This window comes from Longimicrobiales bacterium (genome assembly GCA_029245345.1).
Classification (GTDB): domain Bacteria; phylum Gemmatimonadota; class Gemmatimonadetes; order Longimicrobiales; family Gaopeijiaceae; genus CALFPJ01.
Genome location: JAQWPM010000002.1, coordinates 1 through 57,671, shown reverse-complemented (window position 1 = coordinate 57,671; position 57,671 = coordinate 1). Strand labels below are relative to the sequence as shown.

General features: G+C 62.1%; 47 protein-coding genes (1 of these 47 running past the window's edge). 5 read left to right on the top strand and 42 right to left on the bottom strand.

The genetic code is table 11. From position 1 onward, the window contains the following. Positions 1-172, bottom strand: partial view of a glutamine-hydrolyzing carbamoyl-phosphate synthase small subunit gene (gene carA, locus P8L30_00285; GenBank protein MDG2238643.1) — the beginning only. It extends 941 nt beyond the left edge of the window; only the first 172 of its 1,113 coding nucleotides appear in the window; the start codon lies at positions 170-172; the stop codon falls past the left edge of the window. Between the two features lie 168 nt (positions 173-340). Here carA and P8L30_00280 point away from each other — a divergent pair, with 168 nt between their 5' ends. Then, positions 341-925, top strand: coding sequence for a ribonuclease HI (locus tag P8L30_00280; protein MDG2238642.1), 585 nt, complete (start codon positions 341-343; stop codon positions 923-925). A 50-nt stretch (positions 926-975) separates the two neighbouring features. On the opposite strand, the gene lipB is transcribed toward P8L30_00280, so the two are convergent. The 28 genes from lipB to P8L30_00140 all read right to left on the bottom strand — a co-directional run bounded on the left by lipB (position 976) and on the right by P8L30_00140 (position 30,355). Further along, positions 976-1,629, bottom strand: a complete 654-nt coding sequence (gene lipB, locus P8L30_00275) for a lipoyl(octanoyl) transferase LipB (GenBank protein ID MDG2238641.1) — start codon at positions 1,627-1,629, stop codon at positions 976-978. A 10-nt stretch (positions 1,630-1,639) separates the two neighbouring features. Then, positions 1,640-2,998, bottom strand: coding sequence for a dihydrolipoamide acetyltransferase family protein (locus tag P8L30_00270; protein ID MDG2238640.1), 1,359 nt, complete (start codon positions 2,996-2,998; stop codon positions 1,640-1,642). 75 nt (positions 2,999-3,073) lie between these two features. After that, complete coding sequence (locus P8L30_00265; GenBank protein ID MDG2238639.1) at positions 3,074-4,096, bottom strand: alpha-ketoacid dehydrogenase subunit beta; 1,023 nt, start codon at positions 4,094-4,096, stop codon at positions 3,074-3,076. An 8-nt stretch (positions 4,097-4,104) separates the two neighbouring features. Next, entirely contained in the window at positions 4,105-5,154 is a 1,050-nt protein-coding gene (locus P8L30_00260; protein ID MDG2238638.1) for a thiamine pyrophosphate-dependent dehydrogenase E1 component subunit alpha, read from the bottom strand. Between the two features lie 40 nt (positions 5,155-5,194). Then, the gene (gene secG, locus P8L30_00255) at positions 5,195-5,584 is read right to left on the bottom strand and encodes a preprotein translocase subunit SecG (GenBank protein ID MDG2238637.1); all 390 of its coding nucleotides are present in this window, start codon (positions 5,582-5,584) and stop codon (positions 5,195-5,197) included. Between the two features lie 47 nt (positions 5,585-5,631). Continuing rightward, positions 5,632-6,381, bottom strand: a complete 750-nt coding sequence (tpiA, locus tag P8L30_00250; GenBank protein ID MDG2238636.1) for a triose-phosphate isomerase — start codon at positions 6,379-6,381, stop codon at positions 5,632-5,634. Next, on the bottom strand, positions 6,372-7,592 hold the full coding sequence (locus P8L30_00245) for a phosphoglycerate kinase (protein ID MDG2238635.1): 1,221 nt from the start codon (positions 7,590-7,592) through the stop codon (positions 6,372-6,374). Before P8L30_00245 ends, tpiA begins: the two co-directional genes overlap by 10 nt. 248 nt (positions 7,593-7,840) lie before the next feature. Continuing rightward, a complete protein-coding gene (locus tag P8L30_00240) occupies positions 7,841-8,317 on the bottom strand; it encodes a sigma-70 family RNA polymerase sigma factor (protein ID MDG2238634.1) in 477 nt (158 codons plus the stop codon). Between the two features lie 130 nt (positions 8,318-8,447). After that, positions 8,448-9,476, bottom strand: a complete 1,029-nt coding sequence (gap, locus tag P8L30_00235) for a type I glyceraldehyde-3-phosphate dehydrogenase (protein ID MDG2238633.1) — start codon at positions 9,474-9,476, stop codon at positions 8,448-8,450. 60 nt (positions 9,477-9,536) lie between these two features. Continuing rightward, complete coding sequence (locus P8L30_00230) at positions 9,537-10,007, bottom strand: phosphoribosyltransferase family protein (GenBank protein MDG2238632.1); 471 nt, start codon at positions 10,005-10,007, stop codon at positions 9,537-9,539. 278 nt (positions 10,008-10,285) lie between these two features. After that, complete coding sequence (aroE, locus tag P8L30_00225; GenBank protein ID MDG2238631.1) at positions 10,286-11,125, bottom strand: shikimate dehydrogenase; 840 nt, start codon at positions 11,123-11,125, stop codon at positions 10,286-10,288. Then, positions 11,122-11,622 carry a low molecular weight protein arginine phosphatase gene (locus tag P8L30_00220; GenBank protein MDG2238630.1) on the bottom strand — a complete coding sequence of 167 codons (501 nt, stop codon included), beginning with the start codon at positions 11,620-11,622 and terminating at the stop codon, positions 11,122-11,124. Before P8L30_00220 ends, aroE begins: the two co-directional genes overlap by 4 nt. Next, a complete protein-coding gene (locus P8L30_00215) occupies positions 11,615-12,265 on the bottom strand; it encodes an L-threonylcarbamoyladenylate synthase (GenBank protein MDG2238629.1) in 651 nt (216 codons plus the stop codon). The genes P8L30_00220 and P8L30_00215 overlap by 8 nt, the downstream gene beginning before the upstream one ends. Continuing rightward, positions 12,258-12,950, bottom strand: coding sequence for a 2-C-methyl-D-erythritol 4-phosphate cytidylyltransferase (ispD, locus tag P8L30_00210; protein ID MDG2238628.1), 693 nt, complete (start codon positions 12,948-12,950; stop codon positions 12,258-12,260). The genes P8L30_00215 and ispD overlap by 8 nt, the downstream gene beginning before the upstream one ends. Next, positions 12,947-14,371: a replicative DNA helicase gene (gene dnaB / locus P8L30_00205; GenBank protein MDG2238627.1), complete on the bottom strand. Its 1,425-nt coding sequence runs from the start codon at positions 14,369-14,371 to the stop codon at positions 12,947-12,949. The genes ispD and dnaB overlap by 4 nt, the downstream gene beginning before the upstream one ends. 103 nt (positions 14,372-14,474) lie before the next feature. Continuing rightward, positions 14,475-15,263, bottom strand: a complete 789-nt coding sequence (locus P8L30_00200; protein MDG2238626.1) for a uracil-DNA glycosylase — start codon at positions 15,261-15,263, stop codon at positions 14,475-14,477. Continuing rightward, positions 15,260-16,501, bottom strand: a complete 1,242-nt coding sequence (coaBC, locus tag P8L30_00195) for a bifunctional phosphopantothenoylcysteine decarboxylase/phosphopantothenate--cysteine ligase CoaBC (GenBank protein MDG2238625.1) — start codon at positions 16,499-16,501, stop codon at positions 15,260-15,262. Before coaBC ends, P8L30_00200 begins: the two co-directional genes overlap by 4 nt. Before the next feature lie 22 nt (positions 16,502-16,523). Then, complete coding sequence (locus P8L30_00190; protein MDG2238624.1) at positions 16,524-16,748, bottom strand: DNA-directed RNA polymerase subunit omega; 225 nt, start codon at positions 16,746-16,748, stop codon at positions 16,524-16,526. Between the two features lie 10 nt (positions 16,749-16,758). Further along, entirely contained in the window at positions 16,759-17,412 is a 654-nt protein-coding gene (gmk, locus tag P8L30_00185) for a guanylate kinase (GenBank protein ID MDG2238623.1), read from the bottom strand. After that, on the bottom strand, positions 17,409-18,296 hold the full coding sequence (locus P8L30_00180; GenBank protein MDG2238622.1) for a YicC family protein: 888 nt from the start codon (positions 18,294-18,296) through the stop codon (positions 17,409-17,411). Before P8L30_00180 ends, gmk begins: the two co-directional genes overlap by 4 nt. Positions 18,297-18,363: 67 nt before the next feature. After that, positions 18,364-20,328, bottom strand: coding sequence for a Plug domain-containing protein (locus tag P8L30_00175; protein MDG2238621.1), 1,965 nt, complete (start codon positions 20,326-20,328; stop codon positions 18,364-18,366). Then, positions 20,325-21,794, bottom strand: coding sequence for a leucyl aminopeptidase (locus P8L30_00170; protein MDG2238620.1), 1,470 nt, complete (start codon positions 21,792-21,794; stop codon positions 20,325-20,327). The genes P8L30_00175 and P8L30_00170 overlap by 4 nt, the downstream gene beginning before the upstream one ends. Positions 21,795-21,870: 76 nt before the next feature. Continuing rightward, entirely contained in the window at positions 21,871-22,239 is a 369-nt protein-coding gene (locus P8L30_00165) for a glutamate-cysteine ligase family protein (GenBank protein ID MDG2238619.1), read from the bottom strand. Continuing rightward, positions 22,236-22,463 carry a hypothetical protein gene (locus tag P8L30_00160; protein MDG2238618.1) on the bottom strand — a complete coding sequence of 76 codons (228 nt, stop codon included), beginning with the start codon at positions 22,461-22,463 and terminating at the stop codon, positions 22,236-22,238. The genes P8L30_00165 and P8L30_00160 overlap by 4 nt, the downstream gene beginning before the upstream one ends. Positions 22,464-22,481: 18 nt before the next feature. Further along, positions 22,482-24,707, bottom strand: coding sequence for an NADP-dependent isocitrate dehydrogenase (locus P8L30_00155; protein MDG2238617.1), 2,226 nt, complete (start codon positions 24,705-24,707; stop codon positions 22,482-22,484). Between the two features lie 120 nt (positions 24,708-24,827). Then, on the bottom strand, positions 24,828-26,621 hold the full coding sequence (locus tag P8L30_00150) for an ATP-binding cassette domain-containing protein (GenBank protein ID MDG2238616.1): 1,794 nt from the start codon (positions 26,619-26,621) through the stop codon (positions 24,828-24,830). A gap of 160 nt (positions 26,622-26,781) precedes the next feature. Then, the gene (locus P8L30_00145) at positions 26,782-28,560 is read right to left on the bottom strand and encodes a M14 family metallopeptidase (GenBank protein MDG2238615.1); all 1,779 of its coding nucleotides are present in this window, start codon (positions 28,558-28,560) and stop codon (positions 26,782-26,784) included. Positions 28,561-28,564: 4 nt separating this feature from the next. Then, positions 28,565-30,355, bottom strand: coding sequence for a M14 family metallopeptidase (locus P8L30_00140; GenBank protein ID MDG2238614.1), 1,791 nt, complete (start codon positions 30,353-30,355; stop codon positions 28,565-28,567). Positions 30,356-30,885: 530 nt separating this feature from the next. Between P8L30_00140 and P8L30_00135 the strand changes: the two genes are divergently transcribed. From P8L30_00135 to P8L30_00125, 3 genes are read left to right on the top strand one after another with little or no spacing between them, the layout of a single operon-like run. After that, on the top strand, positions 30,886-32,325 hold the full coding sequence (locus tag P8L30_00135; protein MDG2238613.1) for a DNA polymerase Y family protein: 1,440 nt from the start codon (positions 30,886-30,888) through the stop codon (positions 32,323-32,325). Further along, complete coding sequence (locus P8L30_00130) at positions 32,322-32,588, top strand: hypothetical protein (GenBank protein ID MDG2238612.1); 267 nt, start codon at positions 32,322-32,324, stop codon at positions 32,586-32,588. The genes P8L30_00135 and P8L30_00130 overlap by 4 nt, the downstream gene beginning before the upstream one ends. After that, on the top strand, positions 32,572-33,276 hold the full coding sequence (locus P8L30_00125) for a regulatory protein RecX (GenBank protein ID MDG2238611.1): 705 nt from the start codon (positions 32,572-32,574) through the stop codon (positions 33,274-33,276). Before P8L30_00130 ends, P8L30_00125 begins: the two co-directional genes overlap by 17 nt. Here P8L30_00125 and P8L30_00120 read toward each other — a convergent pair. After that, positions 33,262-34,107, bottom strand: coding sequence for an aminoglycoside 6-adenylyltransferase (locus P8L30_00120; protein ID MDG2238610.1), 846 nt, complete (start codon positions 34,105-34,107; stop codon positions 33,262-33,264). The two genes, P8L30_00125 and P8L30_00120, sit on opposite strands and share 15 nt — an antisense overlap. 79 nt (positions 34,108-34,186) lie before the next feature. Here P8L30_00120 and P8L30_00115 point away from each other — a divergent pair, with 79 nt between their 5' ends. After that, positions 34,187-34,717, top strand: a complete 531-nt coding sequence (locus tag P8L30_00115; GenBank protein ID MDG2238609.1) for an outer membrane lipoprotein-sorting protein — start codon at positions 34,187-34,189, stop codon at positions 34,715-34,717. Positions 34,718-34,905: 188 nt separating this feature from the next. Here the strand turns inward: P8L30_00115 and P8L30_00110 are convergent, their stop codons facing one another. The 12 genes from P8L30_00110 to P8L30_00055 form a co-directional block, all read right to left on the bottom strand. Next, positions 34,906-36,207 carry a hypothetical protein gene (locus P8L30_00110; GenBank protein ID MDG2238608.1) on the bottom strand — a complete coding sequence of 434 codons (1,302 nt, stop codon included), beginning with the start codon at positions 36,205-36,207 and terminating at the stop codon, positions 34,906-34,908. A 4-nt stretch (positions 36,208-36,211) separates the two neighbouring features. Continuing rightward, complete coding sequence (locus P8L30_00105) at positions 36,212-37,363, bottom strand: NAD-dependent epimerase/dehydratase family protein (GenBank protein MDG2238607.1); 1,152 nt, start codon at positions 37,361-37,363, stop codon at positions 36,212-36,214. Continuing rightward, positions 37,360-38,547 (bottom strand): NAD-dependent epimerase/dehydratase family protein, encoded by a 1,188-nt coding sequence (locus tag P8L30_00100; protein MDG2238606.1) that lies wholly within the window; start codon positions 38,545-38,547, stop codon positions 37,360-37,362. The genes P8L30_00105 and P8L30_00100 overlap by 4 nt, the downstream gene beginning before the upstream one ends. 170 nt (positions 38,548-38,717) lie before the next feature. After that, positions 38,718-40,139, bottom strand: a complete 1,422-nt coding sequence (locus P8L30_00095; protein MDG2238605.1) for an amidohydrolase family protein — start codon at positions 40,137-40,139, stop codon at positions 38,718-38,720. A 1-nt stretch (position 40,140) separates the two neighbouring features. Beyond that, positions 40,141-42,390: a multicopper oxidase family protein gene (locus P8L30_00090; protein MDG2238604.1), complete on the bottom strand. Its 2,250-nt coding sequence runs from the start codon at positions 42,388-42,390 to the stop codon at positions 40,141-40,143. A gap of 127 nt (positions 42,391-42,517) precedes the next feature. Beyond that, positions 42,518-45,892 carry an amidohydrolase family protein gene (locus P8L30_00085; GenBank protein MDG2238603.1) on the bottom strand — a complete coding sequence of 1,125 codons (3,375 nt, stop codon included), beginning with the start codon at positions 45,890-45,892 and terminating at the stop codon, positions 42,518-42,520. Positions 45,893-46,239: 347 nt separating this feature from the next. After that, positions 46,240-46,611: a hypothetical protein gene (locus P8L30_00080; protein ID MDG2238602.1), complete on the bottom strand. Its 372-nt coding sequence runs from the start codon at positions 46,609-46,611 to the stop codon at positions 46,240-46,242. 59 nt (positions 46,612-46,670) lie between these two features. Further along, positions 46,671-48,911 carry a molybdopterin-dependent oxidoreductase gene (locus P8L30_00075; GenBank protein ID MDG2238601.1) on the bottom strand — a complete coding sequence of 747 codons (2,241 nt, stop codon included), beginning with the start codon at positions 48,909-48,911 and terminating at the stop codon, positions 46,671-46,673. Between the two features lie 2 nt (positions 48,912-48,913). Next, positions 48,914-49,372, bottom strand: a complete 459-nt coding sequence (locus tag P8L30_00070; protein MDG2238600.1) for a (2Fe-2S)-binding protein — start codon at positions 49,370-49,372, stop codon at positions 48,914-48,916. 686 nt (positions 49,373-50,058) lie between these two features. Next, the gene (locus P8L30_00065; protein ID MDG2238599.1) at positions 50,059-53,430 is read right to left on the bottom strand and encodes an amidohydrolase family protein; all 3,372 of its coding nucleotides are present in this window, start codon (positions 53,428-53,430) and stop codon (positions 50,059-50,061) included. 1,007 nt (positions 53,431-54,437) lie between these two features. Then, entirely contained in the window at positions 54,438-55,190 is a 753-nt protein-coding gene (locus tag P8L30_00060; protein ID MDG2238598.1) for a hypothetical protein, read from the bottom strand. A gap of 62 nt (positions 55,191-55,252) precedes the next feature. Then, positions 55,253-57,439: a TonB-dependent receptor gene (locus P8L30_00055; protein ID MDG2238597.1), complete on the bottom strand. Its 2,187-nt coding sequence runs from the start codon at positions 57,437-57,439 to the stop codon at positions 55,253-55,255. Between the last annotated feature and the right edge of the window lie 232 nt (positions 57,440-57,671).

The window sequence follows — 57,671 nt, the reverse complement described above, 5'->3', positions numbered from 1 at the left end:
CACCGTAGTTGCCGATGAGCGGGTACGTCATCGTCACCAGCTGGCCCGTGTAGGACGGATCGGTGAGCACCTCTTGGTACCCGGTCATGCACGTATTGAACACGACCTCACCGAGCGCGACTTCATGAGCGCCGAAGAAGTCACCGTCGAAGCGACGTCCGTCTTCAAGCAGTAGGTAGGCCGTTCTGTCCAGGGGTGCCTCTCCGGTGTGATCCGGCGGGATTAATTCGTCTGGAAGCTACCCATGCGGGTGCGGGGGTCAAGCGTTTGATTCGGCGGTCTCCCAACACGATGTTGGCTGGGTTAGCTTGAGCCGCTAACGAGTCCTTAGGAGCCCCGAATGAGCCCCGTCCCCGTCTACATCCATGCGGACGAATCCTGCCTCGGTAACCAGAACCTGAAGACCGCCAAACCGGGCGGTGCTGGCGGGATGGTCGAGGTCTTCAAGGACGGCGTGTGGGAACGACGTGACTACTGGCTTTCCGAGCCCGACACGACGAACAACCGGATGGCCCTTAGGAGCGCGATCGACTCGCTCCGGATGCTCAAAAAGAGGTGCATCGTTCACTTCGTGTCAGACAGCCAGTATCTGGTGAAAGGCATGATGGAGTGGATGCCCGGCTGGAAGGCCCGTGGATGGAAAAGAAAGGCCGGCCCCATCGAGAACCTCGATCTGTGGAAAATCCTAGACCAGGCGATTCAGCATCACGACGTCCGCGCCCGCTGGGTACGAGGCCACGACGGACACCCTGAGAACGAATACGTGGATTTCCTGGCTACCACCGCCGCGAAGGATCAGTCCGATTCCGGTGGATTGGTCGCATCCGGCTTTCAAGAATGGCTCGACGGCCGGCGCGAAAAGAAAGGCCTCTTCATGGAGTACATGGAGTTTCAGGCTCCGGCGGATCGGTACCCGGTGGGCTAGCCCGCGGTACCCGAGGTCCCGGTGCGTGACACGAGCGTCAATGTTGTTGGCTAGGCCACAATAGCCTCTCGTTCGAACACGCCACAGAACGCCTCTACGAGTGCTTCCGAGGCCTCATCCATCGGCACTGAACGCCCCAACTCACGCTCCAGCGAGGTTACCTCACGATCCGCGATCCCACAGGGCACGATGGTCTGGAAGTAGTCCAAGTCCGTCGAGACGTTGAGCGCCACACCGTGGGACGTGATCCATCCTGAAGACACACGCACACCGATCGCAGCGAGTTTGCCGACGTCGGTCCACACACCGGTCAGACCTTCACTTCGCAGGGCGTCGATAGTGAACGCACCCGCTACACGGATCAGCATCGACTCCAGGTCGCGCAGGTAGCGATGAAGGTCCTTCCGGTCTGGCTTGAGGTCCAAAACGGGATACGCCACGAGCTGGCCAGGCCCGTGATAGGTCACATCTCCACCCCTGCCCGTCTCGAACAGCTCGATTCCCCGCGCCGCGCGCTCGTCAGCATCCGCCAGGACGTGCTCATGTCGTGACCCAGAGCCGAGCGTGATGACGTGTGGATGCTCGAGAAGAAGAAGCGTATCTGGGATATCGCCCGCTCGACGGGCGACCACCAATTCAGCTTGGAGGTCGAGCCCGTCCGCATAGGACACGACACCGAGGCGCCTAACGTCGAGCGGCCTCACCTTCCCGAGATCACGCGTCCTCTGGGAAATCCTCGAGCATCACCTTCAACGCTGCCAGGAAGCGGGCAGCGTCGGCGCCGTCCACGATTCGGTGATCGTAACCCAGCGAGAAAAGCGACCGCTTACGAATCGCCATCACATCGGCGCCCGTCTCTGGATCGGTCACAACGACGACCTTCTTTTCGATCGCACCTGTGCCCAGAATCGCGGAGGTGCCCTTAGGAATCACCGGCAATCCAACCAGGGTGCCTAGGACACCTGGGTTGGTAATCGTGAAGGTGGCCCCCTGGATTTCATCAGGCATGAGCTTCTTGTCACGTGCACGCGTTGCCACGTCCACGATCTTGTTGCCGACTCCGATGAGTCCAAGGTGGTCCGCGTCGTGGACAACCGGAACGATCAGGCCGGGATTCAAGTCGACGGCCATGCCGAGGTTCACGTTGCCCCGGAAGATCACGTTGTTTCCGGACACAGCCGAGTTGACCATCGGGAATTCGCGCAGGACACGAGAAACAGCCCAAGCCACGAATGCAGTGTAGCTGACTCTTGCACCCTGAGCTGCCCAGCGTGCCTTGTTGGCAGCCCTGATGCGATCGATCGAAGAGAAGTCGATCTCGATGAACGAATGCACATGCGGGGTCACCCGCTTGGCGAGAACCATGTGCTCTGCCGTGAGGCGGCGCATGCGGTCCATGCCTTCGACCCGGTCCGCCGCGCGCACTGGGTACTCCGGGTGCTTTACCTCCCCGTAGAACTGCTTCCACAGGTCAGACGGCGCAGCCGAGGGAGCCACGGGTGCGGCTGGCGCCGCAGGCGCAGGAGCCGCGGGAACCGCAGGAGGCGCGGAAGCCCCTGACTCGATGAAGTCCAGAATATCTTGCTTGGTCACGCGGCCCGCGTGGCCTGACCCAGACACACTCACGATGTCGATCCCATGCTCTTCGGCGATCTTCCGCACGACGGGAGTGGATCGAGTCCTGAGGCGCTCTTCAGCGCTCTGATCGCCACCGCTTGCCGCAGGGGTCTCGACCACAGGAGCTGCTACTGGAGGCGCAGTCCGTGCTGCAGGTGCTTCGGCCGCGGGGGCCTCCGCAGCAGCAGCCGCAGGTGCGGCGACGGCCGCGCCAGCCTCGGTCTCGATGTAGGCGACGATCGTGCCGACTTCGACGGTCTCGCCTTCCGGGACAACAATCTCAACGAGGGTGCCGGACGAAGGCGCCGGGATCTCTGCATCAACCTTGTCGGTCGAGATCTCCAAGATCGGCTCGTCACGTTCGACGGCGTCGCCGACTTGTTTCATCCACTGAGAAACTGTGCCCTCGGCAATGGACTCGCCCATCTGGGGCATCGGAACTTCAATACGAGCCACGCTCGGTCACTCCACTTTGATCGTTATCTGCTATGTGCCAGTTCTCATGGCGCAACGGGAAACCTCGCGGCAGCCCTAGTAGCCAGCAAGATAACGGGCTGCCTTGAGAACATCGTCGGTCTGGGGCAAGAAGTAGTCTTCCAGCGAGCCCGAATACGGTACAGGAGCATCGATCGCGGTCACCCTTAGCATGGGCCCGTCCAACCATTCGAACGCCTGCTCGCTGACGCGCATCGCGATCTCACCCGCGATCCCACCGGTGCGCGTGTCCTCGTGTACAACGAGGAGCTTACCTGTGCGCTTCACGGAGTCGATAATCGCCTCTTCGTCCATCGGGAGGAGCGTCCGCAGGTCGATGACCTCTACGCTGACCCCTTCATCCGAAAGAGTCTCGGCGGCTTCGACTGATTTGTGGACCATCGCTCCGTAGGTCACGATCGTTAGATCCTTCCCCTCACGGACGGTACGCGCCTTCCCCAGCGGCACAACGTAGTCTTCATCAGGGAGCACTTCCCGCAGCGCGGGGGCCCGGTAGAGACCCTTATGCTCCTCGAAGAGGACCGGATTGTCGTCGCGTATCGCGGACTTGATGAGTCCCTTCGCGTCATACGCCGTACTGGGGTACACGATCTTGAGACCCGGCGTATGAAAGAACGCCATTTCCACATTCTGCGAATGGAACGGGCCGCCACGATTCCCGCCGCCGACCGGCCCCCGGATCACGAGTGGCATCGGCCCCGCTCCTCGGTAAAGCGATGTCGCGATGTAATTGGTGATCACGTCGTAGGCCGGCGAGATGAAATCCATGAACTGGATCTCCACCACGGGCCTCAGACCCATGTGCGCTGCGCCCGCAGCTGCTCCCGTAAAGCCACCCTCGGCAATCGGCGTATCAATCACACGTTGTTCACCAAAATGATCCAGGAAGCCACGGGTCACCTTGAAGGCCCCCCCATACGCCCCGATGTCCTCACCCATGAGAAACACTTGGTCGTCCCGCACCATCTCCTCGAAGATCCCCTCGCTCAGGGCCTCGAGCATCGTCACAGGCTCACGTCGTCGGGTCTTCAGCAAGTGCTCGGGTACAGACTGGTCCATGCGGCTCCTCAAGCGAGCCTGGAGTCGGAGCTCGCGCTCCGAGTCCAGGGGTGTGGGGTCACAACATCCGTATAGACATCATCGACGGCGTCGGGTCCTTCCGGAAGGGGCTCGCCGATCGCCTGCTCAGCTGCTGCCTGACAGGCCGCTTCAACCTCGACGCGAATCGCGTCGAGCTCGTCTGCGGCAGCCCAACCGTTCTCGAGTATGCGTGCCTGGAAGCAATCGATCGGGTCCTTCTTCGCCCACTCAGAAATCAAAGCCGGGTCCACATACTCTTGGCTATCGTGCTGCGCGTGCCCCAAGCGACGGAAGTACCGGAGTTCCACCATCTGCGTGCCCTCTCCGGCTCGCGCGCGCTCGGCGGACCGAGAGACAGCTTCATACACTGCGATGACATCGGTCCCGTCGACTGATTCGGCCCCGATTCCGTACCCAGGAGCCTTTTCGACGAAGCTCTCAACCCGGGTGTTCGTCGAGGTTGGAGAGGAGAACGCAAACTGGTTCGCCTCGACCATGAGAATCAGAGGACACCGCTGAACCGCTGCGAAGTTCAATCCCTCATGCCAGGCCCCGGTTGAGGAAGCACCGTCGCCGTAGAAGACCATTCCGACGCGTTGTTCCCCCCGTAGCTTGAACGAGAGCGTGATTCCGGCCATGACCTCGAGCATCGTGCCGAGGGGAGACACGGGGCCCACGAAGCCCTTCGCATAGTCGACCCAGTGTACGTTCGCCTCGCGCCCCTTGGTCGGGCTCGTGGCGCGTGCCATGTATTGCCGGAAAAAATCAACGAGTTCACCACCGAACAGGAAGAGCGCACCGGCGGCTCGAACTGTTTGCGCTAGAAAGTCGCCTGTCCCGTCGTCCCGTCGCGACAGGGCGTATGCCGCACCAACAGATCCGGCTTCCTGACCAAGCGAACGGTAAAGTCCGCCAGTCACGTGGCCCTGCTTCTGCAGGATTTCAAGGCGTTCTTCTGCGGCGCGCGTGAGTCTTAGGGCGCGATACAGAGCGAGCAGACCATTTCGGTCGAGCCCGACGGGGAAGGATTCAGACACGGCTCACGGGGTCGAAGAGTTCGTCCGGGCCGGGCGGCCGTTAGTTGCCGGCGTTTCCGGGATCTGTAGCGGCTGGATCACCCACAGGCTGGTCACCGAGTCCGGGAAGGACAGGAGCCGGAGCGGATGCAGGAGCTGTCACCTGAATGACAGACGTCGGCGCCTGGGCGCGAGACGACATGATCGACAGCACGAGTGCGAGCACCATAAAGATCGTCCCCGCGATCCAGGTGGAACGCGTAAGCACCGTGGCAGCCTGGCGACCACCGAGGACACCCTCGGTCATCCCGGCACCACCACCACCACCGCCTACAGCTGCGAGGCCTCCGCCTTTACCCGACTGGAGCAGGATCACGACCGTCATGAAGATGCCGTCCAGAACGAGGGCGGCGAGCAAGAATCCGTACATCTGACTGAATTTTCCCGTCAAAGTGAGACGCTAAACGTCGATGAGCCTTCCTAGAGTGTCAACGGGGCTTATCCAGCGCCCGCAGCAGCGATTCCCGTGAACGACATGGCATCCAAGCTGGCACCCCCGACGAGAACCCCATCGACCTCAGCGGCCGCCAACAGATCTGCAGCATTGGCGGCGTTAACAGAGCCTCCGTAGAGCAGCGGAGTGCGCAGAGCCGCAGCGATGCCAATGGTGCTTTCCAGTTCCGCCCGCAGTGTCGCATGAGCCGCTGCGGCGTCTTCCGGGGTCGCCGTTTCGCCAGTACCGATCGCCCACACGGGCTCATACGCGACCAGAAAGCGCCCTTCACCTCCCTTGAGCGCCTGCACTGCGGCAGCTAGCTGCCGCAGAATCACCTCATCTACCCGCCCGGCTCTGCGCTCTTCAAGCGTCTCTCCTACGCAGATGACCGGAATCAATCCATCGCGCCTCGCGGCAACCACCTTAAGCGCGACCTGAGCGTCGGTCTCACCGAACACGTGTCTCCGCTCGGAATGGCCGATGAGTGCGAAGCTCGCGCCGGCCTCAACCGCGATCTGTCCCGATGTCTCCCCCGTAAACGCGCCCTGTTCCTCCCAGTGCATGTTCTGGATGCCCAGTTGGATCCTCGGGTCGCGGGCCCCGCACGCTGCGGCAACAGCCAAGGAGGCCACCGGCGGGAAGATGATGAATTCGTTGTGGGCCACGACCTCGGTCAAGTCGAGGGCGGTAAAGAAAGCCTCGGTCTCCCGCGGCGTCATGTGCATTTTCCAATTTCCAGCGATTACGGCCATTCGACATCGTCCTTGTCATTCAGCGATTCTACGCCCGGCAGCGCGCGCCCAGCCAACAACTCCAAAGACGCACCACCGCCGGTCGAAACGTGGGTGAGACGATGGGCCACTCCTGCTTCTTCCGCAGCGGCGGCAGAGTCCCCTCCTCCAGTGATACCTATCGCACCCCGGTCGCACACGTCTGCCAAGGCCTTCGCTACCTGGATCGTGCCCCGCGCGAAGGCTGGGATCTCGAAGACCCCCATTGGGCCGTTCCAGACGACCGTCTGCGCACTCCCAATGAGTCCCGTGAACAACGCTACGGTCTCCGGACCAACATCAATGATGATGTCACCGTCCGCGACGGCGTCCAAGGTAACGACTCGAGTCGCGGCACCCTTTTCGATTCGATCTGTAACCACCGCATCTACCGGCAGCACCAACTTCTCTCCGGCTCGCTCAATGAGTTCCCGTGCCATGTCGATGCGGTCCGGCTCGACCAGCGACCCACCGGTATCGTGCCCAAGCGCTCGAAAGAACGTGTTGGCCATCGCGCCACCGATCAGAAGATGATCGACCTTCGGCAGAAGCGCCGACACAACGTCGATTTTACCTGAGATCTTTGCGCCTCCGAGAATGGCCACGAACGGCCGCTCCGGATTCCTGAGAGCCTCCCCGAGGAAGCGGAGTTCCTTGGCCATCAGTAACCCCGCGACGGCGATACCGCCCCTCGCCCGAACCTTGCTGGCGAGTCCGGCGGTCGAGGCGTGAGCACGATGCGCGGCACCGAACGCATCATTCACGAAGAGGTCGCCTAGTCCTGCCCATCTGGTGGCCAACTCTGCCTCATTCGCCGTGTCACCCGGGAAGAAGCGGGTGTTCTCAAGCAGAGCGACCTCTCCAGCTCTGAGCTCGTCCACAATCGATTCCCCGCCCTCGCCGATCGGATCAGACACGAAGTGAACCGGTGTTTTGAGCAGCTCCGACAACCGCTCCGAGACAACTGCAAGCGAGAACTCCGGGTTCGGGACTCCCTTGGGCCTTCCCAAGTGGGACAACACCACGATCCTGGCTCCCGCGTCACGAAGCAGCTGGAGCGTGGGGAGCGAGGCTTGGATACGCTGATCGTCCGCGATCGCCCCGGACTCCATGGGGACGTTGAGATCCGAGCGGACGAGCACGTTGCGCCCTGACAGTGCAGCAGGGTCGAGGTCGGTGATTGTCGTCTTCATCCGGCGAAGCTATCGAAGGAGAGCCCGCGGCGGTACGCCCCGAGCCCTCGTCGAAATCACTACGCGAACGTCGCTTCGTCTAAAGCTCTTCCCGTCGATCCAGATCACGTTCAGAGACCACGACGACACCGATTTAATGGACGTCAATGACAATCCTGAGCATGTGTCGGCCCGGCGAAACGTCGGTCAATGCTCCGGTCAAGAATTCGCGAATCGAACCCGCAGCGTCAGGACGGCGCTCCCACTTCTCACGGAACCCCTTCTCTTCTCCCGCGAGACGTATCGGACCCAGACTTCAGCCGAGTCGCTGCATCCATCCCCGAACGGAGTTCCTGACTTCCATTGAGTAGCCGTTGGATCCTCTCCTGCCTGATCACCCGTTCCTCCGCAGAGGGCACGTTCGGGACCAAATCCGGGATCCGGTCCAGTGAAACGTGCAACGAGCCGCGACGCTTGAGCGCCCGTAGGTGATCGGTGACCGCGCTTCGAGCGATCCTGAGGAGCCACGTCCTCGGTGAAGCTCGCTCTTCGTTATACCGGTCGAACGACGGCAACGCCTTCTTGAAAACCGAGGACGTTACGTCGTCAGGGGCCTCACGCGTGGCTACGCGGAATCGTACATACCGGAAGACCGCAGTTTGGTGCTCGCGAAACCACTCCGAAACATCCTGAGGGAACTTCCCGGGCGAGCCCGCCGGCGCGGTGCGGATCCCTGGGTCGGACACCTTTCGTTTGTGTTTGCATCACCATGGGATACGCGGACGTATCCATTCGCCTTACACCCCTAGTACGAACGAGGCGCGAATGTTTTGGCCTACCTACCTTCTCGGTGCCATCACGAAGGCCTCCGTCGACCTAGGCGTCAGCCGCTCCAGGAAGGCGGTCTCCGATGTACTTCACGAGGTCCACGACACGATTCGAATAACCCCATTCGTTGTCGTACCACGAGAGGATCTTCACCATGCGACCGTTCATCACAGACGTCGAAAGCGCGTCGACTGTGGAGCTGTGCGGATCGCCCGTGTAGTCGATGGAGACGAGGGGCTCGTGAGATACAGCGAGGATCCCCTTCAGCGGTCCGTCCGCAGCGGCCACCATGGCTGCATTGACCTCCTCAATTGTGGTGTCCTTCTCGACCTCTGCGACCAGGTCCACCAGCGAGACGTCCGGCGTCGGGACGCGGATGGACATCCCATCGATACGGCCGGCGACCTCAGGGAGAACGAGACCCGTCGCCTTTGCTGCTCCGGTCGTCGTCGGAATCATGGACATGCCGGCCGCGCGCGCGCGCCGAAGGTCAGAGTGCGGCAGATCCAGGATGCTCTGATCGTTCGTATACGCGTGGATGGTGGTCATCAAGCCATGCCGGAAGCCAAACACCTCACTTAGGACTTTGACCACGGGAGCGAGACAGTTCGTCGTGCAACTCGCGTTCGAGATCACATGGTGGTTCTCCGCGTCGTACACGTCTTGGTTCACGCCGAGCACGATGGTGACATCCTCGTTTTTCCCCGGAGCGGAGATGATGACCTTCTTCGCTCCCGCTTCCAGGTGTTTCGCAGCGCCATCGCGGTCACTGAAGAAGCCCGTCGCTTCAATGACAATGTCGACGCCGAGCTCGGCCCAGGGCAATGTGGCCGGATCCCGCTCGCTGAGGACCTTGATCTCGTCCCCGTCGACCACCATCCCACCGTCCGAGAGTTCGACCGTCCCTGGGTAGGACCCATGCACGGAATCGTACTTCAGGAGATGGGCCAGTGTCTTGGCATTCGTGAGATCGTTGACAGCGACGACATCGACGTCGGTACGACCAGACTGCTTGGCACTGCGAAGAACGTTCCGGCCGATCCTGCCGAACCCGTTGATAGCTACCCGGATTGCCATGGGGGGACTCCTGACATCTCGATTGGGGATAAGGTCGATATTAGGCGCAAAAGATAACATCTACCGCGAGGAGTGGAGCCCCGCCGGTAGTGCCCGGGCGAACGCGAGAGTCGTCACTGCGCGTGCGCCTGCAGCGGTGAGTTCGGACGCAGCGGCACTCGCCGTGGCACCGGTCGTGAGCACGTCATCGACAAGCAGCACATGGGCGCCCTGGACGGCTTCGCGTTCCGGGGGATGCACACTGAAGGCCCCCCGGACGTTCGCGTGGCGCTCCGACGGATGCAGCGAAGTCTGCGACCGTGCAGCGCTCGAGCGCTGCAACGCTTCAACGAGTGGCAATCGCTTGAGCTGCGCTACCTGCCCGGCTAACAGTCCAGCTTGGTTGTACCCTCTCGTTCGGGCCCGCGCTGAAGTGGTCGGCATTGGCGTCACAACAGTGGGCGCAGCGATTTCTGGAAGGGACACTCGCGCGAGAGCGTCTCCCATAGTCGGCGCGAGTTCCGCCCATCCCTCATACTTGAGAGAGTGCACAAGATCGGAGACGGGGCCGTGAAGCACATAGGCGTAGCGGGCGAAGGTCAGCGCTTCCGGCCACTGTTCGCATTCGCGGCAGTCGGATTGATCCGGCCGGCCGGTCGCGCGTGGAAAGTGGCACCGCGGGCATCGCGGCCACGATGCCCGTCTCAATCTGGATGCACATCGACCGCAAACCATGGGGGCTCGCCTCCCGCCAGGAATCCAGTCGCCACACGAGATACAACCAGCAGGGAGGAGCAGATCGATGAGATCACCTGCCCACTCCGCTGTCCTCACTCCAAGCGACTCCGCTCCATAGCTTCGCGCATGACGCTCAGGGGAGCATCACTGCCCCACCACCGTTCGAATGAGGCGGCCCCCTGCTGGACCAGCATCTCAGCCCCATCGACGGCGCGGATTCCATGCTCCTCTGCAGCACGGACGAAGGGTGTCTTTTTCTGCCCATACACGAGATCCATAGCACCGCCCACCCTCAAGAGCGGTCCGAAGTCCATAGGCGAGGCGTCTCCGGCAGCCAACCCAAGCCGGGTAGCGTTCACAACGAGGTCGAAACTCTCGCCACGCAACTTCTCGATAAGTGGTACCACGCGCGCCTTTTGGCCACCGATTCTCCGAGCGACCGCGCGCGCGCGGTCCGAAGTCCGATTGTAGATCAGGACCTCATCCGCCCCCTCCTCCAGCAATCCCATGAGGGCGGCACGAGCGGCGCCACCCGCTCCGAGCAACAACGCACGGATTCCCGTCGGAGATCCTTCGACAAAGACCTTCAGCGCTTCACGAAACCCGTCGACATCGGTGTTGTCACCATGGACCCGACCATCTTCCCCGCCCCAGAACGTGTTGCAGGCACCAGTCCGCCGTACCGCTGGGCTCGCGATATCTACAACAGCTGCAGCCTTTTCCTTGTGTGGCAAGGTGATATTGCCCCCACCCCCTGCGCGCGACAGACCCTTCATCAACCCAGTCAGGTCGTCGGCCGCACAGCGAACAGCGACGTAGACGCCGTCCATTCCGGCTTCCGCGAACGCTGCGTTCTGGATAATGGGAGACTTGGAATGCCCCACAGGATCACCCAGTAGGGTGAGGACTCGAGTCGACGCTGATACGCTCATTCAACCACCACTGGCTCGATGCGCTCGAATACGCGCTCAATGAGTTCTTCAAGAAACGAGAAGGTAAAGAGGTATTCGTCGTCGCTACCGCCGATCGGGTCCGGTACTGTCCCGCTCCCCGCAACACCGTCGGCTCCTGCCGCGAACGCGGTCAGTAGAGACGCATGCTCACCTGCTCCGAGCTGCGCGACGCGCATCAGGTGACCGGAAGACATCACGAGGACAAGGTCAGCCCAAGCTGCGACTTCATGCGTGAGTGGGGTCGCCTGATGTCCGCTGATATCGACGCCGTTCTTTTTGGCAGCCCGGACCGCACCACCGGATGCGATGTCTCCAGTATAGGCGGCCACACCAGCAGACCGGACCTCCACGTCCGTCCATCCTCGAGACGTAGCGGCCCGCTTTGCAATCGCCTCCGCCATGGGACTCCGACAGGTATTCCCGGTGCACACGAAGAGGAGGCGCAGGGCCTCCATTTTGTCAGCGGTGTTACTCATGGATCTCCGGAATCGCACAACGAAGACGACCCACCGGGACGGACCCCTCGCGTAACACAGTCGGGGGATGGGTGGTGCAATCAATGATGGTCGATGGAGCCGATTCGGGAAGAGTGCCTGCGTCCAGGACGATGACATCGGTCCGACCACAACGCCTCAGAAGCTCCATCACTTCGCTACCTGAGCGGGCTGGCGTGCTCCCGCCGATATTGGCGCTCGTCGAAGTAATCGGGCCACCCACCTCGGCAATCAGCCTAGCGACAGCGGCCTGAGGGCTCCTCCGCACTGCTACCGAAGAACCCGTCCCGTGCGCTCCCTCTGAGAAAAATCCTTGGGGATCACTCAAGACGAGCGTGACGGCGCCAGGCCAGAACACACTGGCGAGTTCCCGTGCCTCCTCCGTCCAATCGAGTTCTTGAACAGCCTCGGCGGACTCCACCAGCAAGATAAAGGGTTTTTCGTCCGTCCGGCCCTTGAGATCTCGCAGGTTCCGAATGCCCTGCTCCGACGGAAGTGAGCCAAGGCCGTACACCGTCTCCGTGGGATAAGCGACAACACCTCCCCGCTTCAGGTGCTCGCCTACAGCGGACAGATCAGCGTCAGGATCGACACGGAGGTCGATCCGTCGTAAGGCCTCAGCCACGAGCCGCACGAGCCGACAAAACCGCCTCGGCGATCCCGATATCGACTGGACGCGTGACTTTGAGATTGTCGGCACCTCCGTCGATCATCCGCACGGATCCGCCAATTCGCTCAACGAGCGACGAATCATCCGTTCCGCTGAATCGAGCCGCATAAGCCTTCCGTAACACCCCTGCGGGAAAAGCCTGCGGGGTCTGGGCATGCCACAGCACGGAGCGGTCCGGCGTGTCAGAGATGAACCCGTCCTGGCCAACACTCTTGATCGTGTCCACGGCTGGGTATCCGGCCACCGCCCCCACTCCGGTCCCAGCAACGTCGAGACATTGTGATACAACTTTGGACCGCACCAAGGGACGCGCCGCGTCATGCACCGCGATCACATCGAGATCGGCCGGGAGGGCCCCAATCGCCAACGAGACGGATTCGGTGCGACTCGCTCCACCAGCCACAACCCGGACACGTGGATCGATCTCGGTGAGCCATTTCGGCGGCGACTGGGCATCGTCGTGAGCCACTGCAACCACGATCGCCACGACCCTTGGGTCGGCCAGGAACGGCCGGAGGGCGTGCACGAGCACCGGCTCGCCGTTGATCTCGAGAAACGGCTTACGAACACCACCCATGCGTTCACCACGGCCGGCACCCGGAATCGCGACGCCGACCTTGAGGGATTCAACCGGCGTCACGGGCCGAAGCTCGGGCCGTCGTTTCCTCCTTCGGGCCCGCTCGACGAGTCTCGAGAGACCGAATCGAACCGAGTGTATGCCTTCTGGAAGAAGAGTTCGACCACTCCCGTCGGTCCGTTACGCTGCTTGCTGATGATCAACTCCGATTTCCCCTCAAGTTCTTCTCGTTGCTCCGCTGGAGCGTAGTACTCGGGGCGGAACAAGAACATGACGATATCGGCATCCTGCTCGATCGAACCGGACTCACGAAGGTCAGAGAGCATCGGCCGCTTGTCCGTGCGCTGCTCCGGACCACGACTCAACTGAGACAGCGCCACTACCGGAACATCGATTTCACGCGCAAGCGCTTTTAGTCCGCGGGAGATCTGAGACACCTCCTGGACACGACTCTCTGATTGGCCCGTTCCCGACATCAGCTGCATATAGTCGATCACGATCATGCCCAGCTCTTTGTTATCCGCACGGAGCTCGGACTGGAGCCTTCGCGCTTTCGCCCGGATTTCGAGCACGTTACAACCGGGCTGATCGTCGATCCAAATAGGGGCCGTGTTGAGGTGCCCCGCAGCCGCCGCGAGACGCTGGTGCTCCTCTTGAGACAGACGACCTCGCCGAAGTCTCTGGGCGTCGATCCGACCTTCAGCACACAGCAGTCGTTGAACGAGCTGCTCAGACGACATTTCGAGCGAGAAAATCGCGACAGGGATGGTGTGTGAGATGGCGGCGTTGGCCGCGACGTTCATAACCCAGGACGTCTTTCCCATAGAGGGACGCGCGGCAACGATGACCAGATCTCCCTTTTGGAGGCCAGTCGTCATGCGGTCTAGGTCGGCGAAACCGCTGGGTACGCCGGTGATGCCCGAGCCCGACTCTTGGAGCTTCTCGATGTGCTCGAAAGTCCGCCAGAGAATCTCCTTGATCCAGACGAAGCCGTCCCGCTTATGACTCTCGGCGACTTGGAAGATCTTCGCCTCCGCCATGTCGAGGATCTCGTCGACGCCCCGTTCGCCCTGGTCGTACACGTCCCGAATGATCTGGGTCGAGTGCTCAACAAGGCGACGAAGGAGTGCCTTGTCTCTGACGATCTTGGCGTGGTACTCGAGATTCGCGGCAGTCGGCACTGCGTCGACGAGGGCACCGAGATAGTCGAACCCTCCAGAGGCCTCCATCTCTCCGGTCTTCTTGAGTTCCTCGGAGACCGTAATGACGTCGATGACGTCACCACGCTCGAAGAGTCGGAGCATCGCCCTGTACAGACGACGATTCGCTTCACGGTAAAACATGCCCTCATTCAGAAACTCAAGAGCACGCGTTACGGCATCGCGATCGATGAGCATACCGCCGAGCACGGCCGTTTCTGCCTCCATTGAAAACGGAGGAGTACGGTCGAAGGGCGCGGGGCCGAGGTTGGGCGAGGCTTCCATCAGGGCGGGGTTGGGGCGCGAAGGGGAAGCAATCTAGCCGATACCCCGAGAGGCCGCACGGGGCGAATAAAGGTGCCTCAAGTGCTAGGAGCAAGCCCGCTTGTTAAGCGCTGCGGGAGCCGTCCATGACAGTGCGAAGCATCTGCAAATCGTCCCAAAAGGACCGCGTCCACTTGGGATTCCGGAGAAGCGCAGCGGGGTGATACGTGACCACCAACGGGACCCCTTCGTAGCTGTGAACCTCTCCACGGATCTTGCCGAGAGGGGTCTTCTCTTGCCCCGTCAGGAGCTGAGCTGAAAAAGTCCCGACCGCGAGCAACGCTTCCGGCTGCACCAGTTCGATCTGCTTTTTCAAGAACGGTGAACACGCCTCGATCTCGTCAGGCATCGGATTCCGATTCCCAGGAGGACGACACTTGAGAACGTTGGCGATATACACCGAGTCCTCTCGCGACAGATCGACGGTCGAGAGAAGCATGTCGAGGAATTTTCCGGCTGCGCCCACGAAGGGAACCCCGGTCTGGTCCTCGTTCGCTCCGGGGGCTTCCCCCACCACCATGAGACGGGCTGTCGGAGAGCCGTCCGAAAAGACCACCTGAGTACGGCTGTCGGAGAGCCTGCAGCGGGTGCAGGCCAGAGCCTGCCCCCTCACTTCCTCATAGTTGGGCGGGAGCATCGGAAGCCCTCCTACGCCTTCACTCGCAGTGGCGGCAGGAGCCGTTCGGGGCGGTGGCGACGCACCCGGGCGCCTCCTAGCGCGCCGCGCCGCGGCAGCGAGCTTCAAGGCTTCAGCTCGCGTCAGTCCATCCAAGTAGATCGAGTCGGAGCCCACCTCAACGCGCTGTCGAAGGAGGCGAGCCGCCTCTTCGAGCGGGGGCCGCTTCTCACTCAAGGTGCCTCGCTCAGACGAGCAGCGATGCGGTCCAACAACTCCTCAGCAACCGCTTCCTTTGACATCAGGGGCAGAGCCTCAGGAGCGGACTCGGTGGACAAGATCGTGACTCGATTTGTCGCTACCTCGAAGCCAGCCCCAGGATCGGTGGCGTCGTTAGCAACCAACAGATCCAAGTTCTTCGCCGAGAGTTTTTTCCGGGCGTTGGCAACCAGGTCATCGGTCTCAAGGGCGAAGCCGACTGAGAAGCTGCCCACTCTTCGCGACGCGCTTGAGTCGGCCGTGATATCCGGATTGGCCACGAGATCCACGCTCAGGTCACTACCGGTCTCGCTCCGCTTCATCTTCCGGTTCTTGGGATCAACGGGGCGGAAATCAGAGACTGCAGCTGCGAAAACATTGACGTCGCTACTTCCGATGAGTCCGTCGACGGCGTCGTGCATTTGGAGCGCCGATTCGACCGGCACGAAGTCCACCCCCACTGGGGGCTCCAACGAACTCGGCCCCGAAACGAGCGTGACCTGAGCACCTCGACGCCACGCCGCCTGTGCGATGGCATACCCCATACGTCCCGAGGAGCGATTCCCGAGGTAACGAACCGGGTCGATGGCCTCCCGGGTGGGGCCTGCGGTGATCAGCACTCTACGGCCGTCCAACGCCCCTGGACTCGTGAGCGCCCTGCCAATGTGCTCTTCGATCTGCCACGGCTCTAACATCCGCCCCGGACCCTCACCTTCGCCTACCGCCAGAGCTCCCTCAGCCGGCCCCACGATCTGGTACCCAATGTGATCCCGGAGATGGGCGATATTGGCCTGTACCTGGGGGTGGGCGAACATGCGGTCGTTCATGGCGGGAGCGATGACTACCGGTGCCCGGGTAGCGAGGAGCGTCGTACATATCAGGTCGTCCGCCCTGCCATGAGCCGCACGGGACAAAAAATCCGCGGTAGCCGGCGCAACACATACCACATCGGCATCCCGTCCCAACCTGAGATGCAAAGCGGCGCCTTCCGAAGAGAACATATCGGTCAGCGCCGTGCGCCCCGTGACACCCTCAAAGCTGAGCGGTGCCACAAATTTCTGGGCCGAAGACGTGAGGACGACGTCTACCGTCGCCCCAAGTCGCGTGAGGTCCCGCGCTACTTGAATAGACTTATACGCAGCGATCCCGCCGGTCACACCCAGAACGACGCGCCGATCCTGCCAGGGGCGTCGAGGCGACAGCGAGAGGTTCGCCACGGAGTCTCAGTCGGTCAGCGCCTTAAAGCGCTACGTCATCCTTGAGACGGCGCTTGACGAGCCGGAACTCGATCTGGCCGGAGGTCAGCGCGTCGAGTGCACGCGTAGTGAGCTTCTTTTCTTCGCCGAGCGGCATCGCGTCAGCCGGAAGCGTGTTGAGTTCACGTGCGTACTTGGCGGCCACAAGCACACCGAGATACTTGCTGTCGTTGCCGGCTGCCACCTCATCGGGGGTAAAAACCCTCATTGTCCACTCCTCATCCGTTTGCGTGTGTATACTCTTGCTCAAGGACCCGAGCGACACCAGCCCGGAAGACCTTGATATTCTCCAGCGGAACCGAAGCGGCCTTAGCGCCGTCCTGTCCCGCAACAATGGATTCGATCTCTTTTACACAGCAATCAAGATCGTCGTTGATGACAACGTAGTCGAACTCGGGCACAGCCTGTAGCTCATCGAGCGCCGAACGTAGTCGGCAAGCGACCTCTTGATCGTCCTCAGTCCCTCGGCCCTTGAGCCGTTCCATCATGATTTCGATGGACGGCGGCAGTACGAAGATCAACTTGGCGTTGGCAACGGTGTTTCGGATCTGACGCGCGCCTTGCACGTCGATATCGAGCACAACGTGCTCACTTCGCGCGGCCGCTTCATCCAATTGTGAGCGCGGAGTGCCGTACAGATGGCCGTGTACGGTGGCCCATTCGACCAAGGCCCCGTCTTCGATCATCGCTTCGAACGCTGGTCTGTCGACGAAGTGGTAATCCACCCCGCTCGTCTCTCCTTCACGAGCCGGCCGAGTCGTCGCCGAAATCGAGAATACGAAACGCTCTGACGTGTCGACAAGCCGCCTTGCGAGGGTGGTCTTGCCCGTTCCGCTCGGGGCAGCGAGAACAAGTGGTGCTGCCCGACTCACTCGACGTTCTCCACTTGTTCGCGGACGCGCTCCACTTCTTGCTTAAGCGCTACGGACGCCTGCGAGATCTCCGCGTCGTTCGCCTTCGATCCGATGGTGTTGGCCTCCCGATGCATCTCTTGGATGAGGAAACCCAGTCGTTTTCCGACGGGCTCTGAGGCGTCGCCTGTGAGCGCTTCTCGAAAGAGCTCAATATGAGAGCGAAAGCGGACCAGTTCTTCGTTGATATCCCACTTCTCTGCCAAGTAGGCGATTTCCCGCGCAAGACGGTCCTCGTCTACCTCGGTCTGTTCCGCCAACTCCTTCACAGCTTCTCGGAGACGGTCCCGCTCCGAAATCAGCCGCTGTGGCGCCCTCTCTTCGATCTTGTCGAGCGCGTCGCTCATGGCGGCCATCCGACCTTCGAGGTCCGCAGCGAGCCGCTCCCCTTCCGCTTCGCGAAACGACTGGACCGACAATGCCGCAGCTTCCGCAAGCTGTTGGACGACCTCGGGCTCGACGCCGGCAGTACGGTCCTGCTCAGGAGCACGGAAGACTTCACTGAAGCGGGCCATGAGGGACAGATCGACCTCACCTGGCACACCAAGCTCAGCTGACATGTGCTCAAGGGCCGCTTGAATCTGCTTGGCACGCTCGATGTCGACTTTGGGCGCTGACTCCTCCGCGGATGACGCTCGGTCAAGTGTCATCGAAGCACTGATGTGCCCTCGTGACAGGTACCGCTTCAGCGCTTCAGTGATGTCCCGCTCGAACTTGTCGAAGCCGTGGGGCGTCTTGATGCTGGTGTTGAAGTAGCGGTGATTCACCGTCTTCACTTCCAGCCTCAATCGACCTGCGGGCGATTCCCGCTCGGCTTCACCGTAACCGGTCATACTCCGGATCATATCAGGCCTCCACAGAGCCGGATAAGGTAATGCCTGGGTCGTGTCGCGTGGAGGACGGGCGAAGCGGTCAATTGAACATCGTCCAACGAATCCCGTACATCGTCCGTGTAATCGGCAGCACTCGCCCAGGATAATGTTGTAGCTCCGGCCGCCTCGAGAAATTGTCCCAGGCGATGAATATCTGGACGGTCACGATGCGAACCTGCATGCGGGCGTACCAATTCTGGTAGAACGGGACGGATTCGAGGGGCACGAAGCCTTCCGCGTCTTCCTCACCTAGAAGTGGGAGCATCATCGGATCGTGACCGCGCACGCCGAGTGTCCACCACCACTCCAAGTTTCCACCCTTGTACACCCGATGGAAATCGAACGAACCCCGGTAGATCTGCTCGGGCACGTAAGCCCCTGGCTCTTCCCACTGCTGCAACGATCCCTGCAGGCGAAGACCCGTCATGGGTGTTGGCAGGCTGGCCCACGCCTCCCATCCCTTCCGCGTGGCACCCTCCAGGAACAAGCCATTCGTGTTGGGGGCAAGCCCGATGGGTGCAAACGAGTCGGCCTGCACCTCTAGGCGTGCTCCAGAAACAGAAGCACCCAGGAGTGACACAGTGGCGCCGTAGCGGGTCCCCGTTCGGTCCGTAACGCCGAAAAGGCGACCAGGATCAAACGGTTCCGCGGTCTCACTCTCAGCAGATACAGCAGTCGAATCGACCGCGGGGTCGACGTCTAGGAGCGGAAGGGTTCGGAACCCAAAAGTCCCGGATTCTTTGGAAGCGAACAGAGACAGCACGCCACCGATCGGTTCCGTCCACGCCCGTATGCGATTGGCCGCTGTCGACTCACCAGCCCACGAGGCCTTCGAGAGATCGGCGGCGAAGCCACCAACACCCGCCCGGTGGAAGCCGCCCTGCGCGTCGAGTCGGCTCGTAAGAACGTCGTCTCCTCCGAACGACCGATACTCGCCTCGGGCCCAGGCACCGGACCGTTCGAGCCCCAGTCGGACGCCTCTCTGCGTGCGACTCCCGCCTTCTCGCTCATAGACGTCCCGCTCGTCTCTGACGAGGTGGCTCGACTTGCCGGTGTACGCCTCACCGACAACACCCTCGGCCAGCCGCGCACGACCTCGAATCGTCCAGTCAGTTCGAGTCTGGGACGAAGGGAAGATGTCGAGATCGCTATCTGTCCCGACGCGTCGCAGCTCCATCGCCAACCCGGCATCGTCCCCACGATGGAGCTGATATCGCACCCAGCTGGCCGTCCGACCTCCAGACTCGTCTCCACCCGGACCCCGCGTATCCAAACGTTCTAGCCCCAGAGCCACACTTCCACCGATGGCGGTGGGATCCGCGTACGTCCCCCGGAACATGTTGGTCGCCAAATCACCCGTACCAGCTTCCACGAGCGAATAGGGGAGACCCTCCAGATATTCATGGGACCACATCTCGATGCGCACCTCAGCGAGGCCACGCTCGACGCGAACACGTCGGATGCCGGCCAGGCCGATCCGAGCGAGATCGACCACTCCTCCCTTGAGAGCATAGACTTCGAAACCGTCGCGGAAGACCCGATAACCGCCACCTCCTGCCCCGAACGCTGTGACGGACGCCGGCGAACCGTAGTCGCCGCCTAGGAGGACGATGAGCCCTGGTACTTCACCGATCAGCTCCGGTAACGTGCTCGCGGTGGACGCGTGGATTTCGCTGAGGTCCCAGTCCCAGACCCCAGACTCCCAGCCTTCCGGGATCCCGTCCGAGAAGTCGGGGAGGTTGTAGAAGATCGTGTCCGCAGAGACCGAATCGGGCACAGCGACGACAGCGAGAGAATCCAAGCCGAGGGAGTCGGCACGAAGCGAATCGAGGAGCAGTTGGGCACTATCCGCTGGCAGGCCTGTGCTATCCGGGGGAGTCACCTGAGCAGACACCCGCGAGAGCCCCACCACACAGAGCAGAAATGCGAGCATTCCGGAACGTACGAACGCCCCGATCCGTTTCCAGAATCGGGGCGTCACTGCACGATTACCGAGTCGATTCACCCGGCGCGGCTCCTGACCCACTGGACTAAGAGGCGAGTCGGGAACCCGTACCCGCCCTTTCTCAGGTAAGGTGCCGACCCGTCACCGTAAGCCGTTCCAGCGATGTCGAGATGGGCCCATTTGGTATCGCCCACGAACTCGGACAAGAAACACGCTGCGGTAATGGACCCACCTGGACGTCCGCCTACGTTCATCATGTCCGCGGTCGTACTCTTGAGCTGTTTCTTGTATTCCGGCCAAAGCGGAAGCTGCCAGCAGCGTTCGCCGCTGACTTCGCCCGCCTCGATCATCTCCGCGATGAGTTCATCGTCGTTCCCGATCACGGCCGCGGCGTGATGGCCGAGTCCAATAACCACAGCTCCGGTGAGCGTGGCACAATCCACCATGGCCGCCGGGTTCATCTTCGCGCCGTACGCCAGGGCGTCCGCGAGAATGAGCCGGCCTTCCGCATCGGTGTTGATGACCTCGACGGTCTTGCCACCCAACGTGCTAATGACGTCGCCAGGCTTAACCGCGGTCCCTGAGGGCATATTCTCGGCCGATGGAACGATCCCGATGACGTTCGCTTGGACACCTAGAGCGGCGATCGCCTGCATGGCCCCGATCACGGCGGCTCCACCGGACATGTCGAACTTCATGTCCTCCATGCCTCCCGGCGGCTTGAGGGAGATCCCTCCGGCATCGAACGAGAGGCCCTTGCCGACGAGCACAAGCGGCGGGTCACCTTCGTTGCCGCCTCGGTGCTCCATGACCACAAGCCGGGCTTCTTCCGCAGAGCCCCTCGAGACCTCGAGGATGGCGTGCATGCCTTCCTGAAGCAGGCGTGCCTCATCGAAGACCGTGACGCTCAGGCCAGCCTCAGCCGACATCCGCGCCGCCTCGTCAGCGATGTGGGTCGGGGTGGCGACGTTCCCGGGTCGAGACTGCAAGGTGCGGGCGAAGTTCTCACCCGCTCCGATCGCCGCACCGACCGAGACAGCGACTGCATCACCGTCGAGGACGTCGACTTCCGTGACTTCCGTGCAGTCCGGGTCTTCTTCCTTGAGCTCGGTGAACCGCCAGGCGGCCAGAGACGCCCCCTCAGCGGCCGATTGACTCGCCACTTCCTTCGAAATTCCAGAAACACCATCGAGAGAGATGCTCAGCGAACTCAGGCCAAGCCGCTCAGCAACTCGAACGGCGCGTCCGGCCAACCGTCGAACGGATTCCCCATTCACGTCGTCCGCGTCCCCAAGTCCCAGCACGACGACCCGAGCCGCGACATCTTGCGAACCATAAAGGAGCAACTCGTCCTTCTCGCCCCCTTTCAGATCCCCCGCTTCGACAGCGGCGGTGATCGCGCCTCCGAGTGCCGCATCGAGTTGCGCAAGCATACCCGAAGAAGCGTCTGCTCGCTTCGTGATTCCGATGGCGAGAAGAGGCGTGACGTGGGCGGCCGTATCGGCGTCAACGTGACGGAGCTGCATTAAGATTCGCCTTTGCCTTATTGGAGTTTGGTGGGGGGGAGGCCCCTTATTTCACGAAAGAGGCGGCTTCGTTCCATCACGCTTCAATGCCCTCTGCTGTCGCAAGCACCAGCTGATCAACAACGGTCTTCAGGTCACTGGTACGCTCAAACGTAGCAAGCTGCCGATCTGCACTGGTGCCTTCTTCCAGAATTTTGAAGACGTATTCAGCCCCTTCCCGGGTGCCCAGGTCGTCCAGAACGTCATCGATCAGGAATTCCGGATCCTCGATACCAACGTGAACGTGCATCCAGAAGATCAGGTTCTTCCGGGCGAAATCTTGGAGGTCCTGCTCCACCCCGAGATAACGTTCGAGCGGGGTGATTTCCTGATCCATCCAAGACGAGAACAGATGCGTTCCCGCAGCAAGAACTGTCAGGCCATCCCTGGCAGCTCGGTCGATCACCACCTTTCGCAGACGCCGTAACGCTCACCTCTGATCTCGGCAGGCGTCTGACATACGGAGCGATCGACCTCAACGACGGACTGGTGAAGCTCCGGCTTAACCCCTTCGACAGAGATATGCCCGTCTTCGAGAATCTGTGTGATGTAGGACTTGAGCTCGCCAGTCGCCGGATGGACGATCGGGTATTCCTCTTCGACTCCGAGCGTAAGGGACGGATCTTTCATGAAGTCTCCTTTCGGCCTCTAAAGTCCTTCAATGATCGCGTTGAGCGTCCCACTAGGGCGGAGCGATGCCCCGGCTCGCTGAGCATCAGGCATATAGTACCCTCCAACGTCCTGTGCGGGCCCCTGAGCCTCGTTGAGCTCCGCGACAATCGTCGCCTCCTGTGCGGTAAGCGCCGACGCCACGGGGGCGAAGCGCTCCGCTAGCGCACCGTCCCTCGCCTGTTCAGCAAGCGCCTGGGCCCAGTACATGGTCAGGTAGAACGTGCTGCCCCGGTTATCGAGTTCTTTCACCTTCCGCGAAGGTGAGCGGGCGTTGTTGAGATACTCAGCAGTTGCCGCATCCAGGGCGTCACCGAGAACGAACGCGCTCGCGTTGTCGAAGTTCTCACCCAGGTGCTGGAGCGAGGCAGCTAAAGCCATATACTCGCCAAGCGAGTCCCAACGGAGGTGTCCTTCAGCCTCGAACTGCTGCACGTGTTTCGGAGCGGACCCACCTGCCCCGGTCTCGAACAAACCGCCACCGTTCAGGAGCGGAACGATGGACAGCATTCGGGCGCTTGTCCCGATCTCTAGGATCGGGAAGAGGTCCGTCAGATAGTCGCGAAGCACGTTCCCGGTGACTGAGTTCGTGTCCTCGCCGCGACGAATGCGCGCGAGCGAGAACGTCATCGCATCAACGGGGGCCATGATCTGGATGTCCAGGCCTTCGGTGTCGTGATCCGGCAGGCAGACATGGATCTTCGCGATGATCTCGGCATCGTGCGCTCGATTCTCGTCGAGCCAAAAGATCGCCGGGACCCCGGTGGCACGGGCACGATTTACGGCCAGCTTCACCCAGTCCCGCACGGGCTCGTCCTTAGTCTGGCAGGCACGCCATACATCACCTTCCTCAACCACATGCTCGATCAACAGAGTGCCCTCAGCGTCGAGGACCCGAACGCTTCCACTCGATGCGATCTCGAACGTCTTGTCGTGCGAGCCATACTCTTCGGCCTTCTGCGCCATGAGCCCGATGTTCGGGACACTGCCCATGGTAGACGGATCGAGCTGCCCGTTCGCCTGGCAGTCCCGGATAATCCCGTCGTAGATGCCGGCGTAGCTCGAATCCGGAATAACGGCCTTTACGTCCTGTAGCTGTCCGTCTGCGTTCCACATGCCGCCCGAGTCGCGGATCATGGGAGGCATCGACGCATCGATGATGACATCGCTGGGCACGTGCAGATTCGTGATGCCCTTGTCCGAGTCGACCATCGCGACGCCTGGGCGAAGATCGTAGGTCGCCGCGATGTCGGCCTCGATCGTGAATCGCTGCTCCGACGGTAGCTCCGCGATCTTCGCGAGCACGTCACCGAAGCCGTTGTTCACGTCCACTCCGAGCTCGTCAAAGGTGGCTCCGTGTTTCGCGAAAACGTCTTCGAAGAAGACCCGAACCGCATGCCCGAAGATGATGGGGTCGGAGACCTTCATCATGGTCGCTTTCATGTGCAGGGAAAAAAGCACGCCCTGCTCTTTCGCGTCCTCAATCTCTGTCCGGAGGAAGTCGACGAGGGCCGCCTTGCTCATGAACGTGGCGTCCAGGATCTCACCTGCCAGCAACGGAAGCGACTGCATCAAGACGGTGACGGTCCCATCGTCTGCCACGTGCTCGATGCGTGCGGTCGTCGCGGTCGATAGCGTGACGGACTTCTCATTCTTGCAGAAGTCGCCCTCACTCATCGTGGCCACATGGGTTTTCGACACCTTCGGCCAGGCCCGCATACGCGGCGGATTCGCCCGCGCAAACTCCTTCACGGCCTTGGGGGCACGGCGGTCCGAATTCCCCTGTCGCAGCACAGGGTTAACCGCACTGCCCTTCACGGAATCGTAACGTGCCTGGATGGCACGTTCTTCGTCCGAAGAGGGCTCGTCCGGATAGTCAGGGAGCCCATATCCCTTCGCCTGAAGCTCCGCGACACAGGCTTTCAACTGAGGGATCGAGGCACTGACGTTCGGCAGCTTTATGATGTTGGCCTCCCGGGTCTCCACCAGCTGGCCAAGTTCCGCCAAGTCGTCCTGGATCCTCTGCCCCTCTTCGAGGGAGTCGGGGAACACCGACAAAACCCTACCGGCGAGCGAGATGTCACGGGTCTCAACCGGAACCCCCGCGGCCGCAGCGAACGCACGTACGACCGGAAGAAAAGCATGGGTCGCTAGTGCGGGGGCTTCATCGGTCCACGTGTAGATGATCGAAGGTGACTGGCTCATGAAAGTCGCTGGGATTAGACGCGGGGTGGCGGTCCGGAGCGGTGAGGGCACCGGGAGAGCGGGCAGTGTGGGAGCCACCCGACTCAGAGACAAGTGGCGGACGGGAGGTCCCGGTATTCGTCAGCTTCGCTCGTCCAACTCCGCCCAGCGCGTGAAGGCTTCGTCAATCTCTTGAGCCAGTAGCGCGGAGCCCTCGAGAACGGGTCGAGTTTCGTCCTGGGAGCCCTGGAAGAAGACCGGGTCTGCCATGCGGTCATGCAGCCCCCGGAGCTCGGTCTCCATGGCTTCGATGCGAGCGGGGAGCATCTCCCACTCCCTCTTCTCCTTGTAGGAGAGCTTCTTGTGCCTATCTGGGGCGGTACGATTTCCGTCGCTCGCCGGGACTCCCTTCTTCGGCTTATTGAGCGGCGGTTCAGTTGCCTGCGCTGCGCTGCGCGCCACCGTTCGCTTCCAGTCCGAGTACCCGCCGACGTACTCCTTCACCTTGCCCAGGCCTTCGAAGACGAGGGAAGACGAACAGAGATTGTCTAGAAATGTCCGGTCGTGACTCACCACCAATACGGTCCCAGAAAAATCGAGAAGCCGCGCCTCGAGCAATTCCAGCGTCTCCGTGTCCAGGTCGTTCGTGGGCTCATCGAGCACGAGGACGTTCGCCGGCTGTGTGAAGAGTCGGGCCAACAGGAGGCGATTGCGCTCACCACCAGAGAGATTTCGCACGGGCTCTCTCGCCCGTTCGGACGAGAATAGGAAATCGGCCAAATAACTCATGACGTGCTTCCGGTCGCCATCTAAAACGACGAACTCGTTCCCAGCGCCAATCGTGTTTGCGACCGTCTCCGATTCATCGAGCTGCTCTCGGTGTTGGTCGAAGTAGGCCACATCCAATGAGACACCGTGCTTCACCGTGCCCTGGTCGGGCTCGAGTTTACCCAGGAGGAGGTTCAGAAGCGTCGTCTTCCCACACCCGTTCGGGCCCATGAGACCGATCTTGTCACCGCGCATGATCGTGGTGCTCAATCCTCCTACGAGCAGTTCATCGTCGTAACCGAAGGTGACGCCTTCAACTGTGATGACCTTCGAGCCGGATCGCTCCGCCCTCTGGATGCTCATGTTCACCTTACCGGCTCGCTCCCGACGCTCGGCCCGCTCTTTTCGCAGCTTCTTGAGCGCGCGAACCCGCCCCTCGTTACGCGTACGTCGAGCCTTGATGCCCTGGCGAATCCACTCCTCCTCCCGGGCCAGCACCTTGTCGAACAACGCCCGCTCTTTGTCCTCGTTGGCGAGGAGTTCTTCCTTGCGCTCGAGGTACGTCGGGTAGTTGCACGACCACGAGGTGAGCCGGCCGCGATCCAACTCGACGATGCGGGTCGCTAGTCGTTGCAGAAACGCCCGGTCGTGGGTGACGAAAAAGAGGCTGCCCTGGTATCGCATCAGAAACGACTCGAGCCATTCGATGCTCTCGACGTCCAGGTGGTTAGTGGGCTCGTCGAGCAGCAACACATCTGGCTCGGCGGCCAACGCTCGGCCTAGGAGCGCACGCCGCCTCTGTCCGCCGGAGATCTCTTGGAAGGGCTTGTCGCCGTCCAGTTCGAGAAGTGAACAAAGCCGTTGGACTGGATGATCGTGGTGTTCCCCGCCCCGGAGCCCCGCCCGGATGACCTCGTCCACCGTCCCGTTCTCATTGGCATCGATCTGTTGGCCGAGCAGAGCGACCCGCAGACCGGATTCGTAGACGACGACTCCGTCGTCCGGCGTAGTAGCACCCGCGAGGATGCTCAGCAGCGTCGACTTCCCTTCGCCGTTGCGACCCAACAGGCCTACCCGCTCACCACGCTCAATATGCAGCGTGGCGTCTTCCATGAGTGTACGCCCCCCGAAAGCTACACGGAGGTTTTGGGCGCTGATGAGAGCCATTTACGAAAAACTGAGGACGGGATGCGTTGGAGCGGGCCGGCGGCCCAGCAAGCGGGAAGATCACATGAAACGGGTCGTGCGTAAGGTCGAGCGCGTCGGCAAAAAAACGGGGTGGGCATCCGAAGACACCCACCCCGTGATTCAATTCGTCGATCGGTCGTCAGCGTACCTGCAGTGACGTCGACACGGTCCCACCTTTCTGCGACACGTACTCGACGGTCATCGACCCGGAGCCGCGCACGAGGTATTCGATCGTGCGCGTCACACGTCCGGGCGCCCCACTCCGGATCATGATCCGATTCAGATCGTTTTGGTCGATCATCTGCGTCGGACCCGGGCGGACCTTGCTCGCGACCCACCCCGCTGCCACGACCTCGACACCCCCGGACACGTTGATGATATCCGGCGCCACGACCCGGTTGTCCCGCGCCTCTGCCGTAACCGTCGGAATCAATCGCTCGTTCGTGATGTCCACCCGGACCTTGTACAGGTCGCCGCCGACACGCTCGACGGAGGTCTCACCCATCGACATCATGGGCATCATGTCGGCGTGATAGAGTGTGAACGCCATGTTGCGATGGAAGAGCTCCATGCTCATGAAGCGCGGGTTCACCCGACCGGAAAGTTTCTTCCAGCCACCCATCTCGACTTGCCCGTACTCCGGGTGATCGAACGGTGCCCACTCGACGTACTCGTCGCCGTGCTCAAGGAGATCGTCGAAGAAGAAGCGTGAACTTTGACCCGAGATCGGGCTGTTCTGATCGCGCTGCTGTTCCTGGAGAAGCGGGCTGTTGAAATACTGCCCGCTGTTCCACAACTCATTCGAAAACGAAACGATGCCGAGGCCGTCGTTCGTCCAGTCGATCGAGCCGCCGTGGACCGTGTAGAGCCCACGCCAGATCACATAGTAGTTGTAATACGGCAGCATGCGCTCGCCCGTCTCCCCGAGTTCGTCGTAGACACGGATGTCCGACGCCGGGTAGTCGCCATACCACGCAGATCCCGGTGGCCGCAGAATCATGCCGCCCGAATTATGAAACGACTGGAAGCCCGCGATGTTCGGCCGTTCCACCATGAAGTCGTTGATGGCACGCGCTTCGGGCAGCCGGAACGGGTAATCCATGCTCCCGCCCTGGATGTAATTAGGCTGCCAGTCCGCACCGTAGTTTCGGTTCGGGTCGTAACCACCGACCGGATCCTCATTCGTCCGCCCGTCGCCATCGTCGTCGATGCCCTCGGACCCGAGAAGCTCCCAGTCGCCCGTTTCACCTGGGCCCACCGGCTGCATGAACCGCGAGTCGGTCGGGTCGAGTCGGAAGCTCCCCTGGCCTGGCACGTACTTGCGGATCTGTTCGATCACGCCGTTGCCGTTGAGGTCGTTCGGGCCATCCTCGTCGGTCAGTCCATCGCCATCCGAGTCGACCGGGATGTGCCCAGTCCTGGCTCCTGAACCCGTACCGTCTAGGAAGTAGTCGCGCCCGTCCGGATTGACCGTCGGGAGAATGTGGAAGACGCGCTCGTCGACGAGTCGTTTCACCTCGTCGATGCTGTCGTAGTTCTCCATGAGGTACCAGATGGTGTACAACGCCACCTCAGCACCTTGGATCTCGTTTCCGTGCACGTTGGCCTCAATGAACATCCCCGCCTTACTCGACTCGGCGCCGGTCCGCGGGTTGTTGATGGTCATGAGCCACATCTCGCGCCCGCCGTAGCTTTCGCCAATCGACTCGAGCGTGAGGAATTCGGGCCAGGTTCGCTGCATGAGTTGCATGCGCTCCCCGATCTCGTCGTGATCGAGCCATCGGTCCCAAGTGAGGTCGAGCCGGTGTTCCGGGTCCGAGCCTCGCTGCTGCGCTTCGAGCGCAGGTGTCGTGAGCAGAGCCGCCGCAGTCATCGCAATCACCGCGCCGACGAGCCGTTTCATTTCAATCGTCTTCATCGGTCTACCTCAACGTCACGGTGGCGGAGTCGGACCCACCCTTCTGGGCCCGCAACCTGATTTCAACACTCGAACCTGCGGCACCCTGGATGACCCAGGTGACACGTTCGGTCGTTCCAGAACCATCGAGTTTCTGAATCCGATGAGTCTTCGCCGCACCTGTAAGAATGGCGTCGGGATCGACCTGGATCTGAACCGTCACCGGATCGACCGACCTCGAAACCACGCCGTGCTGAAGTGAAGACGGGAAGCGTCCCGTATTCGTCACATCCGCCGTGATCGTGAAGACACCACCGCCGTGGGCTTCGACCTCCGTGTTCGAAATCCGCACACGCGGAAGCATCCCGGACAAGTGCGCGATGAACTCGCCGTGCTTCATGCCGAGGTCCGCGAGGTCACCCGCGGGCGGGTTCGTGATGACCTCCGGCCGGAACCCTCCGATCTCCACCGAGCCGAGGTCCGCGTGCTCATATGCGGCCCAGGGTACGAAGGCATCGAGGCCGCCAGCTTCGTAGGCATTCAAGACCCGGGCGTCACCGGAGTCATCTTCAGCGTCTTCTTCTCCACTAGGAAGCGCCCACCCTGGCGTTGTGAAGGACGGCACACCGAAGTGGAAGTAGCCGTACTGAAAAAAGGCGCCGTGGGCCTCACGGTTCAGCGCGACTTCCGTCACGCCAGTGATCTCACGGTACGCTTCCGAGACTGCCTTGAAGTACTCCTGGTCTGCGCTGTTCACCGTCATCAACGGACGCCGACCGGACGACGGATCGTTGTCCGCGCCGGGCTGCGCACCACGAAGCCGAAGGCCGCCCTGCTGACGTGGGACCGGGTAGTTGCCGATGTCCCAAAGGTCGTTGTTCGACGATGCCGCAAAGTCCTCGAGCGCCAGCGAGATCCCCGTAGCCAATTCGCCTCGGCTGTCTGGCGCCGTGACCAAATTGTCCGAGTGCCCGAACGTCACGATCGCCGCGATGTTGCCGGCCTCAAGCACGAAGTCCATGAGCGCTCGCGCTTCAGGCTCGCTCACCATGTTCGGTCCTGCGTCGCGCTCCCAGTACGGGTAGTCGTGCTGGAAGGACCGATCGATGTCGACCCCACCTGACGCATCTTCATTGATGAAGCCATCGCCGTCGTCGTCCACCCCTTCCCAGTAGACGGCGTGCGTGCCGGTCTCACCAGCTGCGGCATCGGCCTGCTTCATGAGGCGCAGATCGTCCGGGTCGATCATGTATGGACCCATCGGGTCGAGAACGCGCATCACTGTGATGACGCCGTCACCATTGAGGTCGTTCGGTCCGTCCTCGTCCGTGCGGGCGTCGTTGTCGTCGTCGAAGGCCAGTGTGTTGCCTGCGGCACCGGTATGTGGGCCGTCGAACTTCGCCTCTGCACCGTCCGGATTGAGGCGCGGCACTACATAGATCACATGCTCGGCCAGATCCGCTTCAGAGGCTCCCGCACCGGTCAGATAGCGGACGGCCTCGAGCGCCAGTTGGCTTCCGACCAGGTGATCACCCGAGAGGTTCCCAACCACAAGCACCCCGGGTCGTTGCGCCACCGGAGGCCCAGAGGGATCCGCGATGGTGACCATCCACACGTCGCGTCCTTGATGGGACGTACCGAGCGAAGTAAGGCTCCCGAGGTTCGAGGAGCCCGTCACCGAGCGTAGCTCACGAGTCAGGTCGTCGAAGTTCAAATACGAGGCGCTCTGCCCCGAAACGCTCAATGGCAAAGTTGCCAGAGCGAGCATGGTTGATGCTGCAGCGACCCACCGGCCGCGTCTCCAGTCGTTCCGCACAATCCTCTCCTGTTGGCAGTGGAGCCGCAGGTTACGAGGGAAGTGATGGGTGGGCCAGGTTCGCTCCCCAAAATCTGATTTAGGCTTTGCTTGCGACCACAAAATCTTCGGCTTATCTTCGGTTCTGTGTTCGGTGTTTCTTCGGTTTATGATCCCCGGTTACCGGCGTGTGGTGTGGCGGGCAGGACGTGGTGAACGCGGGTGCCGGGGATCGTTGTCTCTGTCCATTTCGGTTGATAGGTAGGCCCATCCGGCTATGTCACGACTCCAGTCACGGTTGCAAGATTTTCAAGGGACTCCCACCCACGCAGAGAGCCTCTACGGAAGTCTGGTAGGGCTCGTTGTCCGCGCCATGGCCCGATATCGTAGGCGGCGCGCCGAAGGCATAGCTGTAGCTACGCCAAGAAGCGCCAACGACCGAGATCGGGCCATGCCGCGGGCAACCTTCACCCCAAATGCCCTTTCACCTTCATGGTTGTGGCGCAGGGGGGTCGCGGCCTCATACGTCGTCTCTCCTCCTCACCGTAGCTATGGCTACGACTCGTCGTCGTTCCTTGTCTGAGCCTCGCGAGCCCCCAGCGCGAGCCCTACCAGACTTCCGTAGAGGCTCTCTCGGTCGCGGGTGGGGGCTAGGCCTCTCCACCTTCAAATCCCTCGCCACCGACGAAGCCACCGGATGGTTCACCAACGCATCCTCCTTCAACCGGGCTGCGGGAAGTCGCCAAGCCCTCTGCCTGTGGCTCCCAACCTTCGAGCTGCGACTCGAATTGGTACGCTCCCCCGAACTCGACAGCACTTCGGTCGCGCTCCTCTCCCCGGGCGAGACCACACGGCGCACCATTTGGCAGGTCTCCGAACGGGCACACGAAGCTGGAGTACGTCCCGACCAACTGGTGTCTCAAGCGGTCTCGCTCTGCCCTTCTCTCACACTGCTCGAGCCCGATCCGGCGCACTACGACTCAGCCGTCAACTCGATGCTCGAGCTGCTCGCCGAGATCACGCCGGTCATCGAGCCGGCCGGCCGAGGGCGTGTCTTCTTGGGCATGGACGGATTGGGGCGCCTCTTCGGCTCTCCCACCCGGCAGGCGAAGCGTGCGCTGCACACACTCTTTCGAATCTTCCCCGCCCCACTCGTCGCAGCAACTCGGGCGGGCATGGCTCCCGGCAAGTTCGGAGCTTGGGTCGCTGCAGCCTCGGCACGTTCCGGAGAACCGGTCACAATCACCGAGAACGAGCTGGTCGCTTTCCTGGCTCAATGTCCGGTGAATGCACTCCCAGTAGACCCGCTCATCATCCAGCGCCTGGAGCGGCTCGGCATCGAAACCCTGGAGGCGCTTCGCCGTTTTCCGGAACCCTCTCTGATCGCACAGTTCGGGCAAGAAGGCCGGAGCGCGTTGGCGTGGGCCCTGGGACAGCGCATCGACCCGGTACGCCCCTGGCACAAGCCGAAGCCGATCCGCGTCTCGCTCGATTTCCCCAACCCGGTGGGCATGGTTCCCACGCTCCACGGCGGCCTCGACCGACTCGTGGAACGTGCCCTCTCTCGTCCAGAGCGCCGTGGGCGCAGCGTAACGAGTGTGCGCATGGGCGCACGATTGGAAGGCGGAGGTTCTTGGTTCGTGGAGACGGTCCTGCGCGAACCCACATCACAGCGCGATCGCATCGCATCTCCCCTGCGCATGAAGATGGAGATCTCCCCTCCACCCAAAGCCGTCGAAGCACTCGTTGTCGAGTTCACCCAATTCGGCGCCCAGAGCACACAAACCGGCCTCTTCGATCGTCGGGACGAAAATGGGCGCAATGTCGCGGGCAGCGACCTGGCTCAGGGCGTCGTGCCGCACTCTCTCCGGGATGCAGTGAAGGAACTCAAGCTCCGGCTGGGCCACTCCCCTCTCTTCCGCGTGGTCGAAGTCGATCCTTGGTCACGCATCCCCGAACGCCGCCACGCACTTTTGAGCTTCGACCCATGAGCGACACGCCCCGACTACGACCTCTTGGTCAGCCCAGCCTTGTCGACGTCCGCACGGACGAACGGGGTGAGCCCGTCCATGTGCGCATGCGAGGAAAGCCGGCTCGGCAAGTCGAGGCGATTCAAGAACACTGGCGAATCGACGACGAGTGGTGGCGGCAGCCCATATCCAGAGAGTACCGTGCCGTCATTCTGAGTGACGGCAGGAACATCACCCTCTATCACGACCTTCTAGACGGACTCTGGTATGCCCAACGGGGCTGACCCACAGATCACCCGAATTCAGCCACGCCGACCGCGTGGCCTCAAAGTCCTCATCCATCTCTCCGAGGGCGAACCTTTCGAGGTCATGCTCGAGGCCCTGGAGAAGAGCCAGCTCTGGCCGGGCGACACACTCACGGCCAAGAAGAAGCACCAACTCATCGAGTTGGACGAGACCGTTCGTGTCCGAGATGCCGCACTGAACCTCCTTTCGTACAGCGCACGCACACGCACCGAGCTCTCACGCAGGCTCCGCCAGAAGGGCTTCCACCACGCTCGAATCGTCCCGTGCCTGGATCGGCTGGAGGAACGAGGCTTTCTCGACGACCGCGCGGTCGCGGAAGCATTCATCCGCGATCGACTCAGGCACCGGCCCAGGGGTCGCTCCCGACTCCGATCTGAACTGCGCGCTAAGGGAGTGGACGCGGAAACAGTTCAGGGTGCCATCGAAAAGGTGTTTGAAGACGAAAAGGTCACCGACCTCACACTCGCCGACCAAGTCGCACGAGGATGGGTCACGCGACAGGGAACGAAGATCCTCGACGCATTACACTCGGACGACCGTGACGTCCGGAACAAAGCGCGCCGGAGACTTCACGGTTACATGGGACGTCGCGGATTCGGCGGCGCTGCATTGTCCGAAGCGATGCGCATCGCAACGGAACTCGCCAAGGAGTCAGCCGACGGCTGACCGCCGTTCCGTGATCATCGCGCGCGCGCCGTGTTCGATTTCATCCGGATACGCCGCACCGATGTTGGCGCACACGGAACGGGCGACCTCCGCAAAAAGCGTCGCCATACGATCTAGCTCTGCCCAGCCGGCCTCGCCTTCCCAAGACAAAATCCGTGACTGAGCACGTTCGACGAGATCCACCGGCAACACCTGCGTGACTCCCCTTCCATAAGGGCCACCCGGCTGAGACCAGCCGGTCACGACACCCGCCATCCATTCCAGCATTCGCCGCAACAGTCCATGCCTCATGACCGACTCGGCGCAATAACTCGCGGCCAATGGCTCCCCACGCAGGAGCTCTTTCGACACGACGAGCGCCTCCCACCAGAACTCCTCAATGTCTGCCTGGACTTGTTCGGACGTCGGAGGCCGGCCGGCATACCCACGCCCAAAAGGCGGCACCATGGATCCCGTGACGTTTCCTGGGTCGTAGAGCACCTGGTATCCGGCATCGATCCAAGGCGGCAATTCGGGCAGATACGAAATCACACGAAGTATGTCCGCCGAGAAAAGCGAAAAGTCGATGCGACTGCCATCCGTGTATTGGACCCATCGCGATCGAACCACCTGCCCCAACTCAACTCGCACCGTCGGTAGCGACACCAGCACGTCCCCGAACTCAGCGAACCACTGCTCGTCTTGAAGCGCGTCAGGGTCGTTGAGCACGAGCACGACGTCCCAATCCGAGAGATCGTCGAGCACTGCACCTCTCCGGGCCCGAGAGCCCAGGAGAATCGCGGCGGTCACTTCTGGCCGCCCCGCGCACCACTGTTGAATGGCATCGATCATGGGGCGGAAGGTAGGCCGCACCGTCCCTGGTGTGAACCACAAGAATAGCAATCTTGAGATATCATCAGACGAGGTGTTCGTGAGGTTCAGCGTTGAGATAGCTAAGGGCCTTCTGCCCATCGTACGTACCGGCTTGATGATCGCCGTGCTCCTCACCCTCACGTCTCCGCTCCAGGCCCAAACGGCCCGCGAGATCATTGATCGTGTCGACCGTCTCATGCGGGGCGAATCGAGTCAGCGTCGGGTGTCTATGGGGATCAAGACCGAACACTTCACGCGGTCGCTCGAGAGGGTCGTATGGTCACTCGGGACAGAGTGCTCGCTCGTTCGCGTCGAGAAGCCCGCGCGCGAAGCCGGCACCGCAACACTCAAGGCGGATCAGGAGGTCTGGAGCTACCTCCCTCGCGTAGATCGCACCATAAAGGTCCCACCGTCGCTCATGATGGGGTCGTGGATGGGGTCACACTTCACCAACGACGACTTGGTGAAGGAGAGTCGCATCGTGGACGACTCCGACTGCGAGATCGCCTTCGAGGGCCTAGGCGATCGCAGGCATGGAAAGCTGTCAGGCGGCCAGCAACAGCGCGTCTCCGTTACGAACACGTGGTGAAGCGAACACCAGCCGGGGGCGGCTCTTCCATCACAACTCCCGGCGGCTCCGCGGCGCGTTCCGGTGATTGGCTTGGTGCAGACTGGAACATCCACGGATCCGAGCAGAATTCTTACGCCTGAGTCCTACTATGCGGACCGCCGTCGTGGCCGGAGCACGACACCGTGCGTCCAACCCGACTGTCGGCGTCACGCGACCGGCATAGTGACCTTTTCGGACTCCATTTCGGCCGCCTTGACGTCGCCCTTCGCAGCCACCCGGATTCCCAAAATGGCCCACATGGCTGCAACCGGAGCCGCCAGCATGGCGATGGTCCCTAGGGAGAGGCCGACAAACGCGAGCCCGGCATAAATCCACCCGCTGACGAGGTCGCCACCTCGATAGACCGCTGCGTCGATAAACGCCTTGGACTTGTACTTCTCTTCCCTCGACACGACGGTGAACAGAATCTCACGAGCCGGCTTGGTCATGCCGTAGCGCCCGGCCCGATAGATGATCTGGACAACAACAAGCGTGGCTAGCGTCGGATAGACCCCGAGGGCCAAGAACCCGACCGCGACGGCCGCCGGAATCACTGCGAGCGTCAGTCCGACGCCCAGCCAGCGAATCAGCCGCGCAGTCAGATACACCTCAAAAACGATCGTGAGGATATTCACCGTGAGGTCGATCTTTGCCAGGAAAGCGGTCCGCTCACCGCGATCGGTCATGGCCGAGTATACCAGATCGGATTGTGCGAAGTAGAGAATCGTCGAAGCGAACGTCATGAGGGCGATGAACCCGGCGATTCCGAGCAGGTACGGGGAGGTAAAGACTCCCTTTATGCCCGAGAAGGCGTTCCCCAGGAGTGGCTTCTCCGTCTCTCCAGCCGCCACTACGGCGCCCGTTCCGAAGTTCTGGTGCAGTGAGCGTGCGAACCAAGACGCGACCTCCAGAGGCACGCAGGAGATCAGCAGCAGCGAGAACACCGGGATGCGCTCTGCCAATTGAATTGTCACGACGGAGCCGATGATTCCCCCCACCGACGCCCCTACAGCGATGAATGGGAATAGCCGTCGGGCCTGATCGTTGTCGAAACAGTCCGCGACCAGGCCCCAGAACACCGTGACCACAAACAAGGCGAAGATGCTGGACCAAACGTAGAAGACCCGATCGATCCAAGGTCGGGCCTCGACCGGCAGGAGAAGCAGACTGGCCCAGAAGCCGATTAAGCACACGATGAAAAAGCGATTCGCCATGGGGACGAAAACGCCTCGGGAATACTTCGATGCGATCCACGAGTACGCCGGTACAGCCACGAATACCATGACGAAGAAGACCACGGTCCAGATGATCTGCAGGTTGTCCCGGTCATCTGCGGCGATCTCGTCGCGCACGGCCCGCAGGATGTAGTAGCTGAGCATGATGGAGAAGCCGTAGGCGGCCCCCCACAGCATCCCCTTGAACTCTCTATCGTCTCGGAAGTCGACGATGCCTGCGATAAAGGACTTCACAGAACTACGGCCCCGCCGCGTGCCACGCGTCGAGCACCTCTCGCTCGCGCTCGCGGCTCCAGCCGAAGCTACGATCGACGCGCTCCGCCGCCGGACGGCCTTTGTCCCACTCGAGCACATCGCGGGAGGTCTGGGCCAACGCCCGGAAGGTCAAGCCAGCGTCGACCGACTTCTGATACGCAACGAACATCAGGGCGTCTCCCGGAATCCACGCCGGCAGGTCGCTCCACGGCCGGACCTCGTGCTGCTCGAGGAAATCCTCCGGAACCCAGGTCAGCTCGAAAGGGTTCGAGGCCACGGTGCCGATTTCCGCGAGCATTTCACCCATCGTTAGGCGATGGCCCGGACCCACGCCGTTGAAGTCGCCCGTGGTGGCGTTCTCTGCCATACGGACGATCCACTCCGTGAGGTCGCGTTGGTCGATGATTTGATTGGCGTGTTGGGGGTTTCCGGGGGCTAAGACCTCTCCACCCTCGTCGATGCGGACCGGCCAATAAGTGAATCGGTCGGTTCGGTCTCCCGGCCCGACGATCAGCCCCGGTCGAACCACCGCGGTACGCCCCGGGAACGCCGCGTGGGCGATGTCCTCGCTGAGCGACTTCATGAGGCCGTAGTCCGCGTCGTCCCCATCGGCCCAGCCTTCGGGCGGAGAGATCCGTTTGTAGTCCTCGCCCACGATCGGCTCCATCAGGACTCGATCCTTGAAGTCCCATCCGAAGCCTTCGAGCTCGTATGCCGAGATGGAAGACACGAAGATGTAGTGAGACGCGGCGTCCTTCAGTAGCTCGGTGCTCTTTTGCACCCACCGATAGTCTTGGGCGTTGTTGTCGAGCACGACGTCCCACGTCCGTCCCTCGAGGGCGGTGTGGTCGTCATTGCGGTCCCCAACGAGGCGTTCGACCGCATCCGGCAGATCGACCTCATTGCGCCCTCGGGTGAAGATCGTGACCTCATGACCCCGCTCCACCGCGTAGCGCACCATGTTCGGTCCAATGAAGCCTGTACCCCCCAGGATGAGGATGCGCTTGGGTGCCGGAGCGCTCGCCGCGCCCGGGCCATCCTCAGCTTCGGGGCTGCAGGCGCTGGCTCCAGCTACGGCGAGGCCGGCCGCTACCGCGCCGGTCTTCTTCAGGAATTCTCTGCGTGTCGGGGTCATCGTCCACCTCTCGCTTTCCAAGCCGCCACGATCTCGGGCTCTCGCTGCATCAAGCTGCGAGGGTTGTCGATCACGCTGGCTCTCTGTTCGTCAGTTACTGCGTCGGAGTCCCACCATTCCAGCACGTCTTGCGTGCTCTCCGCGAGCGGTCGGAACGTCAAACCGTTCGCCTTCGCGCGGTCGATGTTGATCCGCGCCGAGCCCTCGTACTCGCGGACCGGCATCAGCCAGGGCAGGACGGCGCTGACTCGATGCTCCTCGAGAAATTCGTAATCGTCGATCGTGACCCACTCGACCTCGGAGTTCGTGACCGCGTGCATACCGTGCACGAATTCGTGCATTCCCAGTGAGGAGCCAGGGCCGGCCACATTGAACGTCCCCGCGGTCCTCGTCTCGGCGAGGCGAATCATCCACTCCGTGAGGTCCCGCACATCGATGTATTGGACTCGATCGTCGGCCTTGCCCGGAATCATTACCGCGCCGCCCCTTCGAAGTCGCTCGGGCCAGTACGGGAAGCGGGTCACCTGTTGATCGGCCGGCCCCACGATGTAGGTAGGGCGCACGACGATCGTGCGGTCTTCTCCAAACACCTCGCGCGCCGCACGCTCCGACAACGCCTTCATGACTCCGTACGTCGGCCGTTGGTCCTCGGGCACTTCTGAAGGATCTTCGAACAAGACGTCACGGTCCTCCTTGAGATCGGTGCCGTAGTAAGGCAGGTAGACCCCAGTCGACGACGTGTAGACATACATGTCTACCGTGTCGCGGAGGAGCTCCGCGGCATGGCGCGTCCACTCGACCTGTCGTCCCGAGTTGTCGATCACGATGTCCCAGCTACGCCCGGAGAGAGCGGAGTGGTCACCTGAGCGGTCTCCGACCAACTGCTCGACATCGTCGTACATCCGCTTGTAGATCGTGGATTCGGTCTGGCCACGAGTGAACGTGCTGACCGAATGGCCCCGATCGAGAGCGTAGCGAATTTGGTGAGGGCCCAAGAAGGACGTCCCGCCTAGAATCAGGATTCGCAGCGGGTGGGGGGGGCGCTCCGTAGGGCGGCGGCGGGAGTCGAGGAGGGCCTCTGGGTTTTCCGCACCTAGACCTCGCAGCTCCCCGCCTAGACCGAGTGCCATTGCGCTACCGGCCAGGGCCGAACCTCGGATGAAATCGCGCCTGTTCGTATCCATACTCACTCCGTGAGGACCGAGAGCTGACCTTCTTCGAGATTGACCCGTTCAATCAACGGCGCAAGCATCCTGCGGACAAGGAGTAGGGGGGTCTGTGGGCGTGTCAGCTACGGTTACTCCCCCCATCAGGGCCGTTGGATTTTCTATTCATAGTGGCCTCGGCGTGAGGATCAGCGGATTCCTACCACTCCGCGAATCGACTCGATCAGCTTGGGTGAGTCCCAGCCGATACCGTGTCGGAACACGATGCTCGTCCCGTGGAGATTTCCGACCGCTTCGAGGTCACCGTCGATGACCACGAGATCCGCGATCTTGCCAGTCGCAACGCTTCCGACTTCACCGTCAGTCCCCAAAACCTTGGCCCCGTTCAGGCTCATGATCTGGATGACCTCGGGGGCAGAGAAGCCTGCTTCGAGCAGCAACTCGTAGTTCCGCTGGTCGCCGAATCCTGGAGGCGCTGCGCCGTATCCGGTCGGATCTACGCCGGCCCCCAGAAGTCCACCAGCGGCCACGAAGGCACGCTCGTACTCCATTGCCTTTGCGTACTGCGCAGGTGGAATCGCTCCTTGTCCGGCCCGTCGTGCTACGGAGATCGCACGGACTTCTTCCGCGATCTCAGGTGCGAGTACATCAAAGATGCGTTCGTCGATGGGAGGGCGGCCAGATACCGAGATCTCGTAGACCACTGGCGTCGACGTCATGGGTACACCGTTGTCGATCATGTCCCGGAACGTTGCCTGCACTTCAGCGCCATTCACATCGAGATCCGGGAAGCTGTTCCGGAAGCCGGCAGGGCACTCGTCCTCGACCTTGTTGGGCGCGTACTCGCTGTTCGCGAACAGTCCGTGTTCGACGTTGTCGATGCCAAGCGCGACGGCCTCGCGGTATCCCACAGAGCACAGGTGAGCCGTGACCTTCACGCCCAGCTTGTGCGCCTCGTCGATCGCCGCGCCGAGCTCCGCGCGCGAAATCCACGTATAGGCTTTGAACCAGCTGACGCCCTCTTCAGCCCAGTAGCGCACTACACGCCGCGCCTGCTCAGGGTTGCTGAGCTGGGTCATGGTTCCACCACCGACCTGCTCACCGGTCAGGTATGGGCCCGTTGTGAACATCGTCGGGCCAATGACGTTGCCCGCGTCGATTTCCCTTTTGAGGTTCAGTTCCGCATACGGCTGCTGAGCGCCCGTGGTACGGATTGTCGTGACACCCGAGGCCAGATAGAGCCGTGAGCCTGAGAAGGAGAGCTGCGCCGCGCGGCCGCTTCCACCCGTGTAGTACGAGTGGTTGTGCAGCCCGACGAGTCCTGGGATCACCGTCTGGCCCGTGAGGTCCACGATATTGGCGTTGGCAGGCACCCGGACTGAGCCGGACGGCCCGATGGCCGTGATTCGATCACCCTCAATAAGAATGGTCTGGTCCATCATCGCGGGGGCACCGGTCCCATCGATGACCTTCGCATGCGTGAGGGCTACCGTGCCCATCGGCACTGCGACGAATTCGTCGAAATTCTGAGCTGCCACCTGGTCGGGGCCAACTGCCGCGAGAGCGAGGCAGGCCAGTGCCGCAGAGAGGGCTGTGGTCTGGAGTTTCATGTCAGTTTCCTTCGACGTCGAAGACGAATTTCATTCCGGATTCGAGATGCTCGGCGATGTGGCAGTGCACCATCCATCGCCCCGGATTGGACAGCTCGAGGAGGATGTCGGTTGTAGACCCCGTCGGCAACAGGACAGTGTCCTTCCAAACCATGTTCTCGTTCGGCACACCGTTCTGTTCGAGAACAAGAAAGCGCTGTCCGTGGATGTGCAGGGGATGCTGCATAGAGTGGAACGCGGCCCGGTCGTTGGTGACTCGCACCTTCACCACGTCTCCGACCTTGAACGCCCAGTCGATCGCGTCGTTCTCCGCTCCGGTTCGGGGATCCCGCAGAAGCCACTGGACCTCGGCCCCGCTCGTTGCCCAGTTCATGACGGGCATCGTGCCGCTCCATTCGACGGGGTTGAAGTAGATCCAGTCGAGGTTCATGGACTGTTCGATTGCCATCGGCAGGTTGTCGACCTCGAGTGTAAGGACGAGCTCGTGGTCGGCGGGTCGGGCGAAGAGCGGGCGATAGCGGTCGATATCCTCGACGACCGCGTCATGGATCCGAAGGGACTCGAAGTCATGAGCGTGACCTGAGGCGCTCTCAGAGGTGGCACCCGAAACCGCGATCCGGCCCAGCACGGCCGACTCCTCCAGGAAGAGTCCCTGACGGTGGTTGATGCCCTGCACCCGGTTGGTCATCGCGTAAGCTCCGCCCTCGGGGAACAGTACCTCGACGACATACCGCTCAGCGGGGGCCAGAGTGACGCTCTCCGACATCGACTCGCGCTCGAATCTGCCCACGTCCGATCCGATGACCTTGATCGGCAGCGGCTCGCCATTGGGGTCGTCCGTGGGGCGGAACGCGACGTTGAAGGTGCGGGTGTTGGATGCGTTCGTGAAATGGAATCGGACGACGTCGCCGGCATCCACGTCGAGTCCGTACTCCGGCTCACCGTTCGTGAGGAAGACGTTCCCGAAGCGTCCCATGAGCATGTAGTTCGCAGACTCCTCTCCGAACGGAACCACATCATCAGCGCCGAGCAGGAGGTCGTCCAACATGACGACCTCTTCGTGGTCGACCGCGTTGTAGTAGTCCGAGGCCAGCGGTTCGACGAGCATGTTGCCCGCGAGTCCCAACTCCTGAGACACATCTTCGCGATGGTGCGGGTGGTACCAGTAAATCCCGGGATCGGGAAAGTGGATCGTGTACCGGAAGCTTTTGCCTGGCTGTACTGGGTCCTGAGTGACCCCCGGGACTCCGTCGTAGCGATTGTCGAGCCGCAGACCGTGCCAGTGGACGGCCGCCGGAAGCGGCGTGTCGTTCGTGAAGTTCACGAAGATCGTCGAGGCTTCCCTGACCTCGATCAGCGGCCCCGGGATCTGCTCGTTGAATGCCATCATCACGAGGTCCCGACCGGCCACCGATTTCCGGACGAAGCCGGCGGTCAGGTCCAGCGTGCCCCCATCGGGCAGCGTCACGATGTCGCGAGGCCGGGCAGCGGGGAGCGTGTTCACATCCACCGCAGGCCGGAATGGCGTAACGACGGGCAGCGACTGCATCACCCCTGGCAGCATCGGGACGCCGGCATACATCGGGGGCATCGCCCAGTCGCTCGCATGGCCCGTCATCTCGGGCACACCCATCTCTGCCGACGGTGCCAGGGCAAGGAGGTCATGCGCTTCCATGCGGCTCGACGGGGAGCGCCCTCGGATGATCAGCGGCCCGCTCCGCTCTACGACGTCGGCGGACGCTTCCGCAGTCACCCAGACCAGGTACTTGTTGAACGCCACTTCACCGAGGTTGTTCAGACCGTTCGTTACCTCGCCGAGTTTGACCACGGGATCGAGCGCGAGGGGTGTCGCCCAGGCCACGTAGGTCGTGTAGGGCCCGAGGGACGAGGGGTCAGGCAGTCGAGCGATCCATGCTTTCAAATCGTGCCGATGTCTCCCTTCGGCCGTGACCGTGACCCCAAATGGAGACCAGGGCTTTCGAAGCTCGATGACTCCGGCAGCTTGTCCTCCTCGGGTCGTCGAGAAGAGGTCGATGCAGTAGAGGTCGGACGCCGGGCGGGCCGCATCTGACCCGGTGCGCTCTGGCACTGCTCGGTCGGCGGAGAAGAGCGACTCCCCGGTGGCGGGCGGGCGGTCAGAACAGATCGACGAGACGTCGGGAATCTGCCCGGAAGCGTGGAGGTGCCCCGCGGCAAGGAGTGCCGTGGCAAGCCAGGGGCTCGCGGAGAGAGGATTTGATCGCAACGACATACGTTGAGATTCGCGCCGCCCCCCAAGGTGGGCAACATGCCGTCGATCCATGAGGAACGCTGAAAATGCCGCGCGGGAGAGGGTGCGTCTCCCGCGCGGCGTCCTCGGCTTGAAGTCGAGCCTCGCTCTACCTGCCTCCGGGCATTCCCGCGCCGACGCGGACCGGAGCCTGGTCCATCCAGTAGTAGTGCGGTAGTGCGCGCTGCCGCGGCCACGTCTCGTCGAGCGTGTCGCCATCATACATCCGACCATTCTTCATGACGGAGTAGATCGCACTCGCGTTGCGGATATCCTGGAGCGGATCCGCATCTAGGATGACGATGTCCGCGAGCTTCCCGGCTTCGAGGGTACCTAGGTCATTGCCGAATCCGATCGCCTCGGCGCCATAGATCGTCGCCACCCGAAGCGCGTCATGCTCTGACATACCACCCGACTGCATGCTGCGCAGTTCCCAATGCCAGCCCACACCGTGCAGCTGTCCGTGCCCACCGACGCCCACGCGCCCGCCCGCAGCTACCAGATCGTTGACGAAGACAGCGTGCTTCCTGAATACGTGCTGCTCATCGCGGAACCACCCTCCGGTCGGGCCGACCCGACGGGCCGACTTCGATTCCAGATCCTCGTACGGGTTGAACCGGAGCATCTTCGCGTCGTCGAGAGGGCTCTCCCGCGTGAAGTAGTAGTTCTCCGCCCACGGACCGCCATACGACACGAGCAGCGTCGGCGTGTACGTCGTCTGTGTGGCGTTAAAGAGCTGGACGACGTCGTCGAAAAGAGGCGCTACCGTCAGCGAGTGCTCGATGCCTGAATAGCCGTCCGTCGCGTGCGTCAGTTCGAGCTTGAAGTCGAGTCCACCCTCCGTGGTCGGCCTCAGCTTCAGCTCTCGGGCGGCCATGATGAGCCACTGTCGCTGCTGACGATTTCCGGCCATGTACATCTTGAAGGTGTTGAGTCCGTAGTAGTCTGTGTATCGCTGCAGGACCTCTTTCGCGTGATCCAGACTCCGGACGTTCTCGCCCGAGAACACCCCGGGGCCGGTGTGATAGATGCGCGGCCCGATCATGTCTCCACTCTCGACGAGGTCGTGGTAAGTGAGGATGTCGGTCTGCGCCGTCTGTACGTCCTGAGTGGTCGTGACTCCGTATGCCAGATTGGGCAGATACTGCCACACCTGCTCGGAGTGGATCTGCGTCATCAGCCATTGCGTGTGGTAGTGCGCATCCACGAATCCGGGCACGACAGTCTTGCCGCTGATGTCCACCACCTCCGCTCCCGCGGGAATCGCGACGCTGCCGGCTGGCCCTATCGCCTCGATGCGGTTGCCTCGGACGACGATATCCGCGTTTTCGACGATCTCGTAGCCGTTCATCGTGATCGCTCGGCCGCCACGCAGGACAGCGACACCGTCCGGGATGTCCCGAGCGTACGTCACCTCAATGCGATGTTCTTCGGCCCTGTAACCCTCGTCCTCCTCTTCGTTCTCCGCTTCCTCTTCACCTTCCGCAGCCTGCTCCTCTTCTTCCTCGGCCTCCGCTTCGGCTTCAGCCAGGACCTCGAGAGAGTCCGCGACAGCCTTGGCTCGAGCCAAGTCGTAGACAGAATGTGCGTTGCCCAGGCTCCAATGGACATTGCCGCCGTCTGCGGACCAATGTGGGAACTCCCCACCGATGTCGGTCAGCTTCGAGGCTGGGAAGGATGCCTTGTCCGGATCGCCGACGCTGATCTCGGGTGTTTCACCCCCGACCATGGGGATCGTCACCACGTACAACTGCATGCCGATCTGCGCGAGCGCCTGATCGCCCTGCGGCGCACGGTAGATGGCACTCGCAGACGGACGGTTCGTCGATCCCGGCTGTGCCGCTCCGGTCACCCGCACGTGCGCCTTTTCGTCCGTGCCGTCCCACCGGAAGGAAACGAGACCGCGCTGGCCCGCTGTGGCCCAGATCCGCTCGGCATCTTCCGTAAAGTGGAGGCCGGCACGGCCGGCCACCGGCCCGATGACGGTCGCCGCGCCTCCCTCATCCGAAAGCCAGATGAACTCGGCGCCGAGAGCACCACCGAAGCCCCCGCGGTTCTCCTGGATGTCTCGAGCCGATGCGCGGTATGCGACAATGCGCTCGCCATCCGGTGACCAGGTGAGGTCCGCGTACATCGCGGCACGCTGCGACAGCTGTACCGGATTTCCGTTCCCGTCGGACCTCGCCTTCCAGATGTGGCCGCCCTCTGCGTCGTCCCATGTGGCGTACGCCACCCAATCTCCATCCGGTGACCAGACGGGAAAGAGCTGCCCTGCATCCTCGATCTCGCCGATCCGGCGCGGATCACCGTCCGGGAATTCCATCACGTAGAGGTCGCCCAGAGCCGTGAAGGCCAAGTGCTCTCCGTCGGGCGAAGGCACCGCGTCACGAATCTGACGTGCGACGAAGGTCGGTGAGTCCTCGACCTCGTAGTCAAAGCGGATATCCGGACCGAGATCCAGTCCGACATCGGCGGAGAAAGGAATCTCCTCCTGACCACTCCCGTCGGCGGCAACTCGCCAGATCTTTCCACCGAACGACACGATCACGTGTCGCGAATCCGGAGTGAAACTCAGGCCCGGCAGGGCATCCATCGATGCCGAAGACTCGATGTCATCTCGCTGTACCGGGTACGCCAGCCACCGCTCCTCGCCTGTATCCAACTGACGAATGCGAAGCCCCGTGTCTCCGGCGTGTCGCGTGGCGTACACGAGCCACTGCCCATCCGGCGAAAGCGTCGGGCGGATGGCCGACCCGTAGCGGGAAGTCATCGTCGTCGACTCACCCGTCTCTCGATCGTACACCGCCAGTTGGTAGTTGGGGAACACGGCGTTGTACTGGTGACGGCCCGGACGGCGCGCGAACCAGACCTTGTTCTCGTCCGCTCCGAACGCGGCACCAGCCATGTGCATGGCCTCCGGCTCGGGAACCATCGCCACCCCGGATCCTCCGTCCGCATGGATCAACCAGAGCTTCAGATTCCTACCGCCCTTCGAGGCTACGATGTACTCTCCGTCGGGCGTCCACTCGGGAGAGACGAAGTCGTCGTTTCCTCCCTGGGTGACCTGGGTGCTGTCCGATCCGTCGGTAGAGACGATCCAGATCTGCTCCTTGCCAGTGCGGTCCGAGACGAAAACGACCCGCGCTCCGTCAGGACTGAATCGGGGCTGAGCGTCGTAGGCCATCCCGGATGTAATCCGCGTCGCGGTGCCGCCCGCGAGCGGCATGGTGTACAGGTCCCCCAGCAGATCGAAGACGATGGTCGATCCATCGGGACTCACGTCCACCGACATCCAACTTCCCTCGGTCGCCGTGTAGTCGAGGCGGCGGCCCGGCTCGAGGGGAAGCCCTTTCGTGGCCTTCGTGACGGTGTCCTCCACGGGAGCGTCCTGTGTAACGAGCGCCGCTGCGGACTCGGGAACCGTCGGGAAGAAGAGGAAGGCGAGAAGGAGAATCGGGCGTCGTGACGTCGTCAGCGATCGCATGGACCACTCCGTGGGTTGCTGTTTCGCATGGCAGATGCGTCGGAACGGATCCATACAGACCCCTTCCGGCTATCGTCGGATGGTGCACCTTAGGGCGCACACGAGCCGCAGACAATCGGGAGTCGGGAAGGGCGTTACCGAGCTTCGGGCAGGTCGGTGCCGACCCGCCAACACAGCCAACCCCACGAAGCCCTGCTAGAGTCCGTACTCTTCGCTCAGTCGAACCGCCCCTCGCACCGTGAGGAGCGTGCCTGTCCACAAAAAATAGAGCCCAGGGTGAGAAGTGCGGTCGAGATCACGCGACGAGTCCCCGCGCCGGTCGCGCTAAAGCATTAAGAAGATCAACCTCATTCTCTCTTGGTGCCGCGAAAGCTCGCAGTCCCCATCCCGCCGCTCATTCCAACGTTGAAGCCGGTGCTGTCGAACTCGACCTCACCGCTCATATCCGCTGCGGCGATGTAAAACGACATCGGCTGCCCATCGATCTCAATCTGGGTCATCATCGCCGACCCCAGGTCAGAATCGATGCTCCCGGCGTAGTCCCCCTTCGACGAACCGCGGATCGTGAGGAGTCCGTTGACCGTTATCCCTTCCGCCACAACGGTGAAGTCGTAGCTACCCGTGGGATCGAGGAGCGGAGGCGGGGGTGGGGGCGGCGGCGGACCGCACGCACCGATCAGGAGAGCGATCGCGGGGGTGACGGTCCGGCGCTTCAACATGCGTGCTGCTCCTCCAGTGCAGTGGAAGTGATAGTGCCTACCCTGCGTCGCTTGATCGGCTACTCCGTGAGCTGATCCCCAATAGGTAGACGGCGGATCCTCTTGCCGACCGCCGCGAAAATTCCACTGGTCAGAGCAGGTGCCACCGGCGGAACACCCGGCTCTCCGGCCCCGCCCAGGGGGTGTTCGTTCTCGAAGAGCGCGACCTCGACTTCCGGTGCCTCTCGAATGCGGCACACCTCGTAGTTGTCAAAGTTGTCCTGAACCACTGCTCCGTTCTTCACGGTAAGCTCGCCGTGCAGCGCGATCGACAGGCCGAAGACGACGGCTCCTTCCATCTGTGCCCTGACGAGGTCCGGGCTGACCGCCAGACCACAGTCGATCGCGGTCCAGGCACGGGGCACGCGCACTTCACCGCCCTCACCGACCGTCACCTCCAACGCCGCGGCAGTGAAGCTCCCGAAGCTGGTCCACGCGGCCAACCCGATACCGGTCCGGTCGGGCAACGCCCGCCCGTAGTCGGACATCTCGACAACGCGGCGAAAGACCGCGCTCAGTCGCTCGGCCACGAGGGGCCGCGGCTCGGGGCGGTCGGCATCGCTCAACTCCGCACCCGACAGCACCGAGCCGAAGAGTTCGAACCAGACCTGGTCAGGACGCTGCCCGGTCGCTTCGGCGATTTCGTCCACCATCGAGCCCACCGCGAAGCCGTGCTGGATGCTCGTAACAGAGCGCAGCCACCCGACCCGGACGTGTGCTTTCGCGTCTCCGGAACGAATCCGCATGTGGGGAATCGCAAACGGTTGTTGCATGATCGGCGCGACCTCGAAGCTGGCGGCAGCGTCGGTCGGCTGACGTGAAGCCGTCTCCATAAAGGACGGGTACGCCGCTCTGTGGTCCCATGCACTGATTCTTCCGGACGCGTCGAGACCGACGTCGATCCTCTGGGCGGAGATCGCGTGGTAGAAGCCGTGCCGGATGTCATCCTCTCGGGTCCAGATCATCTTCACCGGCTTTCCGGCGTGCTTCGCCAGGATGGCAGCCTCGACCGCGAAATCTGGCTTGGACTTCCGGCCGAAGGCACCGCCGAGCAGCGTCGCTTCGACATAGATGTCTTCCGGCTTTTTGTCGACGTACGGACCCACGGTGTTCTGCACCGCCTGTGGATCCTGGCAGCAGGTCCAGATCTTCAGGTCGTCGCCGTCCCACTCCGCCGTGGCGGCGGGCGGCTCCATTGGGATGTGGTGCTGGTGCGGCACGAAATAATCGGAGCTGATCCGTCTGTCCGACGCTTCCAGGGCAGCATCCGCGTCTCCGCGACCGTAGGTCTCCGTGCCACCTGCATCAATCGAAGCCCAGAGTGACTGCTCGTATTCGGCGGTGTCGTAGGTGGCGTTGACCCCACCCTCGAAGCTGGCGTTCAACGCTTCGCGACCACGGATCGCGGCCCATGTGTTGTCCGCAATCACCGCTACGCCCCCGAGAGGCTGGAATCCCCATCCCTCCTCCATCTCGGGCAATTCGACCACGTCCGACACGCCGGGCACAGCCAGGGCTGCCTCCCGGTCGTACCCGATCAGCTTGCCACCGACCACCGGAGGACGCGCTGCGACCGCATAGACCATGCCTTCTCTGCGCACGTCCTGAGCGAAGACCGATGAGCCGGTCGCGAACTGCTCCCCGTAGAGGTTGGGAATGGGATGACCGATGTACCTGTGTTCCTCACGGGTCTTCAGGGTGAGTGACTCGGGATCCGGAACGTCCATCGAGGCCGCGGCCTCGACGAGCTCGCGGTAATCCAGAGCTTCACCCGTGGCCGCGTTGTAGACCTCATGGTTCCGAGCCTCGACCTGGCTGCGGTCCACACCCCACTCGGTCGCTGCCGCTTCCTCCAACATGCGTCGAGCCGAGGCACCCGCTTGTCGGAACGCATCGTAGAAGTTTCGAATCGACGTGGATCCATCGGTGTTTTGGCTTCCGAACCTCACGTCGCCGTAGGTCGGCACCACGTGGATCCGGTCCCAGTCCGCCTCCAACTCGTCGGCGAGAATCTGGGTCAGACCAGTGCGGGTGCCCTGCCCCATTTCAACCCGGTGGATGTATGCGTGCACGGTTCCATCCTCGTCGATCGCGAGGTAGATCGACGGGGAAAGTCCGTCATGGGTCGGCCTCGCTCGGAGAGAGCGCATGCCTTTCGGCACCAACGTCACAGCTACGACGAAGCCGCCGGCGAGGCCGAGCGTCTTGAGCATGGTGCGCCGAGAAATGTTGGTCACGGAAGTGCTCTGTTGTTCCGACATGATCATCCCTCCTTCGCCGCGCGGTGAATGGCTTTCCGAATTCTCTGATAAGTCCCACACCGGCAGATGTTGCGGAGCATCGCCGTGTCGATCTCGTCGTCCGTGGGATCGGGATTCTCGGCGAGGAGCGCCGCGGCGGTCATGATCTGACCCGACTGACAGTACCCGCACTGGGGAACACTTTCTGCAATCCAAGCGCGCTGGAGGGCGTTCAGCCCGTCGGGCGACAAGCCCTCGATCGTGGTCACGGCTCGTCCTTCGACACCCGACATGCGCCGCGAGCACGATCGGACGGGCGACCCGTCCACATGCACGGTGCATGCGCCGCACAGATTTCCACCGCACGCGAACTTGGTGCCCGTCAGGCCCAGTACGTCCCGGAGTACCCACATCAGTGGCATGTCCTCCGGAACATCCAAGCTGTGCACTTCACCGTTGACACTGAACGAATACTGCGGCATTGAAACCTCTCGGGGATGAACCCTGTCTTGGCTGCACGGCCGGCGTCCGGGTGACTCGGCGGAATGGCAATTTAGGGGACGAGGGCAACTATCGCGATCAGCCTTCCACCTCGGAGGTCTCGCGCCGCCCCTCCTTCACCCGGTCGTGACAGTCCGACATTACCGCTTGCCCTCGACTGTCCGACATCACCTTTTCTTCCATCTCACGGGAGTCTTCAAGGCGCTCGCATTCGTTTTCGAGCACGGGCGTCCAAAATGACTCTCCGCTGGGAGGGTCGACGCACCCTGACGGTCACCGCCGACGCAGACCCGGCGGCAATCACGGGTCAAGAGGCGGCCACTGTTCTGACGTCGCTGACAGCGTTCCTTGGGAGACTTCCACCCCGACCAGACCCCGGCCTTCGATCCTACCCAGGCCGGGTCTATCCCAGATTTTATCTTCGACCCGTCGTTGCCCGCCGACTTCGACGACCGAGGGGCCGCGTACTTGCTGCCTGAACACCCTCGGCCATCCAGCCGCGACTGCTCTCGGACCAAATCCGCAGCCTCATGATCCGCGTCCCATTTCCCACCCCCTCCGCACGGCCTTCCCGCCTCATCAGGGCCGTTGGATTTCCTATCCACAATAAGGAGGGGCGGCATCGCTGACGCGATGCCGCCCCTCCTTTTTTTGGAAGTACCGAGTGCTAGTTATGCGCGCCCGGCAGGCCGGTCGGATCCTTGCCCCACCACCACAGCGGCGCGATGTCGCGCTGACGCGGCCATACTTCGCTGAGGGTGGAGCCGTCGAATAGCCGGCCGTTCATCATCACCCGGTCCACGGTGTTCGTGTTGCGGATGTTGTCCAGTGGGTTCGCGTTCAGAATGACCAAGTCGGCGAGCTTCCCCGTCTCGATGCTGCCGATGTCCTGGTCCAGTCCGATGGCCTCAGCACCGAAGATCGTCGCTGCACGCAGCGCGTCGTGATTCGAAATGCCACCGGAAGCCATCGCCCACAGCTCCCAATGGTACCCGAGCCCCTGGAGTTGCCCGTGGCTGCCCACTCCCACCTTACCGCCCGCCGCGACCAGGTCGGTCACGAAGCGCGCGTGGTCTGGGAAGACGTACTCCTCGTCGCGGAACCATCCAGCCGTGCCGGTCTGCGGCGGACCACCGCGTCGGCGGGTGGCCCCGTCAATCACGGAGTGCGGTGTGAAGTGCCGCAGCTTCGCGTCGTCGTGGGGATTTTCGTTCGTGTAGAAGTAGTTCTCCGACCACGGTCCACCGTACGCCACGAGCAACGTCGGTGTGTATACACGGCCGGTGGTGGCGAAGAGCTGCGCATAGTCGTCGAACACTGGGTAGATCGGGAGAGAGTGCTCGAGTCCCGGATACCCATCGATTGTCTCGGCGAGGTTCTGCTTGAGGTTCAGCGAGCCTTCCGTGGTGGGCATCAGACGATTCTCACGTGCCGCCTCGATGATCCACTGCCGCTCCTGACGGTTACCCGCCACGTACATCTTGATCGTGTTGGTGTCGTAGTAGTCGGCGTACTTACGCATGAGGTCGCGAGCGTGGTCGAGGTTCTTGATGGACTCCTGCCAGAAGACTCCGGGTCCGGTCGAATAGACCCGGGGCCCTAGGATGTCGCCGGTTCGCACGAGGTCCGAATAGGTGAGCACATCGGTCGTACCGGTTTGCGGATCCCTCGTGGCGGTCACGCCGTAGGCCAGGTTGGCCAAGTAGATCCACAGGTCGGAACGATGCATGCCAAACGCCGGCCGCAGATGCGCGTGCGTGTCGACGTAGCCAGGTAGGATCGTCTTCCCGGACACGTCGATGACCTCGGCTCCACCCGGTACGTTGACGCTCCCGGTGGGGCCGACTGCTGAGATACGGTTGTTGCGGATGACGATGTCACCCCGCTCGATCACCTCGTCGCCGTCCATCGTAACGATGCGCGCGCCGCTCAGGACGACTGTCCCTTCGGGGATGTCACGCTCGGCCTCGATGACGACTCGGACCTCGGCGGGCACGAAACCCTCGTCCTCTTCTTCGTCCTCATCGCTCGCCTCGTCGTCTGCTTCCTCTTCGTCTTCGGCTTCTTGCTCTGCGTCGAAGGCGTCTGCCGAATCGAGGTCATAGCTGAAGAAGGCGTTGCCGAGCGAGAAGTGGACGGTGCGGCCGTCGGCACTCCAGGCGGGGAACTCCCCACCCATGTCGGTCAGCTTACGGGACGGGAACTGTGCGTTATCCGGGTTCGATACCGAGATCGTCGGTACGTCACCACCAATGACTGGAACCGTCACCGTGTACAGCTGTCCGTTGATCTCGGCGAGCGCTTGGTCTCCCACCGGGGCCATGCGGATCATGTTCGCGTTCATGCCTTCGGTAGAGCCCCGCGGTGTCTCGCCCCGCACCTTCACGTATCCACGCTGGTCCGTTCCGTCCCAGCGGATGGAGATGAGTCCGTCGCCGCCCGAGTACATGTAGATGCGGTTCACCTGGCTCGTGACGAAGTGTGGATCGCCGCGGCCCAGCAGTGGTGCGATCGTCGTCACAGCCCCGCCGTCCGACGGTACCCAAACCAGGTCGCGGAGCGCGCTGGTGGACGCTCCTGGTCCGGAGTTCTCGACGAAGTCGCGCGCGGGTCCACTGGAAGCGACGATGCGCTGACCGCCAGGACCCCAAACTGGCCCGACGAAGATGTGGTCTTCAGAGGCGGCCAGTCGCGTCAGCTCGTCGCCATCCGGCTGCACCTTGTAGATCGATCCGGAGTCACCGTCCCACGAGGTAAAGGCGAGCCACTCTCCGTCGGCTGACCAGGCCGGAAACTGTGCGATCAAGCCCACGTCGTCGTGGAGCACCTCTCGCGGATCGGTACCGTCCATGTTCGCGGTCCACAACCGATCTAGGGAACTGAACGCGATCATCTCCCCGGCCGGTGAGGGCACAGCGTCACGGATCTGTCGCACCATGAAGGTCGGCGTGTCCTCGATTGGGTAGTCGAAGTCGACGAGCGCACCGACCTCCACTTCTGTTTGCACACGGAAAGGAATCTCCACGGCGTCGCCACCGGCTACAGGGATGCTCCAGAGTTTCCCGCCGTACGATGCGATCAGCGCGGAACCGTCAGGAGTGAACGACATACCAGGCAAAACGTCGAGCGTGCCGCGCGACTCCTGGTCGTCGTGTTGGACCGGGTAGGCGAGCCAGCGCTCCTCGCTCGTCTCGAGGTCCCGGATCATGAGACCGGTCTGGTCCTCATGTCGTGTGCCGTAAACCAGATTGAGTCCGTCAGCAGAAAGCGTGGGCCGGAACGCCCCACCATAGCGCGAGACACGTGTGAACGTGTTGCCGGTCTCGCGGTCGTAAACCGCGATATGGTAGGCAGGGAGCTGGGCGTTGTAGTCCCAATCCCGCGTCGTTTGACGACGGGAGAACCAGATGTAGCGACCGTCCGGGGTCAGTGCGGAGCCGAGTGACTTCCTCAGCCCCTCGCCCCGGAAGATCTTGATGCCCGAACCGCCGTCCACGTGGAAGAGCTGCGGAACCGGCGGGCCACCACCGCGAAAGCCACCCATGGACGCGACGATGTAGTCGCCATCCGGGGTCCACTCCGGTGACTCGGCCCGGTTGGAGCTTCCCTCGGAGATCTGCGTGGGGTTCGAGCCATCCGCGGCTGCGATCCAGATGTTCTGACCGCCATCGCGGTCGGAAGTGAAGACGATCTGCGAACCATCGGGCGAGAAGCGCGGCTGCGCATCGAAGGCCATACCAGTCGTAATCTGGGTCGCGTCTCCGCCATCGATGGGGATCGTGTAGAGATCGCCCAACAGGTCGAAGGCGATGGTCTGGCCGTCCGGGCTCACGTCGACGGAGATCCACGACCCTTCCGTCAAGTCGATGGACATCCACCGATTTTCATCCCACCCCTCGAGCGGGAGGTCCTGCTTGCTGCGGTCCTCCGGCTCGTCGGCTTCTTCCTGCGCGGCGGCGCTGAGCGGCAGTAGCGCCATGATAGCCGCCAAGGCAGCGCATCGGAGCAGAATCCCGGCTCTTTTCGTCACGATTTCCATCTTCGCATCTCCCGGTATGGTCTTCCCGCCGTGCTTTCTGAGATCGGCGGACCGGAAGTATCCCCACCGTGGGGGTGGGGCGAAAGGGTGTTCGTTGCGACCGCGCTTGGAGAGATGCCTTGCGGCTCCTCCAATTCATTGACGGCTTAAAACACCCAAATGCGTGGGTTCGTAACGAAGGGCACCGCTACGGCGATCTTCAAACGCCGCCATGGAAGCGTCATCGACAGCATCTTTTCAGGGGATCCGTCGAAGTAGCTCAGGCCTCAAGGGTTGTGACCCTCAGGTGAAGACCGGGTCAGCAACATCGTCTCCGGGCAGGCTCAAGAAGGGGAAAGACTGTCAAAGCGTGGGGCCAAGTCTCCGGGGCTTCCAATGCCGGGGGGGCAACCCCCCATCGCACGAGGGCTACCTGGTCCACGGCGCGGGAGGTGCCGCGAGACATGTCCATCCAATCTCGCAGTCGATCGCCAATTGGATCATGGAAGGGCACGCCCGATTGATAGAATCCAGTGCTTGCTTGCGTGGGGAGTTACAAACACTCGGTAAGCTTTCCTGGGCGACTCAGCTTTCATAACAGATTCACCCAATCGTTTCCGTCGATGCGCTGGCCCTGGTAAACCTCGACGACCGCAGCACCCTGGTTGCATCAGGCATTTCCTGGTCCGCATCCGGGTCGGCTTCGTTGCGTCTCGGCACGTTCGCTGGGTTGGGGGCTGGGCCAGCGGGTCCGGAGAACTCGTCTCCGAATATGGCGCGGTGCCTGGCATCGGCTGCCTGTCCGTGACCTGGCACTTCTGAACCCTCGCGCCCCCACACTGCGTAGAGTCACAAAACAGGAGAAGACCCATGGGTAAATTCAAAGTACCTGACACAGGCGGGCCTCGGCCGCCCAAAAGCCCGAAGCGTCCCCGGCCACAGAAACCTGGGGACAAGACTCCAGGGCCAGACCCGTTCAAGTGGCTGAAGTTGGGCCAGAAGAAGTAAAAGCCGCCCGGCTCCGCGCCTTACACGGCCGCGGGCTCTCTCTCAAGTCCGGCAGAGTCCAGTGCACCTGATTCGATGTCGGGGACAGGTGCGCCCCTCAAACCCGGCCGGACGTTGTATCGATATCCGATCCAGATCAAGATCAACCCCAGGAACTCCATCACGTAGAGCACCTCGGTGTGCCCGAATCGGGTGGCCGTCCCGCCGATCCCCGGCAGCAATGCTCCCATCGCGATGTAGCAGTTCCCGATGAAGCGATGCCTGGCCGTAGAATCCGAACGAAAGCGCCAGGCTGACAGCACGGCCCCGCCGATCAGGAAAATGGCTGCATAGATGTTGATAAATGGGCTGAACAGCCTGGCTTGGCGCCATTCCATGACACGGCCGGTCAACCGGTACGCTTCCACTGCGTCATAGTTGATGGGAGACAGTAAGACGGCCGTGGAGGCTGCGAGGATCGCGAGCACCAGCACAACGGTCATCCGGTTGGCGGTCTTCCGCTTGAACATCAGGTAAACCGTGCCCTGGGCCAGCGGTGCTCCACCTAGAAGAGCACCTGAGATATACCAGCTCCGGAAGACGACCTCATTCCACCCGAAGAGTGTCGTCAGCGACTCGGTCAACGTTCCAACACCGAACATGGCGATACCGAGCGCCCACCAGAAGAGGTGCGGAGCCGGCTTGCGGCTCCTCCAACGCAAGAACACCACCGGAGCGAAGAAAAGCGCTATGACGGTGGTGGCAATCGGGATGTAGGAAACAAAACCCGGCATGGTTCAGCCTTGTGGAAAGGAGGGGTGGGCGGATGGCCCGGAGGCCACCCGCCCTATTCACCCTAGAAGGAGACGTCCCAAGTAAGCGTCAGGTTGCGCTTCGGCTCTGGCCGGAAGAAGCCCACGTTCGAGAACTCGGCGTAGAGCACGTTCGTCAGGTTGGTCAGGGCCAGGTTCAGTCGGTGACTCATGCCTGAATCCGATTCCCAGACCGTGATGCCGCCTCGGACGCTGAATACGGTGAACGATGGCATCAGATCCCCGACCGGATTGTTGGCTCCAAAGTCGACTTCGAGCTGGTCTCCATTGTGCCGAACATCACCAGACAACCAGAAGCGGTCTGACGGTGCGTCGTAGCGTAGTTTGCCGGTGACCTTGCTGGAGAAGGTCTCTCCGACCGGGTTTTCAACGTCGAGAACGTTGTCCGCATCCATCCAGGTGAGGTTGCCTGAGGCGGAGAGGCCCGAGCCGATCTGATAGTCCGCCGAGAACTCGATCCCCCGGAAGAGAAGTTCGTCGACATTCACGTTACGGAACGCCGGGAATCCGCCGACCTCAGTGCCCAGAGCTTCGATCCGGATTCCACCCTCCAACTTGTTCCGGAAACCGAAGGCCTCGAGGGCGAGACGACCTTCCCGGAAGCGAACACCCAGGTCGAAGTTCAGGCTGGACTCCGGCGCGAGTTCCGGATTCCTGACTTGATAACCACTGCTTTCTGGTGTCGCTCCGTCAAAGAAGCGCTCAATCAGATTGGGCGAGCGGAAGCCCCGGCCCACGGTGCCGAGCAAGGTGACGGCGTCCGAGATTTCGAACAGAGTGTTCAATGCGGCAACCACAGTACCGTCTGTGATATCAAGAAGCGCCTGGTCCTCCAAACCGGCAGTCGCGAAGGTCTTGGCGTTGACGTGCTGCCAGCGCGCGCCGGCTACGAAGGAAAGGCGGTCCGTGGCCTGGACCTCACCCTGACCGAAGAGTCCTGCGCTGAAATAAGTCGCTTCCGGCAGTTGGGGTGTGTTGTCCACGATCTCCCTTGGTGTCGGACCGAAGCCCGTCATTGTCGTGAGACCTTCATCCGTGCCGGTGACCCCGTCCCTCCAAACGTCGACTCCATACGTGAGAAGAAGACGTTGGGTCGCGAGCTTTCGGGCCTCCGCTCTGAAGCCGTAGGAGCGGATCTCGGTCGAGTTGAGCGTATTGATCGACATGGCCATCCCCCGGCCGATGCCGAACGGACCGATATCGAAGCTCAGCTGCCGGTCATTTTGCTGACTGTAGGCCAAGATCTCGAACTGATCCGCGAACGGAGTCGTCAGCTCCTGCGCCCGGTAGCCGGCGGAGACTTTCGTGAAGTTCTGATAAGGATAGGTGATGTTGACAGGCGAGCCTGCCGGGTCGTAAAGAACCGGATCCACCGCGCCGAAGCCGGAATTTTCGGCCTCGTAGCGCTCGATATTGCCGAACATCGAGTGGGTGCCACCCGCGTCATAACCCAATCGGAAGTCGAAGCTCTGATCCTGAGCGCCTGTTCCGGACACGAGGACATCGTCGGAGAGCGTGATGTTGCCGAAGGAGCCAGACGGAGCCACGTAGGCCTCAGCCTCTCGGTACGTGCCGCCGGCTCGGAGCGTGATCGCTCCGAATCGACCGTAGGTCCGGAAGGAGCCGGCCTTCTGGCTCTCTACGCCACCGTACCGCATGGACGCGGTGCCGTGCAGCCCGTCCACCATTGGGAGGCGAGAAATGATGTTCACCACACCCCCGATCGCATCCGATCCGTATAACACGGAGGCCGGGCCGCGAATGACCTCGACCCGCTCGGCGCCATTCACATCCACGAGCGCCGGAAGTGCACCAAAATCTTGTTGTCTCCGGGAGTTGTTGAGACGCATGCCGTCGGACAGCAGAAGAATGCGTTGACCCCGCTGCCCGCGGATCTGTGGACGGCCTTGGTTCACACCCACTCCCGCCACGTCGAGGCCCGGAAGCGTACGGAAGAGATCACTGACCGTATTCGGCTGCTGCTGAATAAGGTCACGACGCTGGATCACGGAAACTGGCAGGGGCGTTTTTGATACCTCCCGCAGACCACGCGTCCCGGTGACGGTGATGGGATCGACCCGATAAACCAGGGTATCGGTCTCGGGATCGGTGGCTTGGGCCGCGGTCGCCACGGGAAGCGCGAGCGCGAGTGATGCTATCGAAAAGAAGACGCTCCCGAGAACCGGGGCAGTCCTGAGCGTGGTATGCATGGAAGATCTCTCGAATGGAGCCCTAACCTGACAGTTCCAAGCTAGAAATTCAGTGCACCCACTGTAATGCGGAGAATTACCTCATTTTCAGTGGGTGGAATCCCCTACGGGTCCATCCCGACGGGCGTCGTGAAAGGGAGATCTACGTCTGGCCGAGGCCATACCCCACAACGAGGCGCGTCAGGCCGGCGACAGTGCGCACCCGCAGCTTCGCCATAACACGCTCTCGGTG

What these genes read in the sequence shown, in the direction of transcription:
- gap (MDG2238633.1), bottom strand. Translation starts at nt 9,476, where the DNA reads ATGGCAATCCGGGTAGCTATCAACGGGTTCGGCAGGATCGGCCGGAAC.
- P8L30_00055 (MDG2238597.1), bottom strand. Translation starts at nt 57,439, where the DNA reads ATGCATACCACGCTCAGGACTGCCCCGGTTCTCGGGAGCGTCTTCTTT.
- P8L30_00155 (MDG2238617.1), bottom strand. Translation starts at nt 24,707, where the DNA reads ATGAGCCAGTCACCTTCGATCATCTACACGTGGACCGATGAAGCCCCC.
- P8L30_00135 (MDG2238613.1), top strand. Translation starts at nt 30,886, where the DNA reads ATGGCTACGACTCGTCGTCGTTCCTTGTCTGAGCCTCGCGAGCCCCCA.
- P8L30_00070 (MDG2238600.1), bottom strand. Translation starts at nt 49,372, where the DNA reads ATGCCGCAGTATTCGTTCAGTGTCAACGGTGAAGTGCACAGCTTGGAT.
- tpiA (MDG2238636.1), bottom strand. Translation starts at nt 6,381, where the DNA reads ATGGCCGTAATCGCTGGAAATTGGAAAATGCACATGACGCCGCGGGAG.
- P8L30_00125 (MDG2238611.1), top strand. Translation starts at nt 32,572, where the DNA reads ATGCCCAACGGGGCTGACCCACAGATCACCCGAATTCAGCCACGCCGA.
- P8L30_00280 (MDG2238642.1), top strand. Translation starts at nt 341, where the DNA reads ATGAGCCCCGTCCCCGTCTACATCCATGCGGACGAATCCTGCCTCGGT.
- dnaB (MDG2238627.1), bottom strand. Translation starts at nt 14,371, where the DNA reads ATGGAAGCCTCGCCCAACCTCGGCCCCGCGCCCTTCGACCGTACTCCT.
- P8L30_00245 (MDG2238635.1), bottom strand. Translation starts at nt 7,592, where the DNA reads ATGAAGACGACAATCACCGACCTCGACCCTGCTGCACTGTCAGGGCGC.
- P8L30_00090 (MDG2238604.1), bottom strand. Translation starts at nt 42,390, where the DNA reads ATGTCGTTGCGATCAAATCCTCTCTCCGCGAGCCCCTGGCTTGCCACG.
- P8L30_00190 (MDG2238624.1), bottom strand. Translation starts at nt 16,748, where the DNA reads ATGAGGGTTTTTACCCCCGATGAGGTGGCAGCCGGCAACGACAGCAAG.
- P8L30_00085 (MDG2238603.1), bottom strand. Translation starts at nt 45,892, where the DNA reads ATGCGATCGCTGACGACGTCACGACGCCCGATTCTCCTTCTCGCCTTC.
- P8L30_00100 (MDG2238606.1), bottom strand. Translation starts at nt 38,547, where the DNA reads ATGGATACGAACAGGCGCGATTTCATCCGAGGTTCGGCCCTGGCCGGT.
- P8L30_00130 (MDG2238612.1), top strand. Translation starts at nt 32,322, where the DNA reads ATGAGCGACACGCCCCGACTACGACCTCTTGGTCAGCCCAGCCTTGTC.
- P8L30_00170 (MDG2238620.1), bottom strand. Translation starts at nt 21,794, where the DNA reads ATGCAGCTCCGTCACGTTGACGCCGATACGGCCGCCCACGTCACGCCT.
- P8L30_00180 (MDG2238622.1), bottom strand. Translation starts at nt 18,296, where the DNA reads ATGATCCGGAGTATGACCGGTTACGGTGAAGCCGAGCGGGAATCGCCC.
- P8L30_00150 (MDG2238616.1), bottom strand. Translation starts at nt 26,621, where the DNA reads ATGGCTCTCATCAGCGCCCAAAACCTCCGTGTAGCTTTCGGGGGGCGT.
- P8L30_00120 (MDG2238610.1), bottom strand. Translation starts at nt 34,107, where the DNA reads ATGATCGATGCCATTCAACAGTGGTGCGCGGGGCGGCCAGAAGTGACC.
- aroE (MDG2238631.1), bottom strand. Translation starts at nt 11,125, where the DNA reads ATGAGCGTATCAGCGTCGACTCGAGTCCTCACCCTACTGGGTGATCCT.
- P8L30_00065 (MDG2238599.1), bottom strand. Translation starts at nt 53,430, where the DNA reads ATGGAAATCGTGACGAAAAGAGCCGGGATTCTGCTCCGATGCGCTGCC.
- P8L30_00095 (MDG2238605.1), bottom strand. Translation starts at nt 40,139, where the DNA reads ATGAAACTCCAGACCACAGCCCTCTCTGCGGCACTGGCCTGCCTCGCT.
- P8L30_00105 (MDG2238607.1), bottom strand. Translation starts at nt 37,363, where the DNA reads ATGACCCCGACACGCAGAGAATTCCTGAAGAAGACCGGCGCGGTAGCG.
- P8L30_00060 (MDG2238598.1), bottom strand. Translation starts at nt 55,190, where the DNA reads ATGCCGGGTTTTGTTTCCTACATCCCGATTGCCACCACCGTCATAGCG.
- P8L30_00160 (MDG2238618.1), bottom strand. Translation starts at nt 22,463, where the DNA reads ATGAAAGATCCGTCCCTTACGCTCGGAGTCGAAGAGGAATACCCGATC.
- P8L30_00265 (MDG2238639.1), bottom strand. Translation starts at nt 4,096, where the DNA reads ATGGACCAGTCTGTACCCGAGCACTTGCTGAAGACCCGACGACGTGAG.
- P8L30_00145 (MDG2238615.1), bottom strand. Translation starts at nt 28,560, where the DNA reads ATGAAGACGATTGAAATGAAACGGCTCGTCGGCGCGGTGATTGCGATG.
- P8L30_00220 (MDG2238630.1), bottom strand. Translation starts at nt 11,622, where the DNA reads ATGAGTAACACCGCTGACAAAATGGAGGCCCTGCGCCTCCTCTTCGTG.
- P8L30_00075 (MDG2238601.1), bottom strand. Translation starts at nt 48,911, where the DNA reads ATGTCGGAACAACAGAGCACTTCCGTGACCAACATTTCTCGGCGCACC.
- P8L30_00080 (MDG2238602.1), bottom strand. Translation starts at nt 46,611, where the DNA reads ATGTTGAAGCGCCGGACCGTCACCCCCGCGATCGCTCTCCTGATCGGT.